Source organism: Exiguobacterium sp. s102, assembly GCF_018618635.1.
GTDB lineage: Bacteria > Bacillota > Bacilli > Exiguobacteriales > Exiguobacteriaceae > Exiguobacterium_A > Exiguobacterium_A oxidotolerans.
In genome coordinates this window covers 399,403-457,073 of record NZ_JACSML010000002.1, presented here as the reverse complement: position 1 = coordinate 457,073, position 57,671 = coordinate 399,403, and the positions used below count along the sequence as shown (strand labels likewise).

General features: G+C 48.2%; 51 protein-coding genes and 1 other annotated feature (2 of these 52 only partly in view). Of the genes, 6 read left to right on the top strand and 45 right to left on the bottom strand.

The window, feature by feature from the left end:
• A protein-coding gene (locus KNQ02_RS07350) for an ABC transporter ATP-binding protein (RefSeq protein WP_214771770.1) crosses the window boundary here: on the bottom strand, window positions 1–552 show its 5' end (the start). 1,161 nt of this gene lie to the left of the window's left edge; the window shows 552 of its 1,713 coding nt (coding positions 1–552); its start codon is at window positions 550–552; the stop codon falls past the left edge of the window.
• Between the two features lie 202 nt (window positions 553–754).
• Between KNQ02_RS07350 and KNQ02_RS07345 the strand changes: the two genes are divergently transcribed.
• Window positions 755–2,191 (top strand): C40 family peptidase, encoded by a 1,437-nt coding sequence (locus KNQ02_RS07345; RefSeq protein ID WP_088836741.1) that lies wholly within the window; start codon window positions 755–757, stop codon window positions 2,189–2,191.
• A gap of 319 nt (window positions 2,192–2,510) precedes the next feature.
• Here KNQ02_RS07345 and KNQ02_RS07340 read toward each other — a convergent pair whose 3' ends face one another.
• Window positions 2,511–3,698 carry a helix-turn-helix domain-containing protein gene (locus KNQ02_RS07340; protein WP_214807747.1) on the bottom strand — a complete coding sequence of 396 codons (1,188 nt, stop codon included), beginning with the start codon at window positions 3,696–3,698 and terminating at the stop codon, window positions 2,511–2,513.
• A 121-nt stretch (window positions 3,699–3,819) separates the two neighbouring features.
• On the opposite strand from KNQ02_RS07340, the gene KNQ02_RS07335 reads away from it, so the two are divergent.
• Entirely contained in the window at window positions 3,820–5,091 is a 1,272-nt protein-coding gene (locus KNQ02_RS07335) for an MFS transporter (RefSeq protein ID WP_214807745.1), read from the top strand.
• Window positions 5,092–5,110: 19 nt separating this feature from the next.
• Here the strand turns inward: KNQ02_RS07335 and KNQ02_RS07330 are convergent, their stop codons facing one another.
• A complete protein-coding gene (locus tag KNQ02_RS07330) occupies window positions 5,111–6,121 on the bottom strand; it encodes an LLM class flavin-dependent oxidoreductase (RefSeq protein ID WP_088836737.1) in 1,011 nt (336 codons plus the stop codon).
• Between the two features lie 165 nt (window positions 6,122–6,286).
• Between KNQ02_RS07330 and KNQ02_RS07325 the strand changes: the two genes are divergently transcribed.
• The 3 genes from KNQ02_RS07325 (at window position 6,287) to KNQ02_RS07315 (ending at window position 8,131) form a co-directional block, all read left to right on the top strand.
• Window positions 6,287–6,763: a pyridoxamine 5'-phosphate oxidase family protein gene (locus KNQ02_RS07325; protein ID WP_088836736.1), complete on the top strand. Its 477-nt coding sequence runs from the start codon at window positions 6,287–6,289 to the stop codon at window positions 6,761–6,763.
• 115 nt (window positions 6,764–6,878) lie between these two features.
• Window positions 6,879–7,850, top strand: coding sequence for a cation diffusion facilitator family transporter (locus KNQ02_RS07320; RefSeq protein WP_214801111.1), 972 nt, complete (start codon window positions 6,879–6,881; stop codon window positions 7,848–7,850).
• Window positions 7,847–8,131 (top strand): MGMT family protein, encoded by a 285-nt coding sequence (locus KNQ02_RS07315; protein ID WP_088836734.1) that lies wholly within the window; start codon window positions 7,847–7,849, stop codon window positions 8,129–8,131. The genes KNQ02_RS07320 and KNQ02_RS07315 overlap by 4 nt, the downstream gene beginning before the upstream one ends.
• 391 nt (window positions 8,132–8,522) lie before the next feature.
• Here the strand turns inward: KNQ02_RS07315 and KNQ02_RS07310 are convergent, their stop codons facing one another.
• The 10 genes from KNQ02_RS07310 to KNQ02_RS07265 form a co-directional block, all read right to left on the bottom strand.
• A complete protein-coding gene (locus tag KNQ02_RS07310; protein ID WP_353048375.1) occupies window positions 8,523–9,035 on the bottom strand; it encodes a pyrophosphohydrolase domain-containing protein in 513 nt (170 codons plus the stop codon).
• Between the two features lie 83 nt (window positions 9,036–9,118).
• Window positions 9,119–10,768 (bottom strand): aromatic amino acid hydroxylase, encoded by a 1,650-nt coding sequence (locus KNQ02_RS07305; RefSeq protein WP_214807743.1) that lies wholly within the window; start codon window positions 10,766–10,768, stop codon window positions 9,119–9,121.
• A gap of 59 nt (window positions 10,769–10,827) precedes the next feature.
• Window positions 10,828–11,031, bottom strand: a binding site (T-box leader).
• Window positions 11,032–11,094: 63 nt separating this feature from the next.
• On the bottom strand, window positions 11,095–12,240 hold the full coding sequence (locus tag KNQ02_RS07300; protein ID WP_088836731.1) for an FUSC family protein: 1,146 nt from the start codon (window positions 12,238–12,240) through the stop codon (window positions 11,095–11,097).
• A gap of 195 nt (window positions 12,241–12,435) precedes the next feature.
• A complete protein-coding gene (locus tag KNQ02_RS07295) occupies window positions 12,436–12,759 on the bottom strand; it encodes a hypothetical protein (protein WP_088836730.1) in 324 nt (107 codons plus the stop codon).
• 382 nt (window positions 12,760–13,141) lie between these two features.
• Window positions 13,142–15,076 carry a PTS fructose transporter subunit IIABC gene (locus tag KNQ02_RS07290; RefSeq protein ID WP_029333226.1) on the bottom strand — a complete coding sequence of 645 codons (1,935 nt, stop codon included), beginning with the start codon at window positions 15,074–15,076 and terminating at the stop codon, window positions 13,142–13,144.
• A gap of 19 nt (window positions 15,077–15,095) precedes the next feature.
• The gene (gene pfkB / locus KNQ02_RS07285) at window positions 15,096–16,016 is read right to left on the bottom strand and encodes a 1-phosphofructokinase (RefSeq protein WP_088836729.1); all 921 of its coding nucleotides are present in this window, start codon (window positions 16,014–16,016) and stop codon (window positions 15,096–15,098) included.
• Window positions 16,013–16,759 (bottom strand): DeoR/GlpR family DNA-binding transcription regulator, encoded by a 747-nt coding sequence (locus KNQ02_RS07280; protein ID WP_029333224.1) that lies wholly within the window; start codon window positions 16,757–16,759, stop codon window positions 16,013–16,015. The genes pfkB and KNQ02_RS07280 overlap by 4 nt, the downstream gene beginning before the upstream one ends.
• A gap of 247 nt (window positions 16,760–17,006) precedes the next feature.
• Window positions 17,007–17,834: a fumarylacetoacetate hydrolase family protein gene (locus KNQ02_RS07275; RefSeq protein ID WP_214807739.1), complete on the bottom strand. Its 828-nt coding sequence runs from the start codon at window positions 17,832–17,834 to the stop codon at window positions 17,007–17,009.
• An 87-nt stretch (window positions 17,835–17,921) separates the two neighbouring features.
• Window positions 17,922–19,367: a SulP family inorganic anion transporter gene (locus KNQ02_RS07270; protein ID WP_029333221.1), complete on the bottom strand. Its 1,446-nt coding sequence runs from the start codon at window positions 19,365–19,367 to the stop codon at window positions 17,922–17,924.
• 65 nt (window positions 19,368–19,432) lie between these two features.
• Window positions 19,433–20,341 (bottom strand): TetR/AcrR family transcriptional regulator, encoded by a 909-nt coding sequence (locus KNQ02_RS07265; RefSeq protein ID WP_088836727.1) that lies wholly within the window; start codon window positions 20,339–20,341, stop codon window positions 19,433–19,435.
• Window positions 20,342–20,520: 179 nt separating this feature from the next.
• Between KNQ02_RS07265 and KNQ02_RS07260 the strand changes: the two genes are divergently transcribed.
• On the top strand, window positions 20,521–21,993 hold the full coding sequence (locus KNQ02_RS07260) for a DHA2 family efflux MFS transporter permease subunit (protein ID WP_214807736.1): 1,473 nt from the start codon (window positions 20,521–20,523) through the stop codon (window positions 21,991–21,993).
• A gap of 113 nt (window positions 21,994–22,106) precedes the next feature.
• Here KNQ02_RS07260 and nrdG read toward each other — a convergent pair whose 3' ends face one another.
• From nrdG to KNQ02_RS07100, 32 genes are all read right to left on the bottom strand, one after another.
• A complete protein-coding gene (nrdG, locus tag KNQ02_RS07255; protein WP_214767994.1) occupies window positions 22,107–22,577 on the bottom strand; it encodes an anaerobic ribonucleoside-triphosphate reductase activating protein in 471 nt (156 codons plus the stop codon).
• Window positions 22,549–24,384: an anaerobic ribonucleoside triphosphate reductase gene (locus KNQ02_RS07250; protein WP_214807733.1), complete on the bottom strand. Its 1,836-nt coding sequence runs from the start codon at window positions 24,382–24,384 to the stop codon at window positions 22,549–22,551. Before KNQ02_RS07250 ends, nrdG begins: the two co-directional genes overlap by 29 nt.
• A gap of 138 nt (window positions 24,385–24,522) precedes the next feature.
• Complete coding sequence (locus KNQ02_RS07245; RefSeq protein WP_214807730.1) at window positions 24,523–24,975, bottom strand: NUDIX hydrolase; 453 nt, start codon at window positions 24,973–24,975, stop codon at window positions 24,523–24,525.
• 118 nt (window positions 24,976–25,093) lie between these two features.
• Window positions 25,094–27,079, bottom strand: coding sequence for an ATP-binding protein (locus KNQ02_RS07240; RefSeq protein ID WP_251132122.1), 1,986 nt, complete (start codon window positions 27,077–27,079; stop codon window positions 25,094–25,096).
• Window positions 27,080–27,214: 135 nt separating this feature from the next.
• Complete coding sequence (locus KNQ02_RS07235) at window positions 27,215–27,760, bottom strand: AAA family ATPase (protein ID WP_214767989.1); 546 nt, start codon at window positions 27,758–27,760, stop codon at window positions 27,215–27,217.
• A gap of 89 nt (window positions 27,761–27,849) precedes the next feature.
• The gene (locus tag KNQ02_RS07230; protein ID WP_214805030.1) at window positions 27,850–28,530 is read right to left on the bottom strand and encodes an LrgB family protein; all 681 of its coding nucleotides are present in this window, start codon (window positions 28,528–28,530) and stop codon (window positions 27,850–27,852) included.
• Complete coding sequence (locus KNQ02_RS07225; RefSeq protein ID WP_088836718.1) at window positions 28,523–28,912, bottom strand: CidA/LrgA family protein; 390 nt, start codon at window positions 28,910–28,912, stop codon at window positions 28,523–28,525. Before KNQ02_RS07225 ends, KNQ02_RS07230 begins: the two co-directional genes overlap by 8 nt.
• A 474-nt stretch (window positions 28,913–29,386) precedes the next feature.
• Entirely contained in the window at window positions 29,387–31,201 is a 1,815-nt protein-coding gene (mutL, locus tag KNQ02_RS07220) for a DNA mismatch repair endonuclease MutL (RefSeq protein ID WP_214807727.1), read from the bottom strand.
• An 11-nt stretch (window positions 31,202–31,212) separates the two neighbouring features.
• The gene (mutS, locus tag KNQ02_RS07215) at window positions 31,213–33,747 is read right to left on the bottom strand and encodes a DNA mismatch repair protein MutS (protein WP_214807724.1); all 2,535 of its coding nucleotides are present in this window, start codon (window positions 33,745–33,747) and stop codon (window positions 31,213–31,215) included.
• 64 nt (window positions 33,748–33,811) lie between these two features.
• Window positions 33,812–34,249: a YlbF/YmcA family competence regulator gene (locus tag KNQ02_RS07210; RefSeq protein WP_029333202.1), complete on the bottom strand. Its 438-nt coding sequence runs from the start codon at window positions 34,247–34,249 to the stop codon at window positions 33,812–33,814.
• 112 nt (window positions 34,250–34,361) lie between these two features.
• Window positions 34,362–35,183 (bottom strand): DNA-3-methyladenine glycosylase family protein, encoded by an 822-nt coding sequence (locus KNQ02_RS07205; protein ID WP_214807721.1) that lies wholly within the window; start codon window positions 35,181–35,183, stop codon window positions 34,362–34,364.
• A gap of 13 nt (window positions 35,184–35,196) precedes the next feature.
• On the bottom strand, window positions 35,197–36,468 hold the full coding sequence (locus KNQ02_RS07200; protein ID WP_214765287.1) for a DUF445 domain-containing protein: 1,272 nt from the start codon (window positions 36,466–36,468) through the stop codon (window positions 35,197–35,199).
• Window positions 36,469–36,591: 123 nt separating this feature from the next.
• Entirely contained in the window at window positions 36,592–36,879 is a 288-nt protein-coding gene (locus tag KNQ02_RS07195; RefSeq protein WP_029333199.1) for a hypothetical protein, read from the bottom strand.
• Between the two features lie 124 nt (window positions 36,880–37,003).
• Window positions 37,004–38,461 carry a phytoene desaturase family protein gene (locus KNQ02_RS07190; protein ID WP_214807718.1) on the bottom strand — a complete coding sequence of 486 codons (1,458 nt, stop codon included), beginning with the start codon at window positions 38,459–38,461 and terminating at the stop codon, window positions 37,004–37,006.
• Window positions 38,458–40,074, bottom strand: a complete 1,617-nt coding sequence (locus tag KNQ02_RS07185) for an alpha/beta hydrolase (RefSeq protein WP_214807715.1) — start codon at window positions 40,072–40,074, stop codon at window positions 38,458–38,460. The genes KNQ02_RS07190 and KNQ02_RS07185 overlap by 4 nt, the downstream gene beginning before the upstream one ends.
• Window positions 40,075–40,166: 92 nt before the next feature.
• A complete protein-coding gene (locus KNQ02_RS07180; RefSeq protein WP_088836711.1) occupies window positions 40,167–41,339 on the bottom strand; it encodes a glycine C-acetyltransferase in 1,173 nt (390 codons plus the stop codon).
• Window positions 41,339–42,427, bottom strand: coding sequence for an L-threonine 3-dehydrogenase (tdh, locus tag KNQ02_RS07175; RefSeq protein WP_214771647.1), 1,089 nt, complete (start codon window positions 42,425–42,427; stop codon window positions 41,339–41,341). Before tdh ends, KNQ02_RS07180 begins: the two co-directional genes overlap by 1 nt.
• 97 nt (window positions 42,428–42,524) lie before the next feature.
• Complete coding sequence (locus KNQ02_RS07170) at window positions 42,525–43,391, bottom strand: 2-oxoacid:ferredoxin oxidoreductase subunit beta (RefSeq protein ID WP_214807711.1); 867 nt, start codon at window positions 43,389–43,391, stop codon at window positions 42,525–42,527.
• Complete coding sequence (locus KNQ02_RS07165; RefSeq protein ID WP_214807708.1) at window positions 43,378–45,129, bottom strand: 2-oxoacid:acceptor oxidoreductase subunit alpha; 1,752 nt, start codon at window positions 45,127–45,129, stop codon at window positions 43,378–43,380. Before KNQ02_RS07165 ends, KNQ02_RS07170 begins: the two co-directional genes overlap by 14 nt.
• A 201-nt stretch (window positions 45,130–45,330) precedes the next feature.
• Entirely contained in the window at window positions 45,331–45,591 is a 261-nt protein-coding gene (locus tag KNQ02_RS07160) for a stage V sporulation protein S (RefSeq protein WP_029333189.1), read from the bottom strand.
• Between the two features lie 29 nt (window positions 45,592–45,620).
• Window positions 45,621–46,415 carry a TIGR00282 family metallophosphoesterase gene (locus tag KNQ02_RS07155; protein ID WP_088836707.1) on the bottom strand — a complete coding sequence of 265 codons (795 nt, stop codon included), beginning with the start codon at window positions 46,413–46,415 and terminating at the stop codon, window positions 45,621–45,623.
• 49 nt (window positions 46,416–46,464) lie between these two features.
• A complete protein-coding gene (gene rny / locus KNQ02_RS07150) occupies window positions 46,465–48,027 on the bottom strand; it encodes a ribonuclease Y (RefSeq protein ID WP_029333187.1) in 1,563 nt (520 codons plus the stop codon).
• A 268-nt stretch (window positions 48,028–48,295) separates the two neighbouring features.
• Window positions 48,296–49,336: a recombinase RecA gene (gene recA, locus KNQ02_RS07145; protein WP_029333186.1), complete on the bottom strand. Its 1,041-nt coding sequence runs from the start codon at window positions 49,334–49,336 to the stop codon at window positions 48,296–48,298.
• 103 nt (window positions 49,337–49,439) lie between these two features.
• The gene (locus KNQ02_RS07140; protein ID WP_214807704.1) at window positions 49,440–50,681 is read right to left on the bottom strand and encodes a competence/damage-inducible protein A; all 1,242 of its coding nucleotides are present in this window, start codon (window positions 50,679–50,681) and stop codon (window positions 49,440–49,442) included.
• 70 nt (window positions 50,682–50,751) lie between these two features.
• Window positions 50,752–51,330, bottom strand: coding sequence for a CDP-diacylglycerol--glycerol-3-phosphate 3-phosphatidyltransferase (pgsA, locus tag KNQ02_RS07135; RefSeq protein WP_088836705.1), 579 nt, complete (start codon window positions 51,328–51,330; stop codon window positions 50,752–50,754).
• A 46-nt stretch (window positions 51,331–51,376) separates the two neighbouring features.
• Entirely contained in the window at window positions 51,377–52,273 is an 897-nt protein-coding gene (locus tag KNQ02_RS07130) for a helix-turn-helix domain-containing protein (RefSeq protein ID WP_214765305.1), read from the bottom strand.
• Window positions 52,274–52,304: 31 nt separating this feature from the next.
• The gene (locus tag KNQ02_RS07125) at window positions 52,305–53,084 is read right to left on the bottom strand and encodes a DUF3388 domain-containing protein (protein ID WP_029333182.1); all 780 of its coding nucleotides are present in this window, start codon (window positions 53,082–53,084) and stop codon (window positions 52,305–52,307) included.
• A gap of 93 nt (window positions 53,085–53,177) precedes the next feature.
• The gene (gene ymfI, locus KNQ02_RS07120; RefSeq protein WP_214765307.1) at window positions 53,178–53,882 is read right to left on the bottom strand and encodes an elongation factor P 5-aminopentanone reductase; all 705 of its coding nucleotides are present in this window, start codon (window positions 53,880–53,882) and stop codon (window positions 53,178–53,180) included.
• 3 nt (window positions 53,883–53,885) lie between these two features.
• Entirely contained in the window at window positions 53,886–55,154 is a 1,269-nt protein-coding gene (gene yfmH, locus KNQ02_RS07115; RefSeq protein WP_214807702.1) for an EF-P 5-aminopentanol modification-associated protein YfmH, read from the bottom strand.
• Complete coding sequence (gene yfmF / locus KNQ02_RS07110) at window positions 55,154–56,407, bottom strand: EF-P 5-aminopentanol modification-associated protein YfmF (protein WP_214801076.1); 1,254 nt, start codon at window positions 56,405–56,407, stop codon at window positions 55,154–55,156. The genes yfmH and yfmF overlap by 1 nt, the downstream gene beginning before the upstream one ends.
• Window positions 56,408–56,956, bottom strand: coding sequence for a cob(I)yrinic acid a,c-diamide adenosyltransferase (locus tag KNQ02_RS07105; protein ID WP_088836700.1), 549 nt, complete (start codon window positions 56,954–56,956; stop codon window positions 56,408–56,410).
• A 31-nt stretch (window positions 56,957–56,987) separates the two neighbouring features.
• Window positions 56,988–57,671 carry the 3' end of a sensor histidine kinase gene (locus tag KNQ02_RS07100; RefSeq protein WP_088838458.1) on the bottom strand. It continues 1,044 nt past the right edge of the window, so the window shows 684 of its 1,728 coding nt (coding positions 1,045–1,728); its start codon lies beyond the right edge, outside the window; the stop codon is at window positions 56,988–56,990.

The window sequence follows — 57,671 nt, the reverse complement described above, 5'->3', positions numbered from 1 at the left end:
CTTGTCCCACGAACGATTCATCCGGACGTTGGCGAAACTAATCAACCAAATCAGGAACGGAACAGCAATGACGGTAACGAGTGCAAGCGGCGCATTAATCGTCAGCATGATTGAGAAGGCACCGAGTAACGTCATCACGGCAATGAAGGCATCTTCCGGTCCGTGGTGAGCCAGTTCCCCGATATCGAACAAGTCATTTGTGATCCGGCTCATGATGTGCCCTGTTTTCGTGTTATCAAAAAAGCGGAACGACTGTTTTTGAACGTGTCCGAATAATTGGCGCCGCATGTCGGTCTCGATGTTGATACCGAGCTTATGTCCGAAGTAATTGACGACGAACTGCATCATCGTACTGATGACATAAAGCAACAGTAGACCGACACTGACTAAGATGATCCAGTTCAGCTCGCCTTCTGGCAACAAAGAATCGATGAACCACTGGACGGCAAGCGGAAACGCGAGCTCGAGTATACCGACGAATAAGGCTGACGAAAAATCGAGCCAAAACAAGCGTTTATGCGGTATGTAGTATTGATAAAATCGTTTTAACATTTGTAAACTCCCCTCCTAGCTAATTCTAGTGTACAAGAAGACTCTAGATTAATCGCGCCTCAAAACACAGATCATTATTTTTGAAAATCAAAGTAAGTTTTTTCATAAAAAATATATTTTAAAAACAGGGGAATTAACATCTCATATGACAAAATGGTAACAACGATTCTATTCGAACCATTTTGGAAGGGAGTTACGCAACTTGAAAAAGACACTTCTCGCTTTGACGACGCTCGCGTTGGTCAGTTCAGCGACCGCGGTCGAAGCCGCCTCCACAAAGTTAACGTTAACCGAAAATGTCAACATCCGAACTGCTGCCACTACTTCCGCACCCATCATCACGACCTTAAAAAAGGGTACAACGGTAACCGCTGTTAAGAAGTCAGGTTCTTGGTACGAAATTCGTTATCAATCGAAAAAAGCATTCATCACTTCGAGTTATGTGAAAGCAGCTACTGCTGCAAAAACGACGACAGCTAAAACGACGACAACAACGACTTACATAACGAATACAGCTGGTGTCAATGTTCGTGAGAAAGCGAGTACGGCTTCTAAAAAAGTCGGACAACTTACTAAAAATGCAGCCGTGTCCGTCAAAAAGAAAACCGGTTCTTGGTACCAAATCGTCTACAAGAAAAAGACGGCATACGTCCATGCCAGTCTCATCACTGCGAAAAAATCAACCGTCAAAACGACATCGAAACCACCAGTGACGACACCTGTCGCAACAGCCGTTAAAGCCGTCGATACGACCAAACAATATACAGTCAACGCAAGTGGCGGACTGAATGCCCGCTTAGCAGCATCGGCGTCGGCACAAATCTACAAAACGATTCCGAATAAAACGCTCTTGACGGTCACGGGTACGATTGACGCCTGGTATCAAATTAAGCTCGACGGAAAAGTCCTCTACGTCGCCGCGAGTTATGTTGCTGCATCAGCAAAAGAAACACCGCCTGCAACGAATGGCGTCTCGATCAATCCGGTCGACCAAGCCAAAACGTATACCGTCAATGCGCCGTCAGGTTTGAATGTCCGGACGGCACCAACAACCTCCTCACAAGTCTTCACCCAAGTTGCCCACGGTTCGAGCGTTCAGGTGATGGGTGAAACGACGGGTTCCGCTGCCGGATGGTACCAAATCAAAATCGGGACAGGTTACTATTATGTCGCGAAAAGCTACATTACGACCGGGACTGTTGCGACGACTCCGCCCGTAACACCGCCTCCTGTCTCGACTGTCCCTGCTTCCGGTGTCATGGAACGGGCGATTTCAATCGGTCAACAGTATCTCGGGACACCGTACGTCTGGGGGTCGAGTAGCCCGATCAACGGCGGATTCGATTGCTCGGGTTTTATCAACTACACGTTGAATACGGCCGGTTACAAAGTCGGGCGGACGAACGTCAATGGCTACTGGAACAACGACCTGTACCTCGGTCAGAAGCTGTCGAAATTACGTCAGCCGGTCCGGGGAGATATCATCTTCTTCGAGAATACGTATGCCGCAGGTCCGACCCACATCGGAATCATGTTGAACAATGACCAATTCATCCATGCCAATACACCGTCACTCGGCATCAGTCGCCTGTCGGAAAAGTACTGGACTCAAAAATTACTGGGCTTTAAAGCCCTCTGATGCAACAGGATTGACTAAAAAAGTGCACTTTCCCCCTTTTTTCAGTCGAGACATAAGATCCGATTTCCTGCCCTTAGTGAACAGGAGGTCGGGTCTCTTTGTCTCTGACAGCGTAAGTTTTGCGTTTTTTTCTGCAGGCGTCGCGTGAAGCAAGCGCCTCCTTTTTTTCTTTTCGATAGGCATCTTAGATGTGCCGAGTGTTCATCCTCGACTCCTATGGGAAAAAGGAGCGCAATCCTCGCTTCCTGCCGGGTCTTCCGCCCATGGAAAGCGCGGACTCAAAAATCGTCTGGAGCGACTTTTGCGTCAGCCCTGTTTTTTACGATAATTCCGCTAAGATTTGCTCGATTTCTTGTTTGAATCGTCCCGGTGACAGTTGTTTCGTCATTTCTTCCACTTCTGCCCGACGGTCCATCCCTACCCCGGCGCGCATCGCTAATGCGAGTGCATATAGCATCATCGCGTGATCGTATTCACCGCCAACTTGCCATAAATGTGCACCGCGCCAAATGTTAGCGACACCGCTCTGGAGGTCAAACGGGAGTGTCTCTTTTGAGTCCTTCCACAAACACAGATTGACTTCGAAGTATCCGATGTAATGAATGCACGCTTCAATATTGACTTCAACAAGTCGTTCCCGCGCATACCGGACGCCTTCATAATCCTCTCGGTGGACCGCAATCGACCCTTTCGTCAACTCGACAAGAATCCGCTCGAATGCTGTTGCTTCCGTGAACAAAAAGAAATGTTCCAGTAATTCCAGTTCGTGGTCGGCTGCCTCAAAGTCTCCGTCTAGACTTAAGAATAACGCCAGCAACCGGTGATAGTTACTGACGTCACTGTAGACGCCTTTTTCCCGCATATAACGGATGCCTTCCCGTAAAAAGTCAATCGACTGGCTCCAGTTGTCTTCGTTCACACTGACGCGGAGAGCCTGTAACATTTGGTAGTCAAGAAACGTTTCAGGTGCAAGTGGGACGTCCTGATGAATCATCATCGCATCCACCTTTCGGTACGCCTCTTCATAACGGCGCAGGAAAAATAAGAAATAGACTTTCGAGATTTGTACATTCATCTGTTCATCCCGTAATTCAAGCCGCTTGTAAATTTCCTCCGCTAAATCGAAATAATGTAAGCCCTGTTCCGTGTTCGAAAAACGTAATGCGTTTCCATACATCTCATAGATTCGACCTTGCCAGTAAGAATCAATCGCCGGTTCTAAATAGGGTGCAAGCATGTCGGCGATCTGTTCTTCCGCATAATAGTCGTTTGTTCGTGCATTGATTTTTTCAATCAGCTGCTTCATTTCGATCGCCCGGGGATCAATCAACAACTCATCGATCGAGACATGCAGACGACGCGCAATTGCTTGTAACGCCGGTAAGGACGGCGTCGCCTTATCGTTCTCAATCATACTGAGCATCGATTTCGTCATGATGCCGTCTGCGACATCCGACTGCGTCATTTTTTTCGCTTTCCGTAAACTTTTAATTCGTTGTCCAAGCATGGCCGGCACCTCATTCTACTGATTAAGTTAAATTAAATTTAACTTTTATATTTACAAATATCTCCTGTTCCTCTAGTATAAAGGAAAGTTCAATTTAATTGAACAAAAAGGAGGAATCATGATGTCGAAAAATTTACAACGGCTCCTGTTCGGTAAGTTTTGTTCGTTGTTCGCAGCGAGTCTCTTTACGTTCGTCGCGGGTTTGACCGTATTACGGGAAACGTCATCCGGGCTGCAATTCGCGCTCGTCTTACTCGCCGGGACACTGCCACGGATTCTGTTGTCGCCCATTGCCGGAGTGCTGTCCGACCGCTGGAACCGAAAAAAAATCATCGTCACGACCGAGGCGACGAGTGCCGTCATACTCGCCATATTTGCAGGTTTCGCTACCTTTTTCCCGGTCCATACGATTCATTACATGATCGTCAGTGCCCTTTTAACGGCTCTTTCGACATTCCTCTCCGTTACCTTGATGAGTTCCCTGCCCCGCTTGCTTGACGATACGGAATTACAGCGTGGTAATTCCCTGATTTCAAGTATCAGTTCCCTTTCGTCGATTGTTGCTCCGATGCTGGCCGGTTTCCTGTTAGCCTTTGCACCAATCCACCTTTTCACCCTCTTACCGCTCAGCTTGTTTTCTCTCGCTGCGCTGTGGAACATGCGCCTGACGTTCCGCGTCATCCCCGCTGTTCATGAAGAAAGCCCGCCTTCGATGTGGGCAGACTTTCAATCCGGCTACCGTTATTTATTCAAACAACGGGTCCTGACGACACTCATCTTGATGGCACTTGTGTTGAATTTCTTTTTCATCGCCTTAGAAGTCATCTATCCCATCATTTTGCTCGATCGTCTCAACGTTACATCATTTCAGTTCGGAACGATTGAAGCCGCTTTAGGTGTGGGTCTTTTGCTTAGTTCGCTGTTGCTTGCGCTCCCCCGCTTTACGATTAAGCGTCCATTGATGACGTTGTTCCAGTCGGTTGCTTTAGTCGGGTTTCTATTCCTTTCCCCTTTATTACCGTTACTCGGTATCGTTCCGCCGAACTGGACATTTGCTTATTTTCTCATCTTCTCCTTCACGGTAGGGTTCATTATTCTCCGGTCAAACATTCCGATTCAACTGCTCGTCCAACGGCAAACCGATCCGGCTTACTTAGGGCGTGTCATCGGTGTCCTCGAATCACTCGCAATGGGCATTACACCAATCGGGATGCTGTTATTCGGCCTGTTAAGTGATTACGTCTCGCTCAATCTGATCCTCGCAATCAGTTCATCCGGCTTACTCGTGACGGTCGGAATCGGATTTTTCCACTTACGGCATGACGTCCGGACAGAACGTCTTGCAAAAGATCAGATTCCCGAAACTGAAAAAACGTCCACCTCAGCAAGCTGAGATGAACGTCCGGATTGATTTAAACCGTTGCTTTGACCGCGTCCATAATGAGACGGAGTGATTGTTGTTTCGCTTCTTTATCGGCAATCATCGAAGCAATCATGACTTCGTCCGTTCCATATGAATCGGCGAGGTCTTGCAATTGACGGGCGACGTCTTCCGGATTTCCGACGATCATCCGTTTCCGGTTTTCGGCAATCCGGAATTGATCCTGGAACGAATACTGGTATGCCGCTGCTTCTTCCGGTGTCGGTGTGCCTGTTGATGAAACCCCTTTTTCGAGTAAGAGCAATGACAGATCAAGACTGGATGCCAACCGTTCTGCTTCTTCCGTCGTTTCGGCACACGTCACAAAAATCGAGACGAGTGTCTGCGGTGTCGCGTTGAATGATGTCGCCATGAAGTTATGACGGTAATAATCCATCACGTCTTGTCCGCCCTGTCCGTTGATGAAGTGGGCGAATGCAAAACCGAATCCGCGTTGTGCTGCATTTAACGCACTACCGCCACTTGATCCGAGCAACCACGCTTCCGGTGTCGTGTCGACTTCCGGTGTTGCGACGAGTCCTGCGAAACGGTGATCGGCCGGTGCGCCGTCTTTTAGGTAATCAACGAGATCGTCAAGCTGTGCGCCATAGTCCGCGCCGCCGAAGCGTGGCGACGAACCTTCTTGTAAGGCACGTGTCGCTAGCGGCATGCCGCCCGGTGCCCGGCCAAGCCCAAGGTCAATCCGGTTCGGTGCAAGCCCTTCGAGGACACGGAAGTTTTCCGCAACTTTGTAAGGACTATAATGAGGTAACATGACGCCGCCTGAACCAAGACGGATTTGTTTCGTCACCGCTGCCATGTAGGCAATCAAGACTTCCGGACTCGACCCGGCCAGTGTCTTCGCGAAGTGGTGTTCCGAAACCCACAGGCGTGTGTAGCCAAGTTCATCTGCTGTTTTCGCAAGATCGACTGTTTCTTGTAATGCTTCGGATGGGGTTTGCCCTTTTGAGACAGGAGATTGATCCAATATACTTAATTTCATCGTGTAAAACGCTCCTTTGAAGTGAAATTCATACTTAGACTGTACGCCTCGGAAACGACGGAATGCAATAAAACTGCTTCTTGATTCATTGATGACGTTTTCAATTTTAAATTCAGGGAACATTCTTAAAGTGAGCAAAAAAAATGAACAGATGGGGTGTTGTACATGTCAACGAATCAAGAAGCAGTCGAAACGGTCAAAAAATTAGTCGATAAAATCGAAACGGCGATGCTGACGACAGTGTCAGATGAAGGTCTTGTCTCGCGTCCGATGCAAACACAGGATATCGAGTTCGATGGCGATCTCTGGTTCCTCACTTCTAAAGAAACCGGGAAATACAATGAAATCTTAAAAAATCCGAGCGTCAACGTCGCCTATGTCGACAAATCATACGTCTCGATTCGCGGGAAAGCAGAAATCGTCGAAGATGTCGCCCGCAAAAAAGAACTATGGAGCCCCCGTTACGAAGCGTATCTCGGGACAAGCTACGAAGATCCGAAAGTCGTCTTAATCAAGATTGATACGGAAGCTGCCGAGTACTGGGAAACGGGAAACACGACTAAGTCTGTCAAACAAGTCCTGAAGAAAGTCACAGGAAATGACGACTCGAACGAAATCAACAAAACCGTTGATTTGACGTAATAGCTTGATATCCAGCCGTTCCGCCTTGTGCGGAGCGGTTTTTTTCTAGTCTCTCCTATCGATTTAGTGTAGACTACTACTATTACTATAGTTTGTTAACAAAAGGAGCACACTCATGGGAGAATTCATTACGTTATTACGACGAGGAAATCGTTCGGCATTAACAGCCGGAATCGTCAACTCCATCATTGCCATCATCAAGACCATTGCCTACACCTTAACCGGAAACGTTGCGATGTTCGCCGAAATGATGCACTCACTTGGCGACGCCGCGAACCAGTTCTTTGTCTTCATCGGTTCAGCGCTCAGTAAAAAAGCACCGACAAAACGCTTTCCGAATGGCTTTGGTCGACTCGTCAACCTCGTTCTGCTCGGCGCAATTTTATTCGTCGGCATCATGGCTTACGAAACGATTCATGAAGGGATTGGACATATTATCGACCCAACGGAGTCAACGGGATTCTGGATCACCCTATCTGTCTTATTTGCCGGTGTCGTCCTTGAAAGTGCTGTCTTCTTTAAGGCGATGAAAGAAATTGCCCACGATGCAAAACTGACAGCAAAAGGACCACGTCTGATTCTCGAAAGTTTTCGATCATTAAAACAAGCGAAGCCTGCGACACGACTCGTCTTCTTAGAAGATTTAGTCGCGACGGCTGGTGGCATCGTCGCGATGATCGCCGTCGTCATCTCACATGTGACACCTTATCATCAAGCGGAAGGAATCGCCTCTGTCCTCATCGGTCTGATGATGTTTTATGTCGTCGGTAACGTCTTCTTGCAAAACGCTGCCGGAGCGCTCGGTGAAGCCGATGAAACGATGGCGGCACGGCTCGGTGGTTTAATCATGCAAGATCCGGACGTCCGTGATATCAGTAAACTTGAAGTCATCAAAGAAGGTGACCACTTCCACGTCGAAGTCGAGATTGAAATCGATCCGGCGATGACCGTAGCGCAAGCGGACGATATTAAAGACCGACTCGAACTGCAACTCCGGATCCAACAAGACATCACCGACGTCACGATCGGCTTCGATGAGGACGATCAAGTCCAGCAATACATCGTCTCGACAAACGAAGAACGATGACCCCCTTCACGCAGGACGTCGTGACGATCATCCGTGCGATTCCTGCAGGACGTGTCGCAACATACGGTCAAATCGCCCGCCTCGCTGGAAACCCACGGGCCGCTCGCCAAGTCGTCCGGATTCTGCATAGTATGAGTCAGGCGGAACGTTTACCATGGCATCGCGTCGTCAACGCCAAAGGTGAAATTTCGCAAGGGATTGAACAGCAATTGGCCCTCGAAGCGGAAGGAATCGTCTTTCAATCGGACGGCAAGCTCGTGCTGCCGGATTATCAAATGTAAGCTGATTGTAGAGGACGGATATTTACTCACTTTCAAAAAAAGAACCACTTCCCTGACTAAGCGGAAGTGGTTTCAGTCTGAAGTTACACTTATGAAGTTTAAAACGATTCAAGACGGAACGCGCGCTACACTGTCTGCATTCTCACGATCCCGCTAAAAAGCGTCACGTTTCGTTGACTCCTACGGGAAAAAGTGCAAGGTCCTTGCGCTGTCAGAGGCATGCAAGACCCTGCTCGTTGTCCGCTAGGAGCAAGGAGCAACGGCTTGCGCCTCGCCCGAGGAAAGCAACGAAAAAAGACGCGTTTATCTCCCGCTATCACTTCGTCTATACACTAGAACCACTTCCCTAACTAAGCGGAAGTGGTTCTTTTTGTTCGATCGTAGTCCATCCTTATGCTTTTTCATCCATCTGCCGTAACACTTCGGCCTCGAGTTGCGGTTCCGGTGGCAACCAACCGTCCGGTTTCATGACTTTTTGATCGGATTCTCGGAAGATCGGTTGACCGTCTGGCCCGAGTTTCGCCATGTTCGCGCGTTGAACGATTTCAAAGAGAGGTCCCGGTTCGAGCCCTGCTTCGACAAAGCTACCCATGATGAAGTAAAGTGCGTCCGTCAATGCATCACCTTGACCTACGAGGCGTTCGACGGAAGTCGTCGGATAGGTTTCTTTTAATGATTTTTCAACAGCCCGGTCAATCCCTGCTTTGAGGGAATCGATTGCTGCTAAAAATTCCGCTTCATCCCGAGACGATTGATGCAGAAACTCGACTGCTGCTTCTTCTGTCGTCCAAGTTGCCCGTTTGATGCCACGCTCAAGTTCGAGCGGGGTTGGTCGTTCCGCTCCCGGGTGATTAAATGTTTGATGGAACTGTTTCACGTCTTGAAAATAATTTGGTTGTTTCACACTGTCCACTCCCCTATGTTTACGTTTCATCCATGAACCGTATTCATTTTAACAGGTTTGGACAGATTTCTCGAACGTCCGCTTCATGCATGAACGAGATCAAGCATCTTGATGCCACGCGTGATCAACTCGTCGCGTTCCGGTGACGTCTGCTTCAGGCGCTCGAGATCGTCAAGGAGACGCGGTTGGTCGACTTCATCTGCCAGTTCAAGCAGTTCAAGCCGGAGTAACCAGGCATCCGGTAACTGGACAAGTGTCTGATCAATCAGCTGTGACAGGCGCGACTGACTCGCCTGACCTTCACGAATGGACCGGACGGCTTCGAAAATCGGATCAGCTGCCGTCAATGGACGTTCGATCCGTTCAAATTCAACGGTTTCCGGAATCGGTTTCAAGGCTTCGACTTCTGTTCCCGGGAAGGTTGACGTAATCGCACCGATCACGAGATCCAGTTGATCGAATTGCTCCGTCACACCGTCTTTCGTTAGTCGAACGTCTTTCAGGACAGCGATGGCACGTTTTCCATTCACTTGCTCGATTGCTGCGATATGCCCCGTCAATTGTAACGTCCCTTCCATCCACTCGAGTTGCTCGCCGACTTCGACTTGCTCGAGAACCGCGTTCAATTCTTCTCCATGCAAGAGTGTAAATCCGTTCGGGTGCTCCGTCTGGGATTGGCCGTCTAACACTTCGCCATTCGCAGCGAGTGCCGTCGGCCCAGTAAATCGAACGAGATCAAGTGTTTCGAATGTTTCTTGTGCTGCCGGAACACCGACGAGCGAAAGACCGGATGCAAAGACGAGCGTCGACAGGTTACCGGACTCGACCGCCTTGATGAGACCGTGGCGTCCACCACGGACGTAAGACATCGTCTGTGCAAACTCTTCTAACGCGTCACGCAGTTGTTCAAAGGACTCACAGACGAACAATTCTTTTTGCATGCTCGTGACGTCATGTTTTGTTGCGAGTGCCTTTTCGAGTGAAAACGGATGTTTCTTGACGGCATCCGTCAAGCAGTGGCGGCTTTCCCCGACTGAGGACAGAAGACCTGCCCCGTAAATTTGCGGGTCGTTAAGATCACCGATTAAACCAAACTCGACCGTCCACCAAAAGAGGCGTGAAATTTCATTGGCTTCCGAAATCCCTGTGACATGGGTCCGTGTTTCCGCGAGTGCGATTTCAGCTTGCTCGATGTCTTCCGGTGTTGAAAATGGACTTTCTTTGACAATCGTTAATTTTTTCAGCGCCTTAAAGACATCATGTTCTGCTTTATGATTGAAGGCATGTGCTCCGATTTCACCGAACCGGCGGACAAATTCAGCGTACGTCGGATTCATCAAAATTGGTGCGTGTCCTGCCGCTTCATGCAGAATGTCCGGTGCCGGCGTGTAAAGAATGTTATCGACCTTCCGAATGTCGGTTGCGATCGGCAGGAGACCGTGTCCTTGGAAGTCGAAGAAGGCGACACCCGGAATCAAACCGTCGACGGCGACCGTTCCCCAACCACCGCGACTGAGGTTCGCCGTCATTTCGCGGACATCAGGAATACGTTCCGGGCTGATTCCTGAAGCAGCAAGCCCTTCGAGGTACGCCGGGTGTGCCGTATGTTGCAATGTATTTAAATTCAAGCGCATGACGTAGCGCCAGACCGCATGATCCGTTGGTGTGTAATCTTCGTAATGCTGTGGTGCGACGTGTGGTTGTAAGTGACTTGGAATGATTGGTGTAGACATATGAAGTTCCCCCTTGGATTAAATTAAACAACAAAAAGTCCCTGTCGGACATCAAGTCCGACAGGGACGACGAAAGCCGCGGTACCACCCTGATAATCCATGCTTCGCACGAATCACTTCATTACGGGATAACGGTTTTCTCCGCTTGCTTCGCAAGAGACTCAGAAACTGTAATTCGATTCAATCTGTGTACACGTTCGCAGCGCCACGTGCTCTCTGAAACAGGGAGATTGTTTCTACTTCGGTTTCGTCCTCGTCTACGTCTTTCGTTCTGTTATGCTGTTACGCTTTTAGCAACTAAAGTGCTGTTAAGAAGGACTATACGCTTACTTTTGGCTTTCGTCAATGGCTTTTTTACGTTTAAACCGATTAAATGTTTTGTCCCGGACCGATTTCTGTTCAATCGATAATGACGTCGCATGCCGTTTTAACGCGCCATGAAGGCGTTTTTCAAAAGCTTCAAGTTCTTGAATCCATTCATTCATCGCGACGACAATCGGTAAAATTTCCATGATTTCTTCTTCTTCGAGCTCATCACGATCGAGAAAAGAATGTTTAACGAAGGCAATATTTTCTTTCACTAAGTCTTCCATCGCGAGCGGTTCTTCCGTCAACAATAAATCATACGTCAACAGGACTTTCTCCTGCCGCTGGGCGATATGCATGACGTGGTAGAACAATTCACTGCGTAAGTCATCGGCGATGTTCGACAGGGCCTGTTCCCGCTCACGGAAACGTTCCGCCGTCGCGACACTCCGTTCCAAGCACGACTGCATGTGTTGTAAGATGATGATGTTACGCAGCAACGGGACATGTTTTTGGCGTGTCCCTCGTACTTCCTCCCGGTGCAAGTTAAATAATTGTTGTGTCTCGCGTAGGGATTTACTCATTTTATCGATTGCCGGGCGATACGGAGCGACCTTCCCTTCAAAAGCGATCGCCCGCGTGACGACGAGCAGCTTCTCAAATAGTTTTGAGGCTTTTTGATAATAAACATTCCCGTACCGTGGCGGGAAAATCAATGCATTGACACCGAGTGCACATGCAATCCCGAGCATCACGAGTAAATACCGTATCAAAACGATTTGCCATAACGGCTCTGTCGCCCCTTCGACACTCTCCAAGATGACGATGATCATCAAGACGACGTGAGGAATCGTCCGACCGAATCCGAACGCCAGCAGGATGGAAATGGCTGCCATGATGACGATGCCGATTGCAAGTGGGTTCGCAGGATTCGCTCCGAGAATCCATAAGGCGAGTAACGTTAAAAAGGCACCGATCAAGTTCGCCTCTGCCTCTTCTAAAAATTGTTTCCATGTTTGATAAACAGAAGGCAACAATGTCGTTGCTGCCGAAATTCCTGGTAAAATCGGGCTTAAGTTAAAGAGATTGCTAATAACTAATGCCAAAATAACGGCTAGTCCTGTTTTGATGGTACGTGGTCCAATTTGTAAGGATTGACCCCCCATAGTTGATCCCTCCTTCATAATGTAAGTATGCCCTCTATTCTTCCTTTAATATCATGAAAACGCAATAAAAAAAGCACCCCCAGCGTACTGAGGGTGATTTCATATCTTTAACACACAATCTTCCTTAAGAATATAGAAAAGGACTAGCTCCGAACTTAGTCTAATGGAAAACAAGAAAAATCTAACCTAACTTTACTAATTTTCCTTTGGTAAAGCAGTGGTCACGCCTTCCTCGACTACCTTTCCATCATTCAAGCGAAAAACCATATATTCATCGTCTTTCAATCCTTCACCGGTAATTTTGACGGCAATCTTATATCTCTTATCTTTCTCTCTATGTTTATCGTCGTACGCAGATTTTACTGAAACAATATTTTCTTCGCCATACTTTTTGTTTATATAGTTTACAATTTTTTCTCTGACGTCTTCTTCATACTCTTTATCTACTCCCCTGTTTATAAAAAGAAAACCGCCTATCATTAAAAATAAAGTCAAACTAGTAATCATGATTTTTTTCAAGACGTTTCCCCCCTTCATTCTCTTCTCTATTTACTTTAAATGAATCTAGCTCATAAACAAACTACTATAACAGCAGTTTTGACGTGATGTTTACCCACCTTTCGCTCCTTGAATCGCCTTTTGTGGCAATCCTAAAACGATTTAAGACAGAACGCGCTCTTAATCGACTGTCTGATTTGCTTTTTCTAGCGGTATCGCCTAAAAAGCTTCGTTTTTTCGTTGACTCCTACGGGAAAAGTGCGTGACCACGCACTGGCAAGAGGCAAGCAACGGAAATGGAAGAAGCTTTTATCCTCCAACACCACTTTGTCTGTACGCTGGATAGAAGGATTTCCTAACAGAAAAAATCACCCCCAGCGGACTGAGGGTGATTTCGTTTTGATTACGATGCTTTTGTAGCTGTTCCAGATGTCATTTCTTTTTTCGCGAGTTCTTGATCGACGAGCGGTTTCTTCCAAAGTGAGAGAATTGCCGCTCCGACAAGTGCACCGATTAAGATAGCACCTGCGTAGCTGAGTGCTGCCATCAATGTGCCTGAAGGGCCGTCGAGTAACGGGAAGACGAATACGCCGCCGTGTGGTGCCGGAAGTAAGACGCCGAAGACGATTGTAAGTGCACCAGCGATTGCTGAACCGATGACACTTGACGGGATGACACGAAGTGGATCTGCTGCCGCGAATGGAATCGCACCTTCCGTAACGAATGATGCACCCATTGCGTAAGCTGCGATACCCGCTTCACGTTCCTGCGGTGTAAATTTCTTACGTGCAAACAATGTTGATGAGAACGCGACGAGAAGTGGTGGCACCATACCGCCTGCCATGACCGCAGCCATGACTTCCGTGTTCCCTGCTGTAAGTGCTGCCGTACCGAAGACGTATGCTGTTTTGTTGATCGGACCACCCATATCGATTGCCATCATCGCTGCGACGAGCATACCGAGGAGGATTGCGTTACCGCCACTAAGTCCGTTAAGTGAATCTGTCAACCATGTCATGAAGGCTGCAACCGGTTCGTTGATGACGAGCAACATGATCATACCGGTAATGAATGAACCGAACAATGGATAAAGCAGGACTGGTTTAATTCCTTCAAGAGCTTTCGGAAGACCTTTCAAAGCTTTAACAAGAACTAGAACTACGTAACCTGCAAGGAAACCGGCAATCAGACCACCGAGGAAACCTGCATTCCCTTGGCTTGCGAGGAAACCGGCAATCAAACCTGGTGCGAGACCTGGTTTATCAGCGATTGACATCGCGATGAATCCAGCAAGGACAGGAATTAAAAGACCGAATGCGGCTTGACCAATCGACATCAATTGACCTGCAAATTGGTTATACGTCGGGTCATCCGGGTTTGACGAGTTGATTCCCCAGAAGAAGCTGATTGCGATTAAGAGTCCACCTGCGACGACGAGCGGTAACATCGCTGAAACCCCACTCATTAAGTGTTTGTAGAATCCACCACGTGCTGGTGTACCGCTGTTTCCTGACCCGCTGCCTTTATAGACAGGAGCGTCCTGTTTGACGGCGCGATCAATCAGTTCCTTTGGTTTACGGATTCCTTGTGCGACTGGTACTTCAACGACGTGCTTGCCATTGAAGCGGTCCATTTCGACTGCTTTATCTGCAGCGACGATGATTGCTGTCGCTTCTTGGATGTCAGCATCCGTCAGACCGTTTTTAACACCTGTCGAACCGTTCGTTTCCACTTTTATCCGGACACCCATCTCTTCCGCTTTTTGACGGAGAGCATCTGCTGCCATATACGTGTGGGCGATTCCTGTCGGACAAGCGGTTACAGCGAGGATGTAAGGTGCGTTTTGATCGACCGTTTCCGGTGTCACATCAACAGGACCTTCTTCTTCCCGTTCCTTCGCTTCAATGGCCGCGATGACTTCATCTTCCGAACGAGCCGAGAGAATCGTGTCACGGAAGTTGTTGTCCATCAAGTAGACTGATAGTTTCGAGAGTGTTTCAAGGTGGGCATTGTCCGCATTTTCTCCAGCTGCAATCATGAAGAACAAGCGACTTGGTTGTCCGTCCAGTGCTTCATAATCAAGTCCTGTCGAACGACCGAACGCGATTGCCGGTGATTTAACGGCAGCCGTTTTTGCGTGAGGAATCGCAATCCCTTCACCAAGCCCTGTTGTACTTTGTGCTTCACGTGCTAAAATCGCCTCACGGTAAGCATCACGGTCGTTTAGTTTACCAGCACGGTCGAGTACTTCAACAAGCTCATCGATGACGCTTGCTTTTGTATCAGAACGTAAATCCAGTTTAATCGTATCGCGTGTTAACAGATCTGTAATTTTCATGAGTAGTCACACTCCTTTATTATGATTGAATGAGTTCAACGACTTCGACATCGGTCAATAACCGTTCGATGTCTGCTTTTGTACATAATCCGAACGAATACGCGGAAGCACTTCCTGTCGTCACGGCGTACCGGAATGCTTCTTCCGGCGGACGTCCGAGTGCATGACTGGCAACGAACCCTGCGACGAGTGAATCCCCTGCTCCGACCGAGTTGACGAGTTTTCCTTTTGGCGTATTCGCCGTGTAAGCCCCTTGCTTGTTGACGAGCAATGCCCCGTCACCTGCAAAGGAAATAATGACGTTTTCCGCTCCTCGTTCGACAAGCTGTTGGGCGTACGGGACGGCCATTTCTTTTGATGTGATATCGACATCAAAGATTTCCCCGAGTTCGTGATGATTCGGTTTAATCATGAATGGACCGAGCGGCAGCACTTCGAGCATTGCTTCTTTAGTTGTATCGACGGCAAATTTAACACCGCGTTCATTTAATAAGAGTGCAATTTTTTTGTATAAATCATGTGGAAGACTGCTTGGGATACTTCCGGCGAAGACGACGATGTCACCTGACTGCATTGTTTCGAATGTTGCGAGCAGCGTCTCTAGTTCTGCATCCTGAATAACTGGACCTGCTGCATTTAGTTCCGATTCTTGATCGGCACGAATTTTAACGTTAATCCGGGTTTCGTCAGCAATTGGTGTGAAAGCTGTCAGTACGCCTTGTTTTTCAAGTTCACTTCGAATGAATTGTCCCGTACTTCCGCCTAAAAAACCGAGTGCTTCTGTCTCGACGTCATAATTTTTTAAGACGAGTGAAACGTTGATTCCTTTTCCACCTGCTACTTTTTCTGCTTGTTCGACACGATTGACTTGTCCTGCCTCAAATACCGGTAACGATACGTAATAATCGATTGATGGGTTGAGTGTCAGTGTATAAATCATTTCGCGTTCACCACCTCTGTATATTGACTGTATTTCGCTGTTTGTTCGTTCGATGCCATCGTGATAATCGTCGCCGCACGAAGTGGTGCAACGCGACTAAAACTGATTTCATCCAACTTGGTTTCGTCGACCAACACATACGATTTTTTCGCTAACTCAATCGCTGTCTTCTTTACGAGTGCCTCTTCCGGATCTGGTGTCGTAAACCCTTGCGTCGGATGAACGCCGTTCATCCCAAGAAATGCGACATCAAAGTGGTAAATCAACATTCCTTCACGTGCATTGTAGCCGACCAGTGCTTGCGTCGAATGCTTGAGTTGCCCTCCGACGACGAACGTCGGGATACGGTGGTAGAGTAACGTATTCGCAAGAGGAAGACTGTTCGTCACGACCGTAATCGCCTTCTGTTCGAGATAAGGAACGATGGCAAGCGTCGTCGTTCCAGCATCGAGATAGACATACATGCCGTCTTCGATTAAATCAGCCGCCGCTCGGGCAATTTGATTTTTCTCATCGACGAAACGATCTGTTTTCTCGACATAACTCGGCTCATCAATCTGCAGATGGTTTGCCGTCGCTCCCCCGTGAACACGGCGTAAGTGACCAGCAGTTTCCAGTTGTGATAAATCGCGACGGATGGTCGATTCACTAGCTCCCGTCCGTTCGACGATCGTCTGCATTTTGACGACTTCTTCTCGAGCGAGTAGCTCAAGAATCAGCTGATGGCGTTTTTTCGTTAACATTGGTTTCCCTCCGCATCTTTAATATAAAGCGTTTACATTTAAAAATCAACCAAAAACGTTCATTTTTTTATTTATTTCTCTAAAAAACATTCATTTTACGACTTTATTCGACAGTAATGTCGATTTCATACTAATTATACATCAAAAACGGTCACAATATGACGGTTTACACAAAAAAACCGTTCAATGAGTGAACGGTTTATAAAGACAGGTAAATCAGCCTTTCAACTTCAGTTAGGTTTGTGCTTTATACCTTGACTTCATTGCGAAGGTGACCGATTCCTTCAATCGAAACATCGACGATATCCCCTGTCTGTAAGTATACTGGGGGTTTCATCCCATGACCGACGCCAGCTGGTGTCCCTGTCGCAATGATATCTCCTGCTTCGAGTGTCATCCCGCGCGAGACTTCCGTCAAAATCGTCACGATGTCACGAATCATCAACTTCGTCGAACCGGATTGACGCACTTGCCCGTTGACACGCGTCTCGACCAGGACGTCAGTCGGATCAAACGTATCCTTCGTGACGATAACGGGACCGAATGGACAAAAACCATCAAGCGACTTCCCGCGGAAAAACTGGACGTGTTCTTTTTGAAGGTCACGCGCCGTCACATCATTGACGATGCTGTAGCCAAAAACGTGGTCCAGTGCATTTTCAGGTGTCAAATCACGCCCCGTCGTCCCGATGATGATGGCGAGTTCGCCTTCATAGTCCAGCTGATTCGTTAAATCAGCATGGCGTTCAATGGAATCGAACGGCCCGACGATTGCACTCGGCGCCTTCGTGAACAATACAAATTTCCCTGCCCCTGCCGTATCCATTTCTTTAATATGGTCGGCATAATTTTTACCGACACAAATGACGTTACGCATCGGAACGTACGGCGCGAGCAAGCGGACATCTTCTGTAATCAATGGTGCGATGTCTAAATCAACATCCATCTCAAACCCCCGTGTGATGACTTCGAGCAATGAATCCGTATAGGCTTGTGTCGTCACGTCATACCGGTGTCCGTCCGACTCCACACCAATCCGTTCCCGTCCTTCTTGTTCAAATCGAAACCATTTCATGAAAACTCCCCCTTTTTTCTTAGTATACCGTTCACCCGGTCATGTATACAAAAAAACCGTCAAGATTTTCATCCTGACGGTCCTTCATTATGCAATCCGGTGCGCTAACCGATCGATTAATGCTTGTGATTCTTCATTTAATGCAACGAGTTCTACTTTCGTCCCTGCTGCCTGATATTTCAAGACAACCGTTTCAATTGCTTCCGTCGCGGAATCATCAAATAAATGGGCGTTCGTAAAGTCAATGACGACTTGTTTCATTTGTGCATCGGCTACGATATCAAACTGTTCAGTAAATGTCGTCGTCGAGGCAAAGAAAATCGGTCCATTGATTTGATACGTGACTTGATCGTTTTCAACACGACGTGTCATGTTGATGCGCGAAATTTTTGACGCAAAGAGAATCGCTGCAAGCAAGATTCCGACGAGTACCCCCATCGATAAATCATCCGTCAAGACCGTCACGATGACTGTCGCGAGCATGACAGCAGAGTCACTTTTCGGTGAATTCTTCAACATTTTGAATGAACCCCAATCAAAGGTCGCATACGATACAAAGAACATGACACCGACGAGTGCCCCCATCGGAATCGTCATTAATAAGTCATTCATCGTGACCATCAGCAGCATCAAGAATGCTCCTGCTGTAAAGGTCGATAGACGACCACGTCCACCTGATGTGACATTGATGACCGATTGACCGATCATCGCACAGCCCGGCATCCCGCCAAAGAATCCAGCAACGATATTTGCGATTCCTTGTCCACGTGATTCCGTCGCCTTGTTTGATGTCGTATCCGTCATCTCATCAACGATTCGTGCCGTCAAGAGTGACTCGATCAAACCAACGAAAGCGAGTGATAAGGCATACGGGAAAATGATTTGTAACGTCTCGAGTGAAAACGGAACGTTCGGTAAGAAAAAGCTCGGTAGTGACGCAGAAATTTGTCCCATATCACCGATGACGCGCGTATCAAGTGAAAAGACGACCGTCAAAATCGTCATAATCGTGATCGCGACGAGTGGTGCCGGCAGTACTTTTGTAAAGCGCGGGAAAATTAAGATGATGGCGAGCGACGCTGCGACCATTGCGTACATGATCCAGTTTTGTCCTTCGAACTGCGGCAGTTGTGCCGAAAAAATTAAAATCGCTAACGCGTTAACGAAACCAACCATGACGGAACGCGGAATGAAGCGAAGTAATTTCGCAACGCCTAAAAAACCGAGCACGATTTGAATGACCCCGGCGAGAATCCCGGCAGCGAGTAAATAGTCGACGCCATGATCTTTGACGAGTTGGACGACGACGAGTGCCATCGCACCTGTCGCAGCTGAAATCATTCCCGGTCGACCACCGGCGATTGAGATGATGATCGCAATAATGACGGAAGCATACAGCCCGACCATCGGGTTAACGCCAGCAATCAAGGAAAAGGCGATCGCTTCCGGAACGAGTGCCAAGGCGACGACGATTCCAGATAGAATGTCTGTTTTAGGTTGCAGCAGCCATTCCTTTCTCCATTGTGAAAACATATAATTCCTCATTTCTTTTTTTGTCTATTTCCTATCATAGTACCTTTTTGGGACGCAAACAAGACTCATTGTGATTTTGTCCGGATCATCACGATTTCATCGACCATTTCTTTATACGTCGCCATGATGTCCTGTCCACAGAAGATTGGATCCTCGTCGAGCGTATCGAGGGCACGACGAAGGAGATGAATTTTTGGTTTTTTTCGTTCGAGCAGTTCTTCATAGACAAAATCAAGCACTTCGTTATGTGCTTCCCTTGAAGCGTCTGAAATCGCCGACAAGCCAATCAACCGTTTCATGTGTTCATTTGTTTTTACGAACAGTTCTTTCCGGATGACGACCTCATCTTGCGGACGATCGAGCCAAACGGAGAGGAAACGTGGTGGAATCAATTGTTCTTCCGTTCGACTGACGTCGTCGACGAAATGTGTCAACCGATTAAAGACGTAACGGACGACCCGCTCCGGTTGTGTATTTTTTTCCGATTGACGGAAAAAATACATCGCGTATTGGAGCATCCCTGTATAAAGGACGGCGAAGTCAAGCAAGTATGGTGCTTTTTCCTCGCCAAACAAATCACGCATCCGGTGATAGGTCCATTCGATTTCAAGTAATCGGTTCTTTTCCATGAACGCCTTCAGTTCTTTTTCGTTCGAAGCGACAGCTTCTTCAAACAAGGTATAGAGCTTATATTTTTGCATCAGTTCAAGGTAACAGTTACCTTGTTGGATGAATGTCTCATAATCCGACACGTCGCGTCCGACCAAAATGTCTTTTCGAACATTACGCATTTTTTCAAAGACGACGTTAAATACGTCGATGAACAATTCGTTTTTCGATGAAAAGTAGTTATAGAACGTCCCTTTCGAGACATTACTGTGCTCGAGAATATCTTGAATCGATGTGGACTGGTATCCCTTTTCGACGAACAGACGATATGCAGCATCCAGGAGTTGTTTCTTTTTTGGGTTCATTTTCTAATCCCTCTTCTAGTAAAAGATCTTTTTGAGTACATTCGATTTTACCTCAATCTTTTTTATTTTAGTGTATAAAGCAAATAATTTGTAATGTTTTGCTTCAGGCGGTAAGATAGCTAGGTTGTAGAATTGAAGTATAACAAATTAGACACGTAGTATAAAAGGAGCATAACGAAATGCAATCAACCAAGCAATCATCTCGACTTTATCTTATTTTAGCTGTCCTCATGGCAGGCGCGTTCGTTGCCGTCCTCAACTCGACGCTATTAAATATCGCCTTACCTTCCATTATGGTTTCGCTCGATATTCAAACCAGTACGGCCCAGTGGCTGACGACAGGTTATATGCTCGTCAACGGCATCATGATTCCGACGTCTGCCTTTCTCGTCCAAAAATTCTCAACCCGCAAGCTGTTTCTAACGGCGATGAGCTTATTTACGATTGGAACCATCGTCGCGGGTCAAACGGAGCTCTTCCCCGTCTTACTCGGTGCACGGATGTTACAAGCATCTGGTTCTGCTATCATGATGCCTTTATTAATGAACGTCTTGATCACCGGCTTCCCAATCGAGAAACGCGGACAAGCGATGGGGATTTTCGGACTCGTCATCACATTTGCACCGGCAATCGGTCCGACTCTGTCCGGTTGGGTCCTTGAGCATTACGAATGGCCGATGCTGTTCCACATCGTGACACCGATTGCTGCACTTGTTCTTGTTCTTGGTTTCTTCTTACTAAAAAAAGAAGTCGTCACAAGCAGTTTACGCATCGATCGCCTGTCACTCGTGTTGTCCAGTTTTGGATTCGGTGGGTTGTTGTATGGGTTCAGTTCAGCCGGTTCAGCCGGTTGGGGATCATTCGCTGTCATCGGCTCCTTAACAGTCGGCGTCATCAGTCTCGTCTCATTCATTATACGACAATTACGTCTCGACGAACCGATGCTTGAATTCCGGATTTTTAAATATCCGATGTTTGCTTTATCACAAGGGATTTCGATGGTCCTTAACATGTCGATGTTCTCGGCGATGATCTTGATGCCGATTTATGTCCAAACGATTCGCGGGATTTCCCCGTTCCACTCTGGACTCTTGATGTTACCCGGTGCACTCGTCATGGCGTTTATGTCTCCGATCACAGGTCGTTTGTTTGACCGGTTCGGTGCCCGGGTGCTTGCCATCATCGGATTGTCGTTGACAGTCTTAACAACGTTCTTCTTCAGTCGTTTGACGGCAGATACAGCGTATTCGTTCCTCGTCATCATGTACACATTACGTTTCCTCGGAATCTCAATGGTGATGATGCCCGTCATGACGAACGGTCTCAATCATATTCCACAACATTTGACACCACATGGTACGGCACTCAACAATACGTTATCGCAAGTATCAGGAGCAATCGGTTCCGGCTTACTCATTTCCGTCATGACATCACGAACAGCGAGTTACGCAACGGATCTTGCTGCGAACGCAACACCGACGACAGCACCGAAAACGATCATGACACAAGCAATGGTCGAAGGGATTAACGATACGTTCTTCATCGCGACATTGCTCGCCTTGTTCGCCTTAATCCTTTCGTTCTTCATTAAAAAGCGTCCATCGGAAACATTATCGGTCGTCAAACCGGTCGCCGAAAAAAAATATGCGTAACGGTAGCTTTCGCTTCCTTCCGTTATGAATGAAAAGAATAGACATGAAAACGCCGATGACTCCGGATGAAACATGGGAGCATCGGCGTTTTTTTGTTGTCTGCAGTCCGTCCGCTATCTGTTCTTGATATACTCCTCAATTTGTTTGGCGGAGAGAATCCGCTGGTTCGTACTGCCACGGATGGCAAGGCTCGTATCATGGAGCTGCTCCATGTAGGGTCCGTCAATCAAACAATCCACCTGCCGTAAGATTCGACACGCGCGTTCATCTTTAACTAAGTCTTCAATCCGATACCCGGTGAACAAATAAATCTCATAGTCCGGTCGCAATACCAGGACGAGCTGTTCAAGTGCTTCGATTTGAGCGAACGGTTCACCCCCCGACAGCGTAATCCGTTTTGATCCGATTTCCTCGACCCGCTTGATGACGTCAGGAGTCGAGTAGGTTGCACCTGCTGCAAGCGACCACGACGATGGATTATGACAACCTCGGCACCGATGTGGACAACCGGCGAAAAAGATGACCGTCCGTAAGCCGGGACCATCGACGACCGAATCAGCGACGATGGATAGCAGTCGTACCATGGTAGACCCGGTCCTGTTCTTCCGCCCGTTTGGCTTCATTCCAGCGTGCCATCGTCCCGACGAGATATCCCGTAATCCGCCGAATCCGTTCAATGTCTTCTCCGCCACAGACCGGACACGTCTGCTCGATTGTCTGTTCCGTCCGACAGGTCAAACAACGATCGATTGGATGATTGATTGAGCCATAGCCAATGCCTTCTGCCACCATCATCCGGACGATATCCTCGACGGCTTGCGGATTTTCTGCGAGCGCTCCATCCGTCTCGACATAGGTGATATGTCCTCCGTTACAAAGGGCATGAAACGGCGCTTCGAGGCGAATCTTTTGACGCATCGTTACAGCTGCCGTCACTGGAAGATGGAACGAGTTCGTATAGTAGATTTTATCCGTCACACCGGCAATCAAACCAAACTTTGCGACATCATGCGCCGTGAATTTTCCAGACAATCCTTCCGCCGGTGTCGCAATCAGTGAAAAATTCAATCCCGTCTCATCCCCGAATTGATCGACAACGTTACGCATCGTCTGAATCAACGCCCGGCCGATGTTATGGGCAATCGCTGAATCGCCGTGATCATGTCCCGTCAAAACGACGAGCGCTTCCGCGAGACCAATGAATCCGACCGAAAGCGTCCCGTGACGCAGGACCGGCTCAACGCGATCGGTCGGTTGAAGCGTCTCCCCGTCGCGCCAGACGTGTTGATAAAGAAACTGAAATTCTTCCGCCCGTCGATTCGCTTGGTACTGATAACGCTCGAGCAGCTGTTCGCAAGCAAGTTTCGTATAATCAGTCAATGTCGCAAACATATGATCGACCGTTTGACTCGTCAAGGCGAGACGAACGAGGTTCACACTCGTAAACGACAGATTTCCCCGCCCCGTCACGGAAGCTTCTCCTTGACGATTTTCGAAAACACGCGTCCGGCAACCCATGTAGGCAACTTCTTCTGTTGTCTTGCTGACGTTGAACGGGGCATCTAAAAATGCAAAGTTCGGAAACAACCGTTTTCCCGTGACTTTTGTCGCAAGCTGAAATAAATCGTAATTCGGATCACCTGGATTTAACGTCACACCTGCTTTGACTTTAAAAATCTGAATCGGAAAGATGGGCGTTTCCCCTTTTCCGAGACCTGCCAGTGTCGCTTCAAGTAAGGCTTTTGTTAGCATTCGACCGTAAAACGACGTATCCGTCCCGTAATTAATCGAGATGAATGGGACTTGTCCGCCACCGCGTGAATGCATTGAATTCGTATTATGAATAAAGGCTTCGCATGCTTGATAGGTGATTTCGTATGCTTCTTGGCGCGCATATCTCGCACGACGTGCCTTCGACCAGCTCGGAGCAATCTGATTAATTTTCTTCATTTGACGTGCGTATGTTTTCTCGACGAAGGGAGCTAAATCGGTATCAAAATTCGGAAAGGCTTGCCCGCCATGCTGCATGTTTTGATTCGCCTGCATAATGATCGCAGCGAGCGCCATCGCAGAACGGATATCTTGTGCCGGACGAATCGACCCGTGACTCATCTGGAACCCGTTCGTCAGCAAGCAGCCTAACGGAATTTGAGAACAGGTCGTCGTTCCCGTGACATAGTAGTCAGCGTCATGGATATAGAGGATATTGTCCGCCAACGCTTGTTTAACACGAGGCGTCACGAGCAAGTCTTCCATCATCGCCCGCGCCGCCGTACTCGCGATCCGGTTTAACTTCGCGAGTGGTGCTTTGCCATCGATGTTGGCATTTTCTTGGACATGGTTAGTCGTTGGTTCCTCAATCACTTGTCGGTACAAGGTGTTCACTTCCATCACTATCACTCCCTAGATATCGCTTTATTTCTGTCTGTACGACTACTATATCTAGGAAGATTCGGCAGCAGCAACCCCTGCATACTTTTGATTTTTTGCAAGTAAACGTGCTAACTTTTCACGAAATGGTTGTAGAATTTACGTATTCTTCAGCTCCAGGCACGCTTTTTGAACTTTCGGCGTACTATGAGGATTCTCACGACCGTCGAGCCACTCCGTCAAAAACAGAACATCTTCCGGATACATATGTTTAATTGTTCCGAGTTGCGCACGCGACATCCACGCCACCTGTTCAATCGTTTCGTCCGGGTCGTTGATTCCTTGACTGTCACCGATTCGGATAGCTTCAAAATATGTCGTTTCGACTTGAATCGTTTGGATGACGGTCTGTTTCGTAAACAGATTTTGTTTGATCTTCACCGGATACCCGGTCTCTTCCATGACTTCCCGCACACAGCATTCGCCTGCCGTCTCTCCCGGCTCGATTCCACCGGACGGGACGGCCCACGCCTCAGAACCATAACTTTTGACCATCAATACTTGATTTTCCTCATTGACACAAACTGCTGCTGCACCGTACCATTCTCGCATCGTTTAATCCCCTTTCAGCTACTCGTTTCTGTTTAGTCATTCGCGATGACCTTAAACATCCCCTACAAAAAAACTGCCGCTCCAACAAAATGAATTGTTGAAGAGACAGGTAGCCTGCTTACTTTTTAGTTGCGTTCGGTAACATGACTTTAAAGAGTGCCCCGTCGCCTAAGACGGACTCGACTTCAATCGTTCCGTCATGCTCGCGGACGATTTCTTTACAAATCGACAATCCGAGTCCCGTTCCGCCAATTTTACGACTATCCGAGTTGTCGACGCGATAAAACTTACTAAACAGGTGCGGCGTCGAACTGACAGGAATCCCGACACCAAAATCACGGACACTCAGTTCGATGTTTGCATCATGCTCGAGTAAACCAATGATGATATCACCGCCGTCCGGCGAGTACTTCACGGCATTGTTTAATAAATTACCGAGGAGTTGCTTCATGCTGTTGCGATCGGCTTCTACTAGGAATGTCTGCCCTTGATCCGCATCGAGTTGAAGGTTGTGCCGTTCCGTCGTCGCCTGATGAAACTGAATTTGCTCTTTGACGACATCGAGGAGATTAAATACCTCTTTCTCGTATGACTGCTTGCCTGATTCCATTCGTTGTACATTCAAGAAATCACTGACGAGATCAGTCAGGCGTTTTGATTCGTCATGAATTGTCTGTAAATACCGTTTACTCCGATCCGGACCTAAATCCCGTTTTAACATCAGCTCGGTAAAACCATAAATGGACGATAAGGGTGTCCGTAGTTCATGCGAGACCGTTGAAACGAGTTCGGACTTCATTCGGTCGACTTCTGTTTCAGGCGTTACATCCCGGAAGACGAGGATTGTCCCGATTGGTTGTCCCTCATGAACGATTCCTTCAGCATAGACTTGAATAAAGTATGTGCCGTCGTCAATCGATAAAGAAAACATGTCTGTCGGAATCTGACCAGCGAGGACCTTCTCGAAATACATTGCGAATGCCTCTCGTTGATCCATCTGTTCGAACATCGTCTCGGGATTCACTTCAAGAAACGTCGTCATATCTGTTTCTTCCTCAATCTGAAGCGACTGGAAGATTTCAAACAATGCTCGGTTACCGAGTATCACTCGTTCTTCATATTTGACGTATAATATCGCTTCTCGGACAGAATTTAACAGTTGCGCCGTTTCAGCCCGCTCATAGTCCATCTGTTCATATAACGTCATCCGCATCCGTGAAATCGCAATCTGTTTTGCGAACGATGCCAGTTCGGTGATGTCATGTTCCGTGAACGCTTCATCAAATCGTGCTAAATAAAGGCAAGCAATCAATTCATCTTTTGCCGGGTCCATGATTGGAATGACCGCTTCATGAATGTAGTACGGGTAACCTAGCAACCGATCTTCGGTCACTTGCTTCGTCGATTGTGCACTTTCTTTTGAGACCATGACCCGTTTCAACAGTAACGATTCCGTTTTTAAGCTCTCTTGCTGCTCATCGGTCATCTCTTTTGGTACAACCGACGTAATCTCATTATTCTTGATGAACAGTAATGCCCCGAACTCCGTTTTCGTCAAACGGACAATCGTACTGATGACGGAAGAAAAATCAAATAAACTTTCTTTGGAAGCCAATGTCTCAATCAATTCATTCCGATCTTTCAAGTGCAATTCATTCGATCGTGTTGCCGTCAAAGACTGTTCGAGTTCTCTTTGCTTACCGGTCAAATCATCTTGTTTTTGTTCGAGCTCCTGATTTTGTCGTGATAGATCGGTATGTTGGGACGAAATTGAATCGGCCATTTCGTAAAAGGAGTCAGTTAATTGACCGACTTCGTTATTCGATTGGCGGTCATATTCTAAGGAAATCGACTTCCCTTCTGCAAGACGGTGACTTTTCTTCGTCAGCTCTTGCAGCTGTTCCGTCAACCGATTGATGATCGGTCTGACGATGAACACAAGACACAAAATGAAAATCAGTAAGTTCAAAAACCAGAACCATTGTGTTTTCTCTAATTGGTCGAGTACTTGACGTTTCGTCTGACTTGCTGCGCCGTCGATATATAGGTAGCTCGCAAATGACGTCAATGCCCCAATCGCGAATACCCCATAAAAAATCGCCATCAGTTGTCTTCCTATCTTTTCGGTCATCCAGTTTCTCATAAAAAAATCCCCCTACTTATCTTCAAAAAATACAGGGATGTCTTTAACCCATCTCGTACCTCCCTGTTAATTCCCTGAATTCGGGTGAATCAATCATCAAAAGAGACGTTTACGACATGGCGGTGCTACATGCAGGTCACAACTTAGCGCAATCGCATCAACTACCCCTTGCTTCGTCAGTCGATCAGTCTGGATGTGTTGATTGAAAAGCGGATCAGTCAATGCTTGAATGCGGGCATCTGCTTGCTGCCCTCCCCAGGAATCCGGTCGTTCAAATCGTCGAAGTAAACGTCGTTTCACGGTAGAGCTAGAGGCCATTAACGAAACATGATGGACCAGGTGCCCCCGGCGTCTTAATTCACCAACGATCTCATCAAAATATGTCGGGTTCGTCACCGTCATCGGTACAATGACCGTCCGATTGCCGGATTGATTGCTTCGTTCGAGAATCACCCGCGTCAGTTCCCGCCACAACGGTTCATCTTGAAAATCGCTATACGTGCGTGTCGACGGTAATTGTTCTCTCAACAACTGACCGACTGATTCCGGATCGAAGATATCAGATCCCGGTATTCTTTTTTGTAATCCCTTAGCCGCCGTCGTTTTTCCTACTCCAAATGTCCCGTTAATCCAGATAATCATGATTTCCCCGTCTCCCCTTTTCCTAGCATGATGTACATACGAAAAAGCCGTCCCGCCGGTTTCAACCGTCGGACAGCTTTACAGAAATATTAATAAATAAACTGAATGATGAAAGGTGCCAGGACACTCGCAAAAATCGCCGTCAAGACCATCGTCAGCAATCCGACCGCACCCTCCCGTTGGTCGAGCGTCATCGATTTGGTTGCACCCATGACATGCGCAATCGAAGCCAGTCCGACACCCCGACTGACGAAGTGACGAATCTTTAACCCCGTCATCAAGCGTGGACCGACAAGTGAACCGACGAGCCCTGTCATCAGAACGAACGTCGCGGTTAAGGTCACCGTTCCACCCGAACGCTCAGAAATCGACAAGGCGACGGGCAACGTGACGGATTTCGGGAGCAGTGCCAGATTCGTCGTTCGTCCGAGATGTAACAACAGTCCGAACAGGATATCTGACGTCAAGGCGATGCTCGTCCCGATGACGACCCCTAGCCCGATTTCCGGCAAGAAACGCCGAACATGGTGACGGACCGTATAAAGCGGAATCGCGAAGGCGGTGATGGCAGGACCGAGCATTTTCGTCAAATACTGTCCGCCAGTCATATAGGTCGCGTGGGATACACCCGTCAATGATAAAATCAAAATCATTGTTGCCGTCACGGTCAAAATCGGTAACGTCCAGACTCGTGGATACCGCCGATACCCGGCAAATCCAATCAAAAAGATAACAATCGTCAGAATCAACCAAAATAGTGCCTTAATCACGTGGCGTCACCCCATCTTTTCGATGAGCAAGCCGATCGACGATGTAGGCAGAACCGACGAGCGTCAGCAAGCTACTCATGATGACGATCAATACGATCTGTAAGCCGTTCTGGCGTAAGAATACCGCATAGTCCATGATTCCCGACAATGCCGGAACGAAGAACAACGGCATGATGAGCAGCAACAGCCGGCCGCCCCGTTCAACGTGTTTGACTTGGACGACCTTTGCCTTGAGCGCTAAATAGAGCAACAAAAGTCCGACGATATTCCCCGGTAACGCTAAGTCAAAGCTTTTACTGATCAGTTCACCGATTGTCGCAAAACAAGTGATCAGGATTACTTGCCCAATCAATGAAAGAAGTGTGCGCATTTTTGTAGACATAATTCCTTTTCCCCTTGTATAAACCGAATTCACTGTTCATTATCCGCTTCTGTTTGTGAACAATCAATGAAATGAGTCAATTTGTTTGATGTAATCGTTCTCACACGAATTGAAAGGACTTCTTGATACAGTACAGCTTTAAGCATCAAGAACTGTTGTTGAACAGACGAACGTGTATGAAGCGATTCAAGACGAAACACGCTCTAAAATGTCTTTTTTTCGGTGTAATCCCAAAAAGCTTTGCTTTTGCGTTGACTCCTACGGGAAAAAGCGCGTTTTTACGCGCTGATAAGAGGCGGGCAAGCAACGAAAAACAGAAGCTATGATTGTCAAAGACTACGTTTCCTATACTTTGAGACTGTGCGTAAGTGGATGGACCATGACACACGAAACGCCGATAATCCCGTTTTTCATACGGAGTCATCGGCGTTTTTCAGGAAGATTCTTTTCGTTTGCGAGAGGTAAATACTCTTCTCACATCACGCGTTTAAACAATTTCTCCAGTTCATATGTCGTCCATTCGATGATGACCGGTCGGCCGTGTGGACACGTGAACGGCATCTCGGTTTGTGACAGGTCGACGATCAATCTTCGCATCATCTCTTCATTTAACGGATGATTGGCTTTGATTGATTTTTTACAGGCCATCATGATTGCCGCATCTTCCCGGTACTGTTCGATGTCGATTTTTTGTTTCATCAACGCTTCATCCATCAGCTCTTGAATCGTCTCTTCCTGCCGGTGCGAGGGAAACCAGGTCGGTACTTCACGGACGATGAAGCTTTGCGGACCAAACGCCTCCAACTCAATCCCGACTTCTAACAATAAAGGCAGGATTTCTTCCATCCGCTTCATGTCATCAGATGAAACTTCGAACGTGTACGGCAATAACAGTTGCTGTTGCTGCTCGAGCGGACGACCAAACATCACTTTGTACGTTTCATACTTGATGCGCTCCTGGGCAGCATGTTGATCAATCAAATACATCCCGTCCTCGCCGGAACAGACGATATAGGATGAGTGCAGTTGACCGATGACATCGAGATGGGGAAACTTCGGACGATTGTCCTCCGTTTGTCCAGCGTTCGCTATTACTTCTTCCCGTTGCTCCCCTTCGAAGCTGACTGCTTGATCAGCCTGTCGTCCTTCTGTCTCATGAACCGCTTCACGTTTTGGAATCGGATAATTCCAGACTGCACGCGACGACGTATCTTCAACCGAATCGACGCTATATGAGAAATCGAGCCGTTCCTGCGCACTCGGGTCTTTTTTAGGTTTTTGTTTCGTCACTTGCGGAATCAACGTCTCGCGACTGAGTGTCATTCGAATCGTCTCTTGAATCAATTGACATAACTCTGCTTCCTTCGACAAACGAACCTCTCGTTTTGCCGGGTGGACGTTGACATCAATCAATAGCGGGTCCATCGTCACCTCGATGACGGCAATCGGAAAACGACCGATCGGCAGTAACGTATGATAACCATTCAGGACAGCTTGCGACAAAGCAAAGTTTTTGACCGACCGCCCATTTAAAATCAAGGTGATGTAGTTTTTCGACGCCCGTGTGACTTCGGGTTTAACGAGATGACACGTCAATTGATAGTCCGCATTCGATGCTGTCGCAACAAGTGTCCCTTGAATCGTCTGATGCCCGTAGACGCTCGCTAAAGCTTGACGGACGTCACCGGAACCATTCGTCTGAATCAACACTTTCCCTTCATGGACGGCACGGAACTTGACCTCCGGGTGCGCGAACGCCATCCGGTTCAAGACATCGGTGATTGCCGCAAGCTCCGTATGTGTCGTCTTCAAATACTTCAGGCGGGCTGGTGTATTAAAGAATAAGTGTTCAACGGTCAGTTCTGTTCCCCGGTTCATCGCGCTAGCCGAACGATCGAGTAATTTTCCGTATTCGAGAATCAATTGGACCCCTTCTTGATCGGCCCGTTTCGTCTTCAGCGTGACTTTACTGACGGACGCAATCGAGGCCAATGCCTCGCCCCGAAAACCGAGTGTCTTGATCCGGAACAAATCGTGTTCATCCTTAATCTTACTCGTCGCGTGACGAACGAAAGCGAGTTCCGCATCTTCCGGATAAAACCCGTGTCCGTTATCGCGAATCGTCATCCGTTTCATCCCTGCTTCTTCAAGTTCGACATCGACTTGTGTCGCTCCGGCATCGAGTGCATTTTCGACGAGCTCCTTGACGACGGAAGCCGGTCGCTCGACGACTTCTCCCGCCGCGATCCGGTTTGCTAACGAATCCGATAATTCACGAATGATGCCCATCCCTTATCTCCTCACTTTCTGGCTTCTGCTTGCAACCGATACAACGTATTGAGTGCATCGAGCGGTGTCATGTTAATCAAATCAAGCGTCGCAATCGTTTCCTTGACAGGGTCCGGTTCTGCGAACAGGCTCATCTGATTGATTGGTGCCTCGAGTACTGGCGGCGTGACGTCGACCGGTGGTTTGACGCTTTGATCAGCTTGTTCGAACTCAGACAATAGCACTTCTGCCCGCGAAATCAAGGTTTCCGGTAAATCTGCGAGACGGGCAACATGAATCCCGTAGGATTGATCGGCTTTCCCGTCCCGGACTTCATGTAAGAACACGACGCGTCCGTTTTGTTCGACGGCGCGGACGTGGACGTTCGCAAGCTTCGCAATCGTTTCCTCGAGCACCGTCAACTCATGGTAGTGGGTCGAGAAAAGCGTTTTTGCGCCGACCGAATCGGCAATGTGCTCGACAATCGCTTGGGCGAGGGCCATTCCGTCATACGTTGACGTGCCCCGACCAATTTCATCCAGCAAGATAAGTGACCGATCCGTCGCTCGTGCCAATGCCTCTTGTGTCTCGACCATCTCGACCATGAACGTCGATTGTCCACTGACTAAATCATCTGCTGCCCCAATCCGGGTGAAGATTTGATCGAAGACGGGAAGTTCTGCCCGTGACGCCGGGACGAACGAACCGATCTGGTGGAGTAAAGCAATCAAGGCGAACTGGCGCATGTAGGTCGATTTACCGGACATGTTCGGTCCCGTGATCAATAACATTTCACGCGCTTCGTCTAATGCGATTCCGTTTGCGACATATTCCCCGCGTGGTAAGACCGTCTCGATGACCGGATGACGGCCGTCTTCAATCGCTACGCTTCGACCGTTCGTCGTCACCGGACGAACGTAACCATGTGTTTCGGCGATTTCCGCGAGCGCGACGAGGACGTCGAGTTCCGCAATCCGGCGGCTGACCCGTTGCAAGCTCTCAATGTGTGTTTTGACTTGGTCACGGACACCACAGAAGAGTTCATATTCCATCGTGATACTTTTTTCTTCCGCTCCGAGAATCAAGGCTTCTTTTTCTTTCAATTCCGGCGTGATGTAACGCTCAGCATTCGCAAGCGTCTGTTTTCGTTCATACCGTCCTTCTGGGAGCAACTTGGCGTTGGCACGTGATACTTCGATGTAATACCCAAACACACGGTTGTAGCCGATTTTTAACGTTTTAATGCCCGTCGCCTGCCGTTCACTCGCTTCGAGTGTCGCAAGCCACGTCTTCCCGTCTTTTGAAGCCGTCAGCAATTCATCGAGCTCAGCGTTAAAGCCGGTCCGGATCATCCCACCGTCCTTTGTTGAAATCGGTGGGGCTTCGACGAATGCCGCATCAAGCAACGCCGTTAGCTCGTCATGCGGATCAAGTCCAATCGCTAATTGCCCGAGACGCTGGCTGAGCAGTTCTTCGAGCGCTGCCTGTATCCGTGGAATCAATCGTAACGTCGTTTTCAGTTGGACGAGATCACGGGCAGAAGCCGTTCCGTAGCCGACTTTTGCGACGAGTCGCTCGAGATCATAGACTTCTCTTAACGTATCTTTCAACTGGTGCCGCTCAAAGTAGTGTCCAAGCAGTTCTTCGACCGCGTCGAGCCGCTCCGTAATCGTCTGTTCCGACAAGAGCGGTTTTTCAAGCCAACGCTTAAGCATCCGGCCGCCCATCGCTGTTCCCGTGATGTCGAGTAATCCAAGCAACGAACCCTTTTTGTCGCCTGTTCGTGCTGACCGGACGAGTTCAAGGTTTTTGACCGTATTCGGCTCGAGCTGCATAAAGTCCGTCGCTTCGTAGACGAGCGCCGGTTGCAGGTGCGACAAGGCACGTTTTTGCGTATCATGCATATAGGCATAAAGGACAGCGAACGCATCCGCTTGTGCCGCGTCGATCGCCCGGTCACCGTGTGGATGACTTTCACGGCGCGTGCTTTCCGTCAACGGGATCCGTAACGACTGTAATGCTGCTGTGTGCTCCGGATTCGTCACGACGATTTCCCGGGGCAAGATGATACTCAGTTCCTTGATGACGGCGTCGAGCGAAGTAACACTTGTCAAAGCACTCTCGCCTGTCGAGACGTCCCCGCGGGCAATCCCGAACCGTCCTTCCTGTTCAGCGATTGCGACGAGGTAACGGTTTTCCTTTTCCGTTAAGGACGACATTAAAGTACCCGGTGTGATGACTTGAATAACTTCTCGTTTGACGAGTCCTTTCGTCAACTTCGGATCTTCGACTTGATCACACAGAGCGACTTTATATCCCCGTTCAATCAATTGTTCGATGTACCCGTTCGCCGCATGATGCGGCACGCCGCACATCGGAATCGGATGTTCAGCATTCTTCCCGTTCTTCGCCGTCAACGTCAGCTCCAGTTCATGGGCCACTTGTTTGGCATCATCAAAAAACAATTCATAAAAATCACCGAGTCGATAAAATAAAAAGGCATCCGGATAATCCGCCTTAATTGAAAAATATTGTTTCATCATTGGTGTGTTGTGTACTGCTTCCATCTTTCCACCTCATTCGTAGAAAAAGCCGACGGATTTCCGTCGGCTTCCCCATTCGTTTCATTGATTAATAGCCGCAACCGCCGCTTTTGTTTTCAGCTTCCATCCCACTGCCCGTTTTTCCAGCTAAGACATCGCCATCCGTTGCTTCGATGATTTGATCCGTAATCCCGTTCGAGATTGTCACCGTGATGTACTGAAGTAAGCCGTTGACTTCTTCTTGCGACTCTTGGAACTGTTGGACGACCGGCATCTCATCGAGCTCAGCAAATAATTTATCCAGTTTTGCTTCAACACGCGCGAGTGCCTCTGTTTTTCCGTAGTGCTGGCAGTTGACTGCCTCTTTTTGGAGGAACTTGATTTGTTTCATCATCTTTTGGACTTTTTCGTTGCCATTGATGTTTGCCTCTGCCGCTTTAAACCGTTCGACTTCTGACGTTTCAGAAATCATTTTCGCGATTTCATTTGCTTTTTCGATGATTTGTTCATCTGTATACATACACATTCGTCCCCTCTATGTCGAGCGGTCAGACCGCTACTCGTCGTTTCTGCGAACGATGACTCGTTCTGTCGCATTCATTATACCGTTCTCACTAGAGGGTGACAAGAATAGTTCCTTATTCAATCGAACGCCACAATAAGTAAGCAGCGTGACTGCGGTACGGGGCAAATTGTTCGGCGAGAACAATCGCTTCATTGACAGTCGGACGAACGCCATTCAAGCGTTCGAATGCCCGCAAGATTCCGATATCGGACGCCGGAAATAAATCTCTGCGTCCGTATCCGAACATCAACACATTTTGGACCGTCCAGGGACCGACGCCTTTTAAGGCAATCAATTGTTCCGCGATGACCGCATCTTCCGCCTGACGGAGTTGTTCAAAGTCAAGATTTGCGGTCGCCGCCCGTAACAAATAATCGACTTTACGACCCGATAGCTGCAGCGCCCGAAGTTGTTCTTCCGAAGCACCCGCAAGTTCAGCTTGCGTCGGCGGAAAAACGACGCCGTCGATTGTCGTCCCGAATGTCCGAAAGACCCGGTCTGTCAAGACACGTGCGAACGACAGGTTGATTTGCTGATGGATGATGGAGCGAATCAATGCTGTAAACGGATCAACATCGAGCACAAGCCGTTCCGCACCAAACGTTTCAACAATCGGTGCCAGCGTCGTCCGCTTTAATTCAAGGGCCGGGTTCGATTCATCTAAACGAAACCGCCGGCGCATCGCGTCGACCATCGGTTGTTTTGGTCCATCCCCCGCCAACACGATCGTTCGACGATCGTCCGCCCGGATTTGACCAATCCACGGCATTTCGTCGATACGAATTGGAATCCGTAAGGCATCTGCCGATTCTTGCTGTAGCGAATCATTCAACAGGCGGGTCCGGACGCCCTCAAAATCATAATCAGACGTCAATGTTACTTCTTGTTGCCACATCAGAAGTCTCCTTTTACGCAAAAAATAGTTTGACTCCACCTAAAATTAAACCGATGAAAAATCCACAAATCGCTCCGTTGACCCGAATCCATTGTAAGTCGTTTCCGACTTTGTCCTCAATCATATGAATCAACGTTTCCGTATCGAACCGGTTCAAGTTCTCACGGACGAGTCCGCCGATCCGCGCATGGTTTTGGTCGACGAACCGGACGAGTTGGTCTTTCATCCAGCGGTCGCTCTCCTCTTTGAACGTCGGATGGTGTTCCCACTCATCAAGCGCCTGGTTCATTAAAGGCAGTGCCCGTTGTTCCCAAAATGCATCTGATATAAAGTACGTCTCTAGCTCTGCGATGCCTGACGTGTAGGCACGATCGAGGATCGGCTCTAAATCAATCCGTTCGATTTCTTGCATCTTCCACGCATCGATTTTCCCTAATCGGACATCATCTTGTGCGAGCTGTGCCAAATTCCGACGGATGTGATCGATGATCGCCAACCGATTTGGATGATGGACGTGTTTCATGTCTTGAATCACACTCAAGAGGACACTTTGGATGACAAGGCTGAGGCGTTCCTCCGAATAGACTTTTTGGACCGTCTTCGCTGTCACACGTAAGAAGGTATTTTTTTCTTGATCAATCATTGCCTGATAGGCAAGTCGTCCGATTTGATCGCGGATGACGGGGTCCTGCAAGAGTTTTTGTCCGTAACCGAGCAGTTGATCAATCGCCAACTCATCGAGTCGGCGCTCATCGTTTAAATCGATTAAGCGATCGGCTAATTTCTTCGCCGGGTAAGCACGAATCGTTTCAACGATTCGCTCATCGACCGCCTTGATGATTGATGCCCGCGGAAGCTTTCGTAAAATCCCGATCAATAGTTCCGTCACGGTCGATCGAAACGCTGGGACTAACACAAGTGAACGTAATAATTTGATGAAGCGATCTGCAAGCGTCATGTGGCGCAGCTTTTCGACGATGCTTTCTTTGTTCAATAAATCTTTTTCGAGCATCTGGACAATCGATTCGATGACCCGTTCCCGATTTTTCGGCAGCAAGTTCGTATGTGGAATCTTTAGACCGAGCGGATGACGGAACAGGGCTGTAATCGCGAACCAATCGGCGATTCCACCGACGAGACCGGCCTCAAAACCACTTTGAAGCCAAAAAATCCAAGCATTTTCTTTAAACGGTAGCGACGCGACAAAACCGACTGCCATAAAAATCAACGAGACGGTCGCGAGGCGTCGTGTCGAAGATTTTGGTGTGTTCACCTCGTGTTGCAAAACACTTCCTCCTTTTCGTAGAAAGGGATTGATTGAGCGTATAGTTGATTATACGTTACCCCATTTTGATAAGTTTCGACAAGAAAGAGCCCCAGCCTCACCTGACTGGGACTCATTATGTAATTAAAACGTGTATTCTCCGAATTTTTTGCCGTCCCACGTCGCCGTTGCCGTTGATACGAAATAGACTAATCCGTTTCCGAATGTGTTCTCCATTAAAGAAACAAGCTGTTGTCCGTTCGTTTGTTCGACAAATGCTAACCGAACCTCTTCCTTGCCTTGATAAATTCGTTCATAGACACTCAGTCCTCGGGCATTGATGAACGTTCGTGCCGTTGCAAAAACAATCGGCCCGACTTCCGGACGACGCTCCTGGATGAAGAGTTGACATTTTTCCTCAAAGGGATTCACGCGATTCACTCCTTCTCTCTTTTTATGGTCATGACTACTTACTTCCCGTCTCTCCCCCATCATAATCCTGTTCTGACAAAAAAGCGACCATTCGGCCGCTTCTTTCATCATTTCACAAAGTCATTCAAATCTTGACACCTAACTGTCGGGCGACATGAATCGCTGACGTCGACGCACCGATTGTCCCTGCCCCCGGAAAGACGGTATCGCCAATGACGTAGAGATTCGGGACACCGGTCCGAAATGATGCCGCGCGGAACAAACTCGTTGAACGCAATTGCGGATAACCGCCGACGCCACCGTCCGGTCGTGACGTGTAACGCACCCAGGCGCCCGGTCCACCAGGATGACGTTCGATTGCCTGCTCGCGAAAGCCGGGAAACTCCTGTTCGACAATCGTTTCAAATACATCCTGCATTCTTTCGATCTGATGCCCGTAATGTACGTTGTCCGTAGCATCAAAGTAACCAATCGGGACGTGACAGGACATCGTCAATGTCCGTACGCCCTCCGGAGCCCGTTTTACATCACCCGAACGTGATAATGACAAAAAGGCATGACCCGATGGTAACCGTTCATCGTGAATTTGTCGAAAGGCACTATCGGATGTAACCAATTTTTCCGGAAAGGCAGCATAATACGTGAATGTGGCCCATTGCGCCAGTTTCCTTTGTCTTGCGTACGTCCGTTTAAGCGTCCGTAAAAGAGGTGGACTGACGAGACGCTGCATCGCTTCGAGTGGGAGCGCACCGATGACGACATCCGCTAGCATTAGACGACCGCGACGATCTTCTAGTAAAAAACCATCTGCCGTTTGCTTGACCGACGTGATTTTACGACCAAGTAACATCGTCGCCCCGTCATGTTCTGCCGATTCTTTCAGGATTTCTGCGACTCGATAAAGACCGCCCGGCACATAGTACGCACCGTCGTGATAAATCGATAAGGCAACGGCACCGAGTAACGCGGACGCTTCCTGACCGGTCTGCATACTGTCTAATAAAATCCCGTCCACCAGCCGAGCGAAAACCGATCCTTCCAACCCATGGCGCCGTAACACTTGTCCGACGGTCTGTGTGACGTACGGAAGTAAAGGCAGGCTCGATTGCGCTTCTTTTATTATCAACTGTGCATCGTACAAAGTTCGTACAGGTAGTGCCGGAAGTGACTCCATTAAAGGAGCGACATGACGTTGAATCTTATCGATCTCTTCAAAAAATGCGCCGATTTGATGCGCCTGTTGTGGGAATACATCCTGTAGTTCCCCGATGAATCGAGCACGGTCACGGTAATAGGCAATATCGTGCCCATCGATTTTAATCGTCATCACAAGATCAAGTAACTCCGTTTCGACATCTAACCCCAAGTGTTGCAAAACCCGGTCATGAATGCCGCCTCGTTGAAAGCCCATCCCGAGTGTCGCGCCGACCGGGTACGTCAAGTCTTTCCGGGTGAATTTGCCTGCGGAGCCCCCCCATTCGCGACTTCCTTCAAGCAATGTCACGTCATGCCCTTCTCGAGCGAGGAGTGCCGCCGCTGTCACGCCGGCAATCCCTCCGCCAATAATCGCGACGCTTTTCATTGATCGTCCTCCTCTTCCAAGACTAGATTTTCTTTAAATAAGAAATCGCGTACTTCGCGGAAGACCGGTTCGCGCCGGTGAATCGTGAAGTGATCATACTTATATGACTTCGTCTGGATGTTGTCCGTATAATCTTCGAGCGTGAACGAACTGTCTAACGGAATCAGATTGAAGTCGCCTCCTTTGGCACCGAAGGAGTAAACAAGGACATCACGCGGCCATGTCTCGAGCCGCGCTTTCAACCGCTCGATCGCCTTTGAGTTCTCTGCTAAATCCTGAATCGCCGGACTGTTCGTATTCGTCCCGAACGGAGCAAGCGTCAAGCCGAGCGTCGCATAATTTGATCCACCAATCGGTGCATCAAGCGTGACGACTTTTCGAATCGTATACGGAAGATTTTCGTTCAACGTATATTCGACGACGTCGACTCCACCCATACTGTGACCAACAAGTTGGATGTCGGTAAACGACGCCTTTTGTTGCTTGTCATACTGAGCGATCGCGGCTTCAAGCCACGTCTGTTGCTGCGCAAGGCTTGCTTCATCGTCTTCGAAAATGATACGAACGAGCGGGAAACCGGTCGATGAGTCCTTGACTTTACAGGTTACCTTCCCGGTCCGATCAACATCACATCGCCCTCCGTCATCCGCTAACTTTTTTTCCGTAAAGTTTTCAATCATCGGTAAGAAGGTCCGTTCCGTCCCGAACAAGCCATGCACCATGAACGTCGGGACAATCTCCCCCTTCGATTCCGTCACGATTTGCGTTGTCGGCGGCGGGGCACTGGCCGTCTCGTCAGCAAAGATTAACCAAGCACCACCTCCGAGTAACAGACAAACGAGTAGCGAGATACTGATTGTCTGAAGTTGCTTGCGGCGTAATTTCCGCACGTGGTGGATGATCCAAAACGTCAAGAGACCGAGTCCGATTAATAAGACGACCCCCGTGATAATCCAGCCCGTCGGATTCGGAACGTATGCCACGAGTTGCAATTGATTGTCTTTCGTCCCGTATAATTTCCACGAGACGTCATTGTAGTTCGCCCAGTCGATTTTCTCCGCATTTTGCAAAGCGACGACTTCCGGGACGTGCAGTTTAATCTCGATGTCCGCTTGGCGGATGTAACGATCGGCTAACTTTTTAACTTGACCTGTAGGATGATAGCCCTTGATATTTAAGCGATCGATACTTAAGTCGATGTTCGTATTTAAACGGTACGTATTAAACCAAAAACCTTCCTGCTTGTCCACATCATACGTCGTATCGGGCGGAATCAAGATTCCCCCGACACCTGTCTTCCATTCCTCTTTAATCGAGGCCAAATCTTCAAGGTTCGCGAAGGTTTTTTCCATACGAAGTCCTTCATAGTCGTCTTTCGTTTTGAAGGTCGACGCTGCATAGCCGTTTTTTTCAGCCTGCTTCGCATACATCTCCCAGTCCGGATTAAAGTTCAATAATCGTGCGACCGGATGTTCTTTTGCTGCATACGTCGTCTTCAAGGTGACACTTTGATCCAGATGGACAGTCGCATCATACTGAATGCGAATGCAGCCACCGAGCAAAAACGTCAGCATCAACAGCGATGCCAGCAACAGCTTTTTTTGAATCGTCATAAAGCACGTGCACTTCCTTTCTGAAGTTCTCTTTTCCCTATCATACAATCGAAAAAACAGCCGAATCAATCATCGGCTGTTTTTCTATCCTGTTAAATCAAGTTTAATTCTTGTCCGACTTGTTTGAAGGCTTCTATTGCTTGCTCTAAGTCGTCACGCGTATGCTCTGCCGTAACGATTGTCCGGACACGTGCTTTCCCTTTGGCAACGGTCGGGAAGGCAATTCCTTGTGCGAAGACGCCGTGAGCACGCAGTTGATCGGACAACTTATGACAAAGCGCTTCGTCCCCGACGATGACCGGTGTGATCGGCGTCGTCGATGTCCCGATGTTAAAGCCAAGATCACGTAGTCCTTGTTTGAAGAACTCTGTATTTTCCCAAAGACGATCGAACAGTTCTGTCTCTTCTTCCATTACCCGCAGTGCTTCCCGGTTTGCTTCGACGACTGCCGGCGGATGTGACGTCGAGAAGAGGAACGGGCGCCCTTTATGGATTAAGTAATCTTTAACATGCTGTTCACACGCGACATACCCGCCAAGGACACCAATTGCTTTCGACAAGGTACCGACTTGGAGGGCGACACGACCGTCAAGCCCAAAGTGGTTGACCGTCCCGCGACCACTTTTTCCTAAAACGCCTGAGGCATGCGCGTCATCGACCATGACAAGCGCATCGTACTTTTCTGCGAGTTCGACGATTTCCGGAAGTGGTGCGATGTTACCGTCCATTGAGAAGACGCCGTCCGTGACGACGAGTCGTGTCCGTGCGTCTTGCGTCTCTTGGAGCGCTGCTTCAAGATCAGCTAAGTCGACGTGTTTGTAAATGCGGCGTTTCGCTTTCGTCAAGCGAATCCCATCGATGATCGAAGCATGATTAAGGGCATCGGAAATGACGACATCCTCTGGTCCGAGCAGTGCCGACAAGACACCGAGGTTCGTCGCAAAACCTGACTGGAAGACGAGTGCTGCTTCCGTATGTTTAAAGGTCGCGAGTTCTTGTTCGAACGCTTCATGCATTTCGAGTGTTCCCGCGATCGTCCGGACCGATCCTGTCCCGGCACCGAATTCAAGCGCTGCATCCGCTGCCCGTTTTGCGAGGCGCGGGTGCGCTGCGAGTCCGAGATAATTGTTTGAAGATAGTTGAATCAGTTCTTTTCCATCAATCGTCACACGATTGTGTTGTGCACTTTCGAGTGGTACGAGCTTGCGGAATGTCCCCGCCGCTTTCATTTCCTCTAATTCTGTTCGTAAGTGTTCGAAACCCATTAATTCGTCCCCCTTGGTTGTAGTACAACTTTTCCACATTTCCCTTGGCGCATCAATTCGAAGCCTTCTTCGAATCGTTCGAGCGGTAATGTATGTGTGATTAACGGTTTGACATCGACCTTGCCGCTCGAAAGAAAGGCTGATACTTGGCTCCATGTCTCGTACATCTTCCGCCCCGTGATTCCTTGGACGCGGACCCCTTTAAAGACGACATGGTTCGTCAAGTCGATTTCAACCGGTTTGACGGGCAGACTTAAGATGTTGACATCTCCGCCTGCCGTCACCATTTCAAAGGCTTGACTGATCGCGACCGGATGACCACTCATCTCGCAGACGACATCGATTCCGTCGCCGTCCGTCATCATCATGATCCGTTCGATGACATCATCATGGCGTGAATCAAGAACGACATCTGCGCCCATCGTCTTCGCAAGCTCTAACCGATACGGATTGACATCAATCGCGACGACTTCCGCTGCCCCTGCCGCTTTCGCGACCGAAACGGCCATCAAACCGATTGGACCACAGCCGACGATGGCGACCGTCTTGGCACTGACGTCGCTTGCAAGTACCGTGTGGACGGCATTTCCCATCGGTTCTTGAATCGACGCGATGCTTGCCGGCATTTCTTCCGGATTGACCCAGAGGTTTTCTTCCGGCATGACGACGTACTCGGCAAAACAGCCTTGCGTATCGACACCGATGATTTTCGTATTTTTACAAATATGATACTGTCCCCGTAAACACTGTTTACATTGATGACAGACGATGTGTGTCTCAGCTGAAACATGATCCCCAAGCTTCAGACGTTTTGTCCCTTCGCCGAGTTCGACGACTTCTCCCGAAAACTCATGTCCGAACACGTATGGCGGATTGACACGAGACGCGGCCCAGGCATCCCATTCGTAAATGTGGACGTCTGTCCCGCAAATTGAAGTCGCTTCAACGCGAATCAATACTTCACCGCGTCCCGGGACAGGAACCTCGACTTCTTTCAAGACCGCTCCAAAACCACGCTCTTCTTTGACGAGTGCCCGCATCGTTTTTGTTTGCGTCGTCTGTTCTTCCATCGTCACTAACTTTGTCATATTTCCCCGACTCCTTCATGGGTCTTACCTGTTTCTCTAATCGGTAATGACCAAATGTTTAGCATCCCCAAAAACCAAACCATCATTCGACTCTATTTTACATGAATTCCGCAGCGAGTTGGTTAAATGTTTCTTCATTCATTTCAAGATCGGCAAACGTCAGTCCCGTCTCATCATACCCATCGATTTGTGACTGATAGTCGAGCCGTGACTCATCTTGATAAATCAGACCCATGACGAGTCCGTCGTGCTCATGGACGACGCGTTTCGCTGTATCGAGATTTGTTGCATCGTACCCCTCAATTTCGTCCAGTTTCGTCAAATTTTGTTTAAACCAATCGTACGTGTTGACCTTGTTAAACGTCACACAGGGACTGAAGACATTAATGAAGGCGAACCCTTTATGTTCCGTCGCTTGTTCAATCAGCCGTGTCAATCCTTTCAAGTCGTTCGAGAAACTTTGGGCGACGAACGTCGCACCCGCCGTCAAAGCAAGCTCGACCGGCGAAATGCTCTTCTCAATCGAGCCTTTCGGTGTTGACTTCGTTTTGAATCCGGGAGCTGACGTCGGTGATGTTTGCCCCTTCGTCAAGCCGTAGATTTGATTGTCCATGACAATGTACGTCATGTCGACATTTCGTTTGAACGCATGAACCGTATGCCCCATTCCGATTGCAAAACCGTCCCCGTCCCCGCCGGACGCGATGACTGTCAATTCCCGGTTCGCCATCTTGACACCTTGGGCAATCGGGAGCGAACGACCGTGGACACCATGAAAACCATAGGTGTTGATGTAACCAGAAATGCGACCGGAACAGCCGATTCCAGAAATCAAAGCCAGTTCTTCCGGCTCAAGACCGACGTTCGCGACGGCACGTTGAATCGCTGCTTGAATTGAGAAGTCACCACATCCCGGACACCAGTTCGGTTTGACATCATTTCGAAAATCTTTAAAGGTTGCCATTAAAAACGCCTCCTGCTACTACCTGTTCTACGACTTCTGCCGGATAGAACGGATCACCGTTGAATTTCAAGATATGTTCAATCTTGTCTGCGAACCCACAGTTCATCTGAATCAGTTTCGCGAGTTGACCGGTCGCATTGTATTCGACGACGACGACTTTTTTCGCCCGCTCAAGATGTGGCCGGACGAGTTCACTCGGGAACGGGTGCATTTGACGAATATGCAAGTGATCGACTTTCATCCCTGCATGCTCTAGACGTGGCATCACTTCTTCAATCGTCCCGCGCGTCGAATTGAAGCCGACGAACAGGATGTCTGGTGTCTGATGCTGTTCCGTCACAAGGACAGCGTCTGCTAGACGGAATTGATTGAGTTTGCGTAAACGTTTCGTCATTTGATCGACCCGGTTCTTCGTTGCTTCCGAGGGACGTCCTTCTTCGTTATGTTCGACGCCCGTCACGTGATGAATCCCGTGTTTCATTCCCGGGACGACACGCGGACTGATCCCGTCTTCCGTCACTTCATACCGTTTGAAGTAGTCTTTCCCGGCAAGTTCCGGTAAGTCGCCTTGCAGTAATTTTCCGCGTCGGATTTCGACACGTTCTAAGTCGAGCGGTTCGACCGATTGTTTTCCGAGCGATAACATCAAGTCGGTCAAAAGGATGACCGGACATTGGTACTCTTCCGCAATATTAAAGGCTTCCGCCGCATCATAAAACGCTTCTTCGACCGTCGACGGTGCAAGGACGACTTTCGGAATCTCGCCATGCGTACTGTAAATCATCGCCATCAAGTCCGATTGTTCTTGTTTCGTCGGGAGTCCCGTTGACGGTCCTCCCCGTTGTGTATCGATGATGACGAGTGGTGTTTCCGTCATCCCGGATAACCCGATGGCTTCCGCCATCAACGACAGTCCTGGTCCAGCTGACGCCGTCAAGGCACGGACACCGGCATAGTTCGCGCCGATCGCCATCGTGACAGCTGCCAGTTCATCCTCTGTCTGAACGACCGTTCCGCCGAACTGTGGTAATTTCTTGATTAAGTACTCCATGATTTCTGACGATGGTGTAATCGGGTAAGCGGCCATCAAGCGGGCTCCCCCTGTCACGGCACCGAGGGCAATCGCATCGTTGCCAATCATGAACATGCGTTGCTTCCCGTCGGCCGGTTCCAGGATGAACCGCTCGGCATCGAGTGCCATCTCTTCAAAAGCAACTGCTCCTTCCCGAATCGCCGATAAGTTCTTTGCGACCATCTCCGGACCTTTGCGACCAAAAATTTGTTCGACGACGGCTTCAAACCGTTCTGGATCAATTCCGAGAATCGCACTTGAAGCACCGATCGCGACCATGTTTTTCATCAGTGCGGTTCCAAGACCCGCTGCAATTTCCGTAAACGCAATCGGATAGAGATCGGCACGCGAAGCATCCGGATTCGTCGGCTTGAACTTTGCGTCGGCAATGATGATTGCCCCCTGGCGTAACTCGTGGAAATTGACATCGATCGTCTCTTGATCAAATGCCACTAAAATATCGAGATCGTCCGCGACGGTCCGAACTTCATGTGTCGCCACACGAATCTTATTGTTTGTATGTCCACCTTTGATGCGTGAAGAAAAGTGACGATATCCATATAAATAATAACCAAGACGGTTGAGGGCAATCGCAAAAATCTCACCTGTCGATTCGATTCCCTCTCCCTGCTGTCCGCCTACTTTCCATGATAATTGATTGTACATCGACGTTCGCTCCTTCTCTGTCCCCTGAAATGATGGAAGCGTCTTACTTTACTATCCTCCCTCATGATACCGATTTACAGATACTTGTACAATCCTCCCCCGGAAATCCGTTCGTTTTTTTGATTTTCGTCACGACAAAAAGACCATCTACTCTAGCCGAGTAGATGATCACGTGTATTTAGGACCTATGTCCGAACGATCTTAGCGTGGTTCAACGATGAGTTTAATTGCAGTCCGTTCTTCGCCATCAATCATGATGTCGGTAAAGGCTGGGATACAGATTAAATCCATGCCAGCTGGCGCAACGAATCCTCGCGCAATCGCGACCGCCTTAATGGATTGATTGAGTGCACCCGCACCGATAGCCTGAATCTCGACAGAACCTTTCTCTCGAAGCACGCCCGCAATCGCTCCTGCGACGGCGTTCGGATTCGATTTAGCTGATACTTTCAGGGCGTCCATGCAATGTACCTCCCAATCAAAAATGACACTTAATCAAAGAATATCGATTGATCCGTCAAATGAATCCGTTCAATCTTCGTTGCTTTTTTCGTCGCATCATCGATATGAATCAAGACTCCATTTAATTGTTCCCGTCCTTCCGCAACTTCAAACCGAGTTGGAAGCTGTGTCTTAAATTTTCGTAAGACATCATCTTTACGCATCCCGAGGACACCGTCCAGTGGACCTGTCATGCCGACATCCGTGATGTAAGCTGTTCCACCGTCAAGCACACGTTCGTCGGCAGTTTGGACGTGCGTGTGGGTTCCGACGACCGCTTGAACACGTCCGTCAAGATGATAACCCATCGCGATTTTTTCACTCGTTGCTTCCGCATGGACGTCAACGAAAATCGCATCGACTTCCCCTTCGACTTCCGCAATCAACGCGTCAACAGTCCGGAAAGGATCTCCGAGTGCTGGCAAGAAGACCGTTCCTTGGACGTTGATGACGGCAATCTTTTTATTCCCGACCTTTAAGACCATCATGCCACGACCTGGTGTTCCTTCCGGATAGTTTGCTGGACGGACAATCCGGTCAGCGTCATCAATCCAGTCGAAAATGTCCCGATTGTCAAACGTATGATTTCCCATCGTGACGCCGTGGAAACCAAGTTCGAGTAATTGGTGATAAATTGATTTCGTGATGCCACGACCGTGTGCTGCATTTTCACCGTTGACGAGCATGACGGTTGGATTGTATTTCGACTTCAGACGTGCCGTAAATTGTTGTAAGATGTGTCGACCTGGTGCGCCAACGACGTCTCCGATAAATAAAATCTTCATGCTAATTCCTCCAATACATTAAAAAAGTGGCGGTCGCCCGCCACTTTGCTTATTTTGCGTATTCGACTGCTCGTGTTTCCCGAATGACCGTGACCTTGATATGACCCGGATAATCGAGTTCTTCTTCGATTTTCTTCCGGATATCACTCGCCATCTTGTGTGCTAAGACATCATCGACGACGTCAGGACGGACGATAATCCGAACTTCACGACCGGCTTGAATCGCAAATGATTTTTCAACACCATCGAATGATTCTGAAATTTCTTCCAAACGTTCGAGGCGTCGAATGTAACTTTCAAGCGTTTCTTGTCGTGCACCTGGACGTGCTGCTGACAGTGCGTCTGCTGCCGCGACAAGGACGGAGATGACCGAAGTCGCTTCCGTATCACCATGGTGAGAAGCAATCGCATTGATGACTGTCGGATGCTCTTTGTACTTCGTACCGAGCTCGACACCAATCTCAACATGACTTCCTTCCACTTCATGGTCAATCGCTTTTCCGATATCGTGCAGGAGACCTGCCCGTTTCGCAAGCGTGACATCTTCGCCAAGTTCCGCTGCCATCATTCCCGCAAGATGCGCGACTTCAAGTGAGTGGAACAAGACGTTTTGTCCGTAACTCGTCCGGTATTTCAAGCGACCGAGAATCTTGACGAGATCCGGGTGGATTCCATGAATCCCGACATCATATGTCGCTTCTTCTCCGATTTCGCGAATTCGCTCATCGACTTCGCGACGTGATTTGTCGACCATCTCTTCAATCCGTGCCGGATGAATTCGACCGTCTTGGACAAGCTTTTCAAGCGCCATCTTCGCCACTTCACGACGAATTGGATCAAATCCAGACAAGATAACAGCTTCCGGTGTATCATCGATGATTAAATCGATTCCCGTTAACGTTTCAAGTGTCCGAATGTTACGACCTTCACGACCGATGATTCGACCCTTCATCTCATCATTCGGTAGGTTGACGACAGATACCGTCGTCTCAGCGATATGTTCAGCGGCGAACCGTTGAATCGCGAGGGACAAGATGTTACGTGCTTTCTTGTCGGCTTCTTCTTTTGCTTTTTGTTCGATTTCTTTTTGTAGCATTGCCGCATCATGCAGCGCAGCTTGTTTTGTCTCATCCATGATGATAGCGCGCGCTTCGTCTTGCGAAAGATTCGCAACACGTACGAGCTCTTGGCGACCTTCTTCATACAGATCCTCAACTTTGCGTTCTAACGCTTCAGCTTGTTGCTTCCGCTTCGCGATCTCAGCGTCTCGTGTGTTGATTTGATCTTCCTTTCGGTCGATTGAGTCGACACGGCGATCGAGAGTCTCTTCTTTTTGGAGCAAGCGGGCTTCTTGTTTTGTTAGCTCTTGACGACGTTCACGAAGTTCTTTTTCTACTTCATTGCGAAGTTTAAAGGCTTCGTCTTTCGCTTCGAGTAATGCTTCTTTTTTCGTTGCTTCCGCTGACACTTGTGCCCGTTCGACGATTTTTGTCGCTTCGGTTTCCGCGCCTTGAATCTTTGCTTCAGCAATCGATTTCCGCAAGAAGTAGCCTACGATGAATGCGATGAGCAAAGTGAGGAGAAGTATGATAATCCAAGTTATTGTATCCATGGGTTCACCTCCCCTTTGCAAGGTGTTTCTTAGTTCATTTCGGTTTTTCATCGAAGCTGTCTAAAAAACGTACATCTATATTGTAAAGATAGCACTCGTTCATTGTCAACGAACGGGCGGGAAAGAATTCCTTTGTTTTCCTCTTTTCAACAAAAAACACCTTGAATCGAGGTAACTTCAACGAAAAATCTAAAAAAGATAACGTTCACTCCAGCGAGTAAACGTTATCGATTGTTCGATTCACCTTCAAGAAGGAACCGCCTCTATATTATTCTGCGAATAGATCTTCTGTTTCTTCTTCTACTTCCGCATCAAGTGCACGTTCAACAAGACCGTGGTGTTCACGAATCAAACGTTCGACTTCCTCAGCGACCTCAGGATGCTCGACCATGTATTGTTTCGCGTTTTCACGTCCTTGACCGAGACGTTCTGAATTATAAGAGTACCATGCACCACTTTTTTGAACGATGTCGAGATCCGTTCCGATGTCGATTAACTCACCGACTTTAGAAATCCCGAGACCATACATGATATCAACTTCTGCTTGTTTGAATGGTGGTGCAATTTTATTTTTAACGACTTTGATTTTTGTTTTATTCCCGACGATATCCGTTCCATTCTTCAATGCTTCCGCACGACGAACTTCAAGACGAACAGACGAGTAGAATTTCAAGGCACGTCCACCTGGAGTCGTTTCTGGGTTCCCGAACATGACACCGATTTTTTCACGGATTTGGTTGATGAAGATGACAATCGTCTTCGATTTGTTTGTTGCACCAGACAACTTACGTAATGCCTGACTCATCAAACGTGCTTGAAGACCTACGTGGGAATCACCCATTTCGCCTTCGATTTCAGCTTTTGGTACGAGCGCTGCAACCGAGTCGACGACGAGCACGTCTACTGCACCTGAACGGACGAGGGCTTCAGCGATTTCAAGTGCCTGTTCCCCTGTATCCGGTTGTGATAACAATAACTCATCAATGTCGACACCAAGTTTATTTGCGTAGGCTGGATCTAACGCATGCTCTGCGTCGATGAACGCTGCCTGACCGCCTTGTTTTTGTACTGCTGCAATCGCGTGGAGCGCAACAGTCGTTTTACCAGAAGATTCTGGACCGTATACTTCGATTACCCGTCCACGTGGATATCCACCTGCACCGAGAGCTATATCTAATGTGATTGATCCAGAAGAAATAACAGATACCTTTTGGTCTGCATTTTCACCTAGTTTCATGATTGAACCTTTACCAAATTGCTTCTCTATCTGGCGTAATGCCATTTCAAGTGCTGCTTTACGATCACTCACGTAGCAGGCCTCCTTCTATTTATCTTACTGAGATTATTGTACTTCTTTTGAGACCGAATGACAAGCTTTTTACGAACATTTATTCGCATACTTGGAATTATTCTTATTTCGGTTGAACGGCAATTTTCTTAAGGTATTTCAACAGAAGGAAGTACGCATCTTTTACAGAACGTAATCTAATCATACCACGGTCGAATGCTGGGTAGGTAAATTCAACGACCTCCGTTCCGTCCGGTGTTGCTAGGGCGCAATAGACCGTTCCGACTGCTTTTCCACTATTACTCGTCGGTCCCGCTTCCCCTGTCAACGCAATAGCAAGATTCGATTGATAGAGACGTCTCGCTCCTTCAGCCATCGCAATCGCGACGTCAGCGCTGACGGCCGTTTGTTCGCGCAGCAAGGTTTCGCTAACGCTTAACAGGTTACGCTTCGCTGCATCGTCATAGACGACGGCACCCCCACGAAAGCTGTTGCTTGCTCCCGCAATGTCAGTCAAACCGCTCGCAAAGGCTCCTCCTGTTAAAGACTCCGCTGCCGCAAGCGTCACGCCTGCCTCTTCACAAGTCCGTAGGACGACTTCCGGTAAACTCGTTTCACCATAGCCATAAAAGTATTCCTCGACTTCCGCAAGGACAAGTCGTTCGAGTCCGTCAAGCATCTCGATGGCAACTTGTTCCTGCGCCGCTTTCGCCGTCAAGCGTAACCGTACTTCAGCAAGTTCCGCATACGGTGCGATCGATGGATTTTGGGAGGAACGAATCAAATCGGTCAATCGGTCGTTCAGTGCCGATTCCCCGATTCCGAAAAAGCGAAGTGTTCTCGATTTGATGGTCTCCTGTCCAAACAAATGTTCAAAATGATCGGCGATGATTTGCTTCATTTCCCGCGGGACACCTGGTAATAAGATATATTGGTGGTCAGCCGTCTTCAGCGACATCCCTGGCGCGAGACCCGCACCGTTCGAAAGGACATCCGCCCCTTCAATGACCAGCGCCTGTTTTTTTTCATTATCCGTCATCATGCGACCACGTGTTTTCAAAAAACCTTCAATCCGGCTGTACGCGACTTCGTCAACTTGCAGACGACGTCCGAGCAGCTTAGCGAGCACTTCTTTCGTCAAATCATCTTCCGTCGGTCCAAGTCCCCCCGTGATGACGAGGAGATCGGCACGTGCTTGCGCCTGTTTGAAGACGTCCGTCATCCGCGCCTCATTATCGCCGACGACACTATGATAATGGACATCGATGCCGCAACTCGCGAGCCATTCCGAGAGGTACTGTGCATTCGTATTGGCGATTTCCCCTAATAATAGTTCACTTCCGACTGCTATGATTTCTGCTTTCATCTTTATTCCCCGCTTTCAAAAGTATATAAAAAGACTGTCCGATTTAGCGAACAGCCTTGTTTGAGATAAGTTACATCGATTTCGTGATTAATTTAATGTTTTTCGAGAAATACTCAACGCCTGAGTAAATCGTTAAGATTAACGCCAGCCACATCGTGATTTCAGCAAACGGGATATTGAGTAATGCGAATCCGATGTCGTGGAGCAAGAAAGCGATGATTGACGTCAGTTGAACCCACGTCTTCGCCTTGCCTGAGTTTCCGGCTGCTAAGACGATTCCTTCGTCTGATGCGACAAGACGAAGCCCTGTCACGGCAAACTCACGGCAGAGAATGATGACGACGACCCAAGCTGCAACGAAATCGAGCTCTACAAGGTAAACGAGTGCAGCTGCGACTAACATCTTATCAGCGAGTGGATCCATAAACTTTCCGAAATTCGTGACTAACTTATTTTTACGTGCCAAGTAACCATCCAACCAGTCCGTGATGGCAGCAACTGAAAAAATCATCGCCGCAACAAAGTGAGAAACCGGAAGTTCGGCACCGAGAACGTCCCATTGACCCCAGTTTGGGTCGATGGCGAGTACTGCGACAAAGACAGGAATTAACAAGACACGTAATACCGTCAATTGATTAGGCAAGTTCATTCTGGTATCCTCCTCCTTTTTATGTAAGATCAGTAGCTATGCCGTCTTACGGCGTAGCTACTTTCTTCAAGTAAATATTTTGAACGAGGAGCGAACGGTTAAGTTTGAGCTCCTGGTCATTGACGACGATTTTATCGATGCCTTTAATTGAACCGATGCGAATCCGAATCAAATCTGTTTTCGCATCTTTGACGACGACCGGGTTCGGATCGGACGCATTGATATGGTCTGGCGCGAGCGCCTCTCCTTCAAGCGATGTATCACGTACTCCGACAAACGGTGACGGCGATGCATCTTTTTTGATGCTGATCGAGACATCCATCGTTTTATCCGCCGGTACTTCATATGTGATATCTTGCCCAGAGGTCGTTTTCGCCACTAGTGGCTTCTTGACTTTCTCTTTCGGTTCTTCTGTCACTTCTTCTTTTGGTTCTTCTTCCGGCTCTTCCGTTGCCGGAACATCCGTCTCCTGACTCGGAGCGTCTCCTTCATCAATCGTCACATCACTCTGTTTCGGTGCTGTCGTATTGGCTTTATCACTCGAATCGAGGAAATTTTGCAACGCATAGTAAAGTGCGACACCAATCGCAAAGATTAACAGGATGATAATGATGTTTGGAATCCACCGTTTGGCAACACTCTTTTTCGGAGCCGTCGACTTCGAATAGGTTGCGCGTCGTGACAACTCGACGACCGGTTGTGCTTCAGGTTCCGGCAAGTCTCGTTTATACGTCTCAAACACTTCGTCTACGTCCAGACCGAGTGCTTCGGCATACGTTTTGATGAAAGCACGTGCATAAAAAGCACCGGGCAATTGATCGTAGGCACCTTCTTCAATCGCGACGATATAGCGCTTTTGAATTTTAGTCGTGCTTTGAATTTGTTCTAGCGAAACGCCTAATGTCTCACGTTGTTCTTTTAAGTAGGTTCCGAGCTCGGTCATCGGTAACACACCTTCCATTTTCATTACTTATTTAAAAATTGAACCATTCATTTCCGCCAAGTGCACGTGGAGGTTCGGTCACGATGATTTCTTCGGTCGTGTTGCGTAATTCAATGATGTAATCGAAATCATCCCACGTGTATTCACTCGACTTGACGAACGCATCCGGATGTTCGACGATTTTCGTCGCTGGCAAACGCATGACTTCACGTAAAATTTGCCAATGACGCTCATCGAAGTGCCGTTGGGACACAAGGGCATCGATGATGTAGACGTAGTCGCCCGTCCGTTCATCGTCAAATAACGAAGTTCTGACCGTTTGTTTGATTAAAGTCGACGATAAGAACAACCATTTCTTATTTGCACTGACACTTGCTGCGACGATTGATTCTGTTTTCCCGACCCGCGGCATGCCACGGACACCAATCAGCAGATGCCCATCCTGCTTACATAGTTCAGCCATGAAATCGACGAGAATCCCTAAGTCTTCTCGAACAAAACGGAATGTTTTTAATTCATCACTACTATGGTCGATATAACGACCATGACGAATCGCAATCCGGTCACGCAACTTCGGCTTCCGGAGTTTGACGATTTCAATCGTCGACATCGTCTTTAAGATGGCTGCGAGTCGCGGTATTTGATCAGGCTGTTTCGTTTGAAGTAACATGCCGCGGCGCTCACGATCAACACCATTGATCGTGACAATCGAGATATGCAGCATCCCCATAAGTGAGGCAATATCTCCTAGCACCCCCGGACGATCGACATTCAATTCGTACTCAAGATACCACTGTTCGAATTCACCCACTCGCTAGCCCTCCTCGTCTATACGGTTATCCATTCCTCATGTTAAATGATTTTTTGAAAAATGAAAAGCATTCCTCGCTCAATTCTCAAGCGATCACATCCACGCGCCATCAATTTTTAAAATGGCTCCCGAGATATATCCAGCCTCTTCCCCCATTAAAAATGTGATAGCCGAGGCTACTTCTTCTTCCGTCCCGAACCGACCAGCCGGAATCTCCGCTAAGGCTTGTTCGCGATCTTCCTTCGAAAAAACGGCATTCATCGGCGTATCAATCCAACCAGGCGTGACAGCATTGATTCGTCCGTTCATTGCGCCTAGTTCTTTGCTATAGGCTTTTACGAAACCAAGTTGTGCCGCCTTACAGCTCGAATAAACGACTTCCCCGGCTACGCCGAACTCGCCTAAGACACTGCTGACGACAACGATCGACAACGGTGCGGAGAATGGTTTCTTATGTGTCAAGAACTGACTGATGCGAATGAGCGATTCGACGTGCAAGGTCATCATCGATTCAATTGAGTTCGTCGATTGATCGATTAACAGTCCACTAAAGCTCGTCCCGGCGATATGGACGAAACCATCGACTGGTGGCAAACCCTCACAAAGAGAGGCAATCTTTTCCCGATTCGACAAATCGCCTGCGACGATTTCAGTCGTCACAGGCAACTCCTGTACAAATTGCTCAAGCTCGTTTCGGCGTTGATGTGTATGCAAGACAAGTTCATGTCCGGCTGCTGCCAGGCGTCTCGCTGTCGCTAGACCGATGGCACCACTGGCACCTGTAATAAAAATCCGCATCGGTTAGACATATGGTTTGACGATTGAAATCGCTCGGTTCTCAAGCGCAAACAATTCGTCAAAACGTGCTTCAATTTCCTCTTTCGTAATCGAAGCAATCAGTGTCGGCAATGCAAACATGTTCGTGTCCGCTAAAGCATGACGTGAAAACTGATTGGCGATAAATTCCGGCGAATTCAATGCCCGTAAGAATTTCCCTTGCATCATATTCCGCTTCCGGACGACTTCCGTCTCGCTGAACGAGGGACGCTTGGTAAGAAGCTCCTCATACGCTGCGATGAAACGTTCCGGATCTTCCGTTTCCATCCCGAATGTTGCAAAAGCAAATTCTTCTTCGCTCGAATAATCAAAACTGAATGTATCGTCAATCAATCCTTCTTCATACAAGTCGAGATACGTCGACGAGGTTTGATCAAACAGGAGATGTAGGAGTAACTCACTCGTCATTTCTCGGCGGACTTGTTCTTCGCCACGAAGTGATTCATCTTTATATCCAATCAAGACTTTCGGTGTCTTGACGTCGAGCTCGAGTTCGAATCGCGGACGTGCGACTTCTTTTGGTTCAACGCCGTAATCGCGTTCGATTGCCGGACGGTCTGTATAATCTTTTTTCGCTTGATTTTGTTTGATCAACTCAAGCGTTTCCGCAGGATTGATGTTTCCGACGACAAACAAAACCATGTTCGACGGATGATAGAACGTCCGGTAACACGTATACAAATCATCGGCTGTAATCTTGTCAATCGACTCCGGTGTACCTGCGATGTCAATCCGAACCGGGTGATTCGCGTACATCGATTCGATGAGTCCAAAAAATAGACGCCATCCGGGATTATCTTGGTACATTTGAATTTCTTGCGTAATGATGCCTTTTTCCTTCTCGACACTCTCCGGTGTAAAGTAAGGATCTTGAACGAAATCAATCAATGTTTCGAGATTTTGCTCGATCAGCGATGTCGCAGAGAACAAATACGCTGTCCGTGAGAATGATGTAAAGGCGTTCGCGGATGCACCGAGACGACCAAATTCTTGGAAGACGTCCCCTTGCACCGACTCAAACATTTTATGCTCGAGGAAGTGGGCAATCCCGTCCGGTACGCTCACCCAGTCCTCACCTTTTTTGAAACGATTGTCGATTGAACCATAGCGGGTCGTAAACGTCGCATACGTTTTTTCATAACCTTTTTTCTGAAGTAAATAAACAGACAAGCCATTGTCTAATTGTTCGAAAAATACCGTTTCGTCTGTATCATGATACGTTAACTGTTCCATTATTCTTCACCTCGCAATAAATAGACTGCCTCTAATTCGATTTTAGCGGCTAGACGGACGACATCTTCACGCGTCGCCGTCTCGATGATATGAATTTCATCTTCTAGCGTCAATCCACGCATTTTCGATCCGTTCAACCAGCCAATCAATTGTCCGGGTTGATCGAGAATTTGACGACGCGCATTGATGAGCATCGCTTTCGTTTGCGTCAACTCTTCAGCCGTAAAGTTCCCGGCTTTCAAATCGACAAGCTGTTCCTTGATGATTGTTTCTGCCCGTTCCGCTTTTTGAGTTTCGACACCGGAGTAGACATATAATGCACCATTCAACGCCGCATAACGCGATGCTGCATAATACGCGAGACTTTCTTTTTCCCGGACATTCATGAACAATTTCGAATGGGGAAATCCACCAAAAAGACCGTTGACGATTTGCATCCGAATCGAATCAGCAGATGTCGGATCGACTGCAACACGGTAGCCTAAATGTAACTTTCCTTGTTTGATTGGTTGTGTCTCTGATGAACGCTTCACACCGGCGACTTGTTTCAAGGCCGGGATATAATGACTCGTTTTTTCACTGTGCGAAGGCAAGAAGGATAATGCCTCTTCCATTTCATCACGCGTCACATGACCGACGACGAAAACATCGATCCGGTCGTTTTCAATCATCGACCGATATGTATCCCGCAAGGAGGATGTTGTAATTTCCTCTAATCCTTCGAACGTACCGAGTGACGACAGTGAAACGGCTTCTCCAGGGGCCATTAACTCAAGAAGACGCTGCTGGGCAAAACGCATTTTATCATCATAAAGTGAGCTGATCCGTAACGCATGGAGACGTTTTTCCTGTTTGACGAACTGTTCACGGAAGCCGCCTTCGGTTAAGTCAGGATAGAAAATCATTTGTTCGAGCAAATCAAGCGCCTCTTCAAGCAACGTCTCATGCCGTACGAGATCACCTCGGACGACGTCGAGCTGGAATGAAATAACATGCTCTTCGCCGAATTTCGAAGCATCTGCATAAAGTCCCGCATCATATAAGGTTTCGAGTGGTTCACGTAGCGCCTTCATCGATGGATAGGCCGCTGTCGATTTTTCCATGATGTACGGTAAGATCGCCCGGCTCGTCAGCGTTTTTTCTTCAAGTGGTGCAGAAAATGTGACGAGTACGGTCGTTGTCTTGAATTTATCGGTCGGGACGAGATGGTACGTCGTCCCCTCTTTTTTCCACGTTTCGAATGACTGACTCATTTACTCTCCATCCTTTCGTTTAAACACATGTGCACTGCGAAGGTATTCAATATCTGCTGTTTGATTGACTGCATTCTCATAACGCGCTGCGGCAAAGAAAAAGTCACTCAGTCGGTTGATGAATGGCAAGAGGTGACGGGCTTGAGCGACATCGACCATCGAACGTTCAATCCGTCGACAAATCGTTCGCGCAACATGTAGGCTTGCCGCCGCTTCCGTTCCGCCTGGCAAGATAAACTTATCGAGCGGGGGAGATAATTCCGTTAAACTATCAATCCAACTCTCGAGATTTTCTGTCGCAGTTTGACTCAAGCGGGATTCTTTTTGTTCGACGTACATTAAGTCGCTCCCACAATCAAACAAGGCATGTTGAATGACAATCAATTGTTCTTTTACTTCAATCGAAGTTGCTTTTGTCCGTGCGAGGCCGACGAAGCTGTTCAGTTCATCCAGTTCACCCATCAAATCGATTTGCACATCATTTTTTTTAACGCGGCCACCGACGAGCGATGTTTCCCCTGAATCCCCGGTTTTTGTATAAATCTTCATTTTTCTCACTCCTATAGCGAAAGGAAGCGAATCAGAGAGTTCGCTTCCTTTGTTTTTTCGGTAATCGAATTCGGAATGTCGAGCCTTCGCCGAGCTGGCTCTCGACTTCGACCTCCCCTTCATGGGATCGGACGACGTTCACGACAATCGCGAGACCAATCCCTGTCCCCGTCTTGCCACGCGTCCTTGCTTTGTCCGCCTTATAGAAACGATCAAAAACGAACGGGACATCTTCTTCCGGAATTCCTGTACCGGAATCAATTACGGATAGGAATATGTTTTCCCTATCTTCCGTAATGTTAATCTCGATTTGACCATCCTCGGTGTAACGAAGCGCATTGCCGAGTAAGTTCGTCAACACTTGCTCCATTTGATCGGGATCCGCTTCGAACTCGACGTTCGGTCCGACGACGTCAAACGATACACGTTTGTCGCGTCCCATTTGCTTGAATTTTTTAATCATCCGTTTTGCAAACGGGACTGCTTCCATTGGTTCAATCCGTAACTCTTGATGACCTGCCTCCATTCGGGCAAGATCGAGTAAATCATTGACGAGACGCGATAGACGTTGCGACTCATCATAAATGATTGAAGCAAATTCTTTTGTCGCTTCATCGCTTTCCGTCATCCCGTCGACGATCGCTTCCGAGTACCCTTGGAGCATGACGAGCGGTGTCCGCAATTCATGACTGACGTTCGCAACGAAGTCGGCGCG

What these genes read in the sequence shown, in the direction of transcription:
- KNQ02_RS07185 (WP_214807715.1), bottom strand. Translation starts at nt 40,074, where the DNA reads ATGACGATTCAAAAAAAGCTGTTGCTGGCATCGCTGTTGATGCTGACG.
- KNQ02_RS07305 (WP_214807743.1), bottom strand. Translation starts at nt 10,768, where the DNA reads ATGTCTACACCAATCATTCCAAGTCACTTACAACCACACGTCGCACCA.
- KNQ02_RS07260 (WP_214807736.1), top strand. Translation starts at nt 20,521, where the DNA reads ATGCAATCAACCAAGCAATCATCTCGACTTTATCTTATTTTAGCTGTC.
- KNQ02_RS07330 (WP_088836737.1), bottom strand. Translation starts at nt 6,121, where the DNA reads ATGAAATTAAGTATATTGGATCAATCTCCTGTCTCAAAAGGGCAAACC.
- KNQ02_RS07290 (WP_029333226.1), bottom strand. Translation starts at nt 15,076, where the DNA reads ATGAAAATTACAGATCTGTTAACACGCGATACGATTAAACTGGATTTA.
- KNQ02_RS07245 (WP_214807730.1), bottom strand. Translation starts at nt 24,975, where the DNA reads ATGCGAGAATGGTACGGTGCAGCAGCAGTTTGTGTCAATGAGGAAAAT.
- KNQ02_RS07155 (WP_088836707.1), bottom strand. Translation starts at nt 46,415, where the DNA reads ATGAAGATTTTATTTATCGGAGACGTCGTTGGCGCACCAGGTCGACAC.
- KNQ02_RS07170 (WP_214807711.1), bottom strand. Translation starts at nt 43,391, where the DNA reads ATGGCAACCTTTAAAGATTTTCGAAATGATGTCAAACCGAACTGGTGT.
- KNQ02_RS07340 (WP_214807747.1), bottom strand. Translation starts at nt 3,698, where the DNA reads ATGCTTGGACAACGAATTAAAAGTTTACGGAAAGCGAAAAAAATGACG.
- pfkB (WP_088836729.1), bottom strand. Translation starts at nt 16,016, where the DNA reads ATGATTTATACACTGACACTCAACCCATCAATCGATTATTACGTATCG.
- KNQ02_RS07315 (WP_088836734.1), top strand. Translation starts at nt 7,847, where the DNA reads ATGACCCCCTTCACGCAGGACGTCGTGACGATCATCCGTGCGATTCCT.
- mutS (WP_214807724.1), bottom strand. Translation starts at nt 33,747, where the DNA reads ATGGAAGCAGTACACAACACACCAATGATGAAACAATATTTTTCAATT.
- KNQ02_RS07275 (WP_214807739.1), bottom strand. Translation starts at nt 17,834, where the DNA reads ATGAAATGGTTTCGATTTGAACAAGAAGGACGGGAACGGATTGGTGTG.
- KNQ02_RS07335 (WP_214807745.1), top strand. Translation starts at nt 3,820, where the DNA reads ATGTCGAAAAATTTACAACGGCTCCTGTTCGGTAAGTTTTGTTCGTTG.
- rny (WP_029333187.1), bottom strand. Translation starts at nt 48,027, where the DNA reads ATGGATACAATAACTTGGATTATCATACTTCTCCTCACTTTGCTCATC.
- KNQ02_RS07270 (WP_029333221.1), bottom strand. Translation starts at nt 19,367, where the DNA reads ATGTTTTCACAATGGAGAAAGGAATGGCTGCTGCAACCTAAAACAGAC.
- KNQ02_RS07160 (WP_029333189.1), bottom strand. Translation starts at nt 45,591, where the DNA reads ATGGACGCCCTGAAAGTATCAGCTAAATCGAATCCGAACGCCGTCGCA.
- KNQ02_RS07280 (WP_029333224.1), bottom strand. Translation starts at nt 16,759, where the DNA reads ATGTTAACGAAAAAACGCCATCAGCTGATTCTTGAGCTACTCGCTCGA.
- KNQ02_RS07205 (WP_214807721.1), bottom strand. Translation starts at nt 35,183, where the DNA reads ATGTGGCAACAAGAAGTAACATTGACGTCTGATTATGATTTTGAGGGC.
- tdh (WP_214771647.1), bottom strand. Translation starts at nt 42,427, where the DNA reads ATGACAAAGTTAGTGACGATGGAAGAACAGACGACGCAAACAAAAACG.
- KNQ02_RS07180 (WP_088836711.1), bottom strand. Translation starts at nt 41,339, where the DNA reads ATGGGTTTCGAACACTTACGAACAGAATTAGAGGAAATGAAAGCGGCG.
- KNQ02_RS07140 (WP_214807704.1), bottom strand. Translation starts at nt 50,681, where the DNA reads ATGAAAGCAGAAATCATAGCAGTCGGAAGTGAACTATTATTAGGGGAA.
- KNQ02_RS07190 (WP_214807718.1), bottom strand. Translation starts at nt 38,461, where the DNA reads ATGAAAAGCGTCGCGATTATTGGCGGAGGGATTGCCGGCGTGACAGCG.
- yfmF (WP_214801076.1), bottom strand. Translation starts at nt 56,407, where the DNA reads ATGAGTCAGTCATTCGAAACGTGGAAAAAAGAGGGGACGACGTACCAT.
- KNQ02_RS07210 (WP_029333202.1), bottom strand. Translation starts at nt 34,249, where the DNA reads ATGTGTATGTATACAGATGAACAAATCATCGAAAAAGCAAATGAAATC.
- KNQ02_RS07320 (WP_214801111.1), top strand. Translation starts at nt 6,879, where the DNA reads ATGGGAGAATTCATTACGTTATTACGACGAGGAAATCGTTCGGCATTA.
- KNQ02_RS07225 (WP_088836718.1), bottom strand. Translation starts at nt 28,912, where the DNA reads ATGTCTACAAAAATGCGCACACTTCTTTCATTGATTGGGCAAGTAATC.
- KNQ02_RS07250 (WP_214807733.1), bottom strand. Translation starts at nt 24,384, where the DNA reads ATGGAAGTGAACACCTTGTACCGACAAGTGATTGAGGAACCAACGACT.
- nrdG (WP_214767994.1), bottom strand. Translation starts at nt 22,577, where the DNA reads ATGGTACGACTGCTATCCATCGTCGCTGATTCGGTCGTCGATGGTCCC.
- KNQ02_RS07130 (WP_214765305.1), bottom strand. Translation starts at nt 52,273, where the DNA reads ATGACCGAGCTCGGAACCTACTTAAAAGAACAACGTGAGACATTAGGC.
- yfmH (WP_214807702.1), bottom strand. Translation starts at nt 55,154, where the DNA reads ATGGAACAGTTAACGTATCATGATACAGACGAAACGGTATTTTTCGAA.
- KNQ02_RS07265 (WP_088836727.1), bottom strand. Translation starts at nt 20,341, where the DNA reads ATGAACCCAAAAAAGAAACAACTCCTGGATGCTGCATATCGTCTGTTC.
- KNQ02_RS07105 (WP_088836700.1), bottom strand. Translation starts at nt 56,956, where the DNA reads ATGAAGATTTATACAAAAACCGGGGATTCAGGGGAAACATCGCTCGTC.
- KNQ02_RS07165 (WP_214807708.1), bottom strand. Translation starts at nt 45,129, where the DNA reads ATGTACAATCAATTATCATGGAAAGTAGGCGGACAGCAGGGAGAGGGA.
- mutL (WP_214807727.1), bottom strand. Translation starts at nt 31,201, where the DNA reads ATGGGCATCATTCGTGAATTATCGGATTCGTTAGCAAACCGGATCGCG.
- pgsA (WP_088836705.1), bottom strand. Translation starts at nt 51,330, where the DNA reads ATGAACTTGCCTAATCAATTGACGGTATTACGTGTCTTGTTAATTCCT.
- KNQ02_RS07235 (WP_214767989.1), bottom strand. Translation starts at nt 27,760, where the DNA reads ATGATTATCTGGATTAACGGGACATTTGGAGTAGGAAAAACGACGGCG.
- KNQ02_RS07325 (WP_088836736.1), top strand. Translation starts at nt 6,287, where the DNA reads ATGTCAACGAATCAAGAAGCAGTCGAAACGGTCAAAAAATTAGTCGAT.
- ymfI (WP_214765307.1), bottom strand. Translation starts at nt 53,882, where the DNA reads ATGCGGATTTTTATTACAGGTGCCAGTGGTGCCATCGGTCTAGCGACA.
- KNQ02_RS07300 (WP_088836731.1), bottom strand. Translation starts at nt 12,240, where the DNA reads ATGGGGGGTCAATCCTTACAAATTGGACCACGTACCATCAAAACAGGA.
- KNQ02_RS07240 (WP_251132122.1), bottom strand. Translation starts at nt 27,079, where the DNA reads ATGGCGATTTTTTATGGGGTATTCGCGATTGGGGCATTGACGTCATTT.